Raw genomic sequence first — 57671 nt, forward strand, 5'->3', positions numbered from 1 at the left:
GACAAATGAGCGAGTCGCTAGGAGCATACATCAGTATGTGACTTGCGCGAGTGAGTGCAGTCAACAACACTGCAACTCGAAGTATGACTGTATTTACCCTGAATATTTAAGGGTATTTACTCTAAATAATTCGAGGTGCAGTTAGGCGACAAATGAGCGAGTCGCTAGGAGCATACATCAGTATGTGACTTGCGCGAGTGAGTGCAGTCAACAACACTGCAACTTGAAGTATGACGAGTAAAACGAATAAACAACGTATTAGCCCGCATTTAGCGGATTCAAAGTCAATATATAGGACCATTATGAAGAATTGGAGAACGCTTATTCTGGGACTGATGTTCGCAAGCTCTGCTACGTTGGCTGCGCCACAGCAAATGGATAAGGTGGCTGCGGTTGTCAATAACGGAGTTGTGCTGGAAAGTGACATCCAGAATATGATCAACACAGTTAAACTGAATGCACAGAACGCACGTCAGCAGATCCCTGATGATCAAACGCTACGTCATCAAATCCTTGATCGTTTGGTGATGGATAACATCATGCTGCAAATGGCAAGCCAAATGCAGATCAATATCCCAGATGAAGCAGTAACTGCAACTATCACTGATATTGCACGTCAAAATGGTTTAACACTGGAACAAATGCAACAGCGTTTAACCGCTGATGGCATCAACATGAACCAGTACCGCAGTGAAATCCGCAAAGAAATGCTGATTGCCGAAGTTCGTAATAACGAAGTTCGCCGTCGCGTCACCATTTTGCCACAAGAAGTTGATGCTCTTGCTGAGCAAATGAGTTCGCAAGCTAATTATGAAATGGGCGTCAATTTAAGTCACATCTTGATCCCATTACCAGAAAACCCAACACCAGAGCAGCTCAAAACCGCGGAAGCATTAGTGGACAAAATTTTAGCTGACCTGAAAAAAGGCGGTGATTTCGGTAAGTTAGCCATTGCATACTCTGCTGACCCTCAAGCGCTTAAAGGCGGAAACATGGGTTGGTCACGTTTGCAAGAGCTTCCAGTCGTATTTGCTGAACAGCTAAAAAATGCGAAGAAAGGTGATATCGCAGGGCCAATCCGCTCAGGTGTTGGTTACCATATTTTACGCGTGAACGATGTTAGTGGTGGTAGCCAGCCTATCTCTGTGACTGAAGTAAAAGCGCGTCATATCTTGATTAAATCATCTCCAATTATGGATGATGCACAAGCAAGACAAAAACTGAATAAAATTGCCCAAGATATCCGTTCTGGTGCAGTGTCATTCGAAGATGCTGCGAAAGAAAACTCAGAAGACCCGGGTAGTGCATTAAAAGGCGGGGAACTTGGCTGGAATATGCCGGATATTTACGACCCAGCATTCCGTGATGCATTGATGAAACTGAATAAAGGCGAGTTAAGCCAACCCGTTCCTTCAAGTTTTGGCTGGCACTTAATTCAGTTAGAAGACACACGCAGTGTTGATAAAACGGATGCAGCACAAAAAGACCAAGCTTACCGTTTACTGTTCAACCGTAAATTTAATGAAGAAGCGCAAAGCTGGATGCAAGAACAACGAGCTTCCGCTTACGTGAAAATTGTTGATGGTCGCGATAACCAAGCTCAAGATGAAAAATCTAACTAAGCCGATTGTGATTACTCCCGGTGAACCCGCCGGGATTGGCCCTGATTTGCTTATCCAGCTCGCTCAACAGGTATGGCCTGTTGAGCTTGTTGCTTGCGCAGATCCCAGCTTGTTACTTGAGCGCGCTAAAATACTAAACTTGCCACTTACGTTAAGTGAATATATGCCAAGTGAGGTGCCTAAAGCGCACACAGCAAGCCATCTATCCATCGTTTCTGTGCCATTAAATGCTTCTGTGAAAGCAGGTGAGCTTAATGTCAATAATGGCAACTATGTGGTTGAAACGCTTGCTAGAGCCTGTGATGGTTGCTTAACAGGTGAGTTTTCCGCCATTGTGACAGGGCCTGTACATAAAGGCATTATTAACGATGCTGGGGTTGCTTTTAGTGGGCACACCGAGTTTTTTGCTGATCGCAGTGGTTGTGAGCGCGTTGTTATGATGCTGGCAACAGAAGAATTACGCGTAGCCCTTGCAACAACACACCTTCCGTTAAAAGACGTTTCAGCCGCCATCACGCAACAAAGCCTTCATGAAGTCATCACCATTTTACATCATGACTTGCAAACTAAGTTTGGCATTGAAAAACCCGTTATCTACGTCTGTGGGCTGAATCCTCATGCAGGAGAAGGCGGCCACATGGGTACGGAAGAAATTGATACCATTGAACCTGCATTGGAAAGTTTGCGGGCACAAGGCATCCATTTAGTCGGGCCACTGCCTGCTGATACACTGTTCCAAGCCAAATATTTAGACCACGCTGATGCAGTTTTAGCAATGTATCACGATCAAGGTCTTCCTGTGTTAAAATACCAAGGTTTTGGTAGAGCGGTAAATATTACCCTCGGCCTACCGTTTATCCGTACCTCCGTTGACCATGGCACAGCCCTTGAGCTCGCAGGTACGGGTCATGCAGATGCGGGAAGTTTTATCACCGCATTGACATTAGCTATCCAAATGACATCTAAGAATACATGAATAATCGAGTCCATCAGGGGCACTTTGCCCGCAAACGTTTCGGGCAGAACTTTTTAACTGACCAATTTATTATCGACAGCATCGTTGATGCAATGAACCCTCTGCCGGGTCAATCCATCGTTGAAATCGGCCCCGGTTTAGGCGCACTTACGGAGCCTGTCGGTAGCCGTATTGAAAAAATGACGGTAGTCGAACTTGACCGTGACCTTGCGGCGCGTTTACACGTCCATCCGCAACTCAAAGATAAATTAACGATCATTCAGCAAGATGCGATGACCGTTGATTTTGGTGAATTGGCTAAACAAGCTGGCCAGCCACTACGTGTTTTTGGTAACTTGCCTTACAATATTTCCACGCCATTAATGTTTCACCTATTCACATTCACCAACTCCATTGCTGACATGAACTTCATGCTGCAAAAAGAGGTGGTTAACCGCTTAGTTGCAGGTCCCGGCAGTAAAGCCTTTGGCCGCTTGAGTGTGATGGCGCAATATTACTGTAACGTCGTGCCTGTTCTTGAAGTGCCACCAACGGCATTTACTCCAGCACCAAAAGTAGACTCAGCCATTGTCCGCTTGATCCCGCACCGTGAGAATCCATATCCTGTTAAAGATATTAAGTTCTTAAGTCGGATCACCACGCAGGCCTTTAATCAGCGCCGTAAAACCATCCGTAACAGTCTTGGTGATTTATTTAGCGTTGAAGAATTAACCGAATTAGGCATCGACTTAAGCACCCGTGCCGAAAATATTTCTGTTGAACAGTACTGCAAAATGGCAAACTATCTTTCTAACCGATCAGAATAGAATGTTGAAGGAGGCACTATGCTTAACGAGCCGAATGTGAGCATCCAAGTTCAGAGTGTCTACATCGAGAGCCAATCTCAGCCCGATATTGCCAGATATGTATTTGCTTATACCATTTGCATTCGCAATTTAGGGCGCGATCCCATCCAATTAATGAGCCGCTATTGGCTCATTACGAACAGTGATGGCCATAAAACCGAAGTTCAAGGTGAAGGTGTTGTGGGCGAACAGCCAATCATTCAGCCAGGAACCGAATATCGTTATACCAGCGGTGCCGTTCTTGAAACACCAATGGGGACGATGGAAGGCTATTACGTGATGATTAGTACGCAAGGGGATAATTTCCATGTGGATATCCCTGCTTTTCGTCTGGCAATTCCAACACTGATTAATTAATTATGTCGACATATATAGTAGGTGATATTCACGGCTGCTATCGTGAATTACGTGAATTGATGGACAGTGTCAATTTTGACCCGCAACAAGACACTCTATGGTTAACCGGCGACCTCGTCGCTCGTGGTGCAGAGTCGCTGCAAGTTTTACGTTATGTCAAAAGCTTGGGTGATTCTGCTCGCTTAGTTCTGGGCAATCATGACCTTCATTTGCTTGGTATCTACTGCAAAATTAGCCGCAATAAGCCGAAAGACCACCTTGATGAATTATTGCATGCGCCTGATTTAGATGAGCTAATTAACTGGCTACGTCGCCAGCCACTGCTGCAAATCGATGAAGAGCGCAAAATAGTCATGACCCATGCAGGGATCACACCTCAGTGGGACATTGAAACAGCCAAAATGTGTGCAAGGGAAGTGGAAGCTGTCCTTTCCAGTGATGCCTATCCTTTATTCATTGACTCAATGTATGGCGACATGCCGAATAATTGGTCTGATAGCTTGATGGGGCTTGCTCGCTTACGTTTTAGCACCAATGCACTGACACGCTTACGCTACTGTTTCCCTAATGGCCAATTGGATATGATCTGCAAAGAAAATCCGAAAAAAGCCCCTGCCCCTTTAAAGCCATGGTTTGATTTACCTAGCCAGCTACCTGAAGATTATTCCGTGTTTTTTGGCCATTGGGCATCACTGGAAGGAAAGTGTACACCAGATAACGTGTATGCAATGGATACAGGTTGTTGCTGGGGAGGCGACTTAACGTTACTCCATTGGGAAACTAAGCAATATCACCGCCAAAAATCCTACCAAAAAAGCCGTAAAGAATAGCGTTTAAACCCGAGATTTACTGATATTTAAATGACGCCATAGTGCGTCATTTTTTCTTATTATAACGCGCTTTCTCCCCCTTTTGTCTCTTTCTATTAGGATTTTTTATTTATAAATATATAAACCGATATAACATAAAAAGAATTAATAAAATTGAATATACAATTAAAATAATAAATAACTCTTTTAAAATTCATGTATTTTAAAAGTTCATTTTGAAATGCTATAAATACCCAAAGCAGCACACCGCTGAAATAACAAACCTTTCAAATATTAATTTTTTAAAAATTGGAGATATATTATATGAAAAAAAATAAATTGAATTATTATAATTTATTTATTATTTCATTAATGTTTAATACAAGTGTCTTTGCTCAAAAAATCAATAATGATATTATAAATGGCCATGATGCTAAGAAAGGCGAATATCCGTATTTAGTTGATTTAAATTATAGTAATGATAGTAATATAAATAAACATTATTGTGATGGTGTAATGCTCAACGACTCATGGCTCTTAACAGCGGCTCACTGTGTTGATGACAAGAATAGAGAGCTGTTTGCTTATATAGGAAGAGACTCTTATTACCCTGACAGCTATCTGTACAAAGCTAATATTGAGAAAATCGTTATTAATGAAAAATGGTATTCACCATTACCGGATGGTAGTAAAGAAAACAATAGTAGTGGCGATATTGCATTAGTAAAAATTGACCACCCTATCAAGAATGTTCCTTTTATTAAATATGATAGCTTGCCCAATCAACTCCCAATAAATATAGGCGATGATGTGACAATTATTGGTTTTGGTATTGGTAGTAATGATCAAATTCCTAAGAAATTACAGAAAAAAGAGATAAAAATACTCGCAGATCGCGCTTGTATTGATTTTCCAGACGCTGATATTGCAACCAACTTTGAGCCCGAGTTTAGTCTATGTGCAGGTGATGAAACTGGAAGTGCCAGCAGCGGTGATTCAGGAGGTCCATTAATTGCAAAAAATGCACAAGGTGAAAGTGTCATTATTGGTGTGATCTCGCGTTCTCTGAATCCCCCTGCAAAATCATTTACTCGAGTATCTAAATATAGTGACTGGATAAACTCAGTAATAAACTCAAATAAGTAAAATAATAATCCCCCCAAGCTAGATTTTAGCTTTAGGGGTTCATTAATCTTTGCAACAATGATGACACAATCACGTGCAACTTATTTCGCTGACTAAAATACTAGTCTCTTTTAGTCAGAACCTCAAAACAATACCCATGAGTATTATTTTCATCTGCCTCATGATATTCCGTAAAGATAGAATCCCACTCATCGGGTTCATATGCAGGAAAATGCGTATCACCAATCACTTCTGCATCAACATGTGTTAAATAAAGCTTATTGGCTAATGGGAGAAATTGTTGGTAAACCTTACCACCACCAATCACCATCACTTCTTCCACATTTTCTATTGCTTGTGCAGCAGCGAGCGCCTCTTCAATAGAAGTCACCCAAATAACGGTATTATCCGCACCTGCAGGTTGGCTACTCAGTACGATATTGACTCGCTGCGGTAATGGACGCCCAATAGATTCATAGGTCACACGGCCCATAATCACGGGTTTGTTTAACGTATTTCGTTTGAACCACGCCAGATCCCCCGGTAAATTCCAAGGCATCGCTTTTTCCATGCCGATAACCTGATCGATCGCCATTGCTGCGATTAAGCTAATATTCATTTACTCACCTTAGAAGCAAAATATAAAAATTGAGCACACTATACGTAAAGAGATTTGCTTCGTCGACTAAATTTAAACTTCCTTAAACAGCTTTGAATCACTTATACTCGAATTGCTAAAATTAAGACCAGAAATAACATTAAAAATCATAAAAGAGCCTGTTTTCCTCTCTGAAAGTAGCAACATTTAGTCGAAAATGGTTCCTACCGCAGTAAGCCGAAAACAGGGTTAAACATAGAGATTGTATCATGTACGAAACCAGTATTATGGTAGCGACAATTGCTGCCTTAGGAATGCTTTCACCAGGGCCTGATTTCTTCCTGATTGTCAAAAATGCCGCTCGCTACCAACGTTCTGCGGCACTTATGACAGCTTTTGGTGTGATTGCAGCCATTGCCTTGCATATGTCTTATTGCGTTGCAGGCCTTGCCGTGCTGATTACCACTACGCCATGGCTATTTAACATCTTAAAGTACGCAGGTGCTGCTTATTTAGTGTGGATAGGCGTTAAAAGCTTATTACCACAGTCGAGCAATTTAGTTGATTTGAACACCACTCAACACGAAATTGTTTCCTTTAAAAAAGCCTTTATGCAGGGGTTTCTTTGCAATGTGCTCAATCCCAAGGCTACGTTGTTCTTTCTTGCCGTATTTACCCAAGTGTTGGACATCAACTCAACATTTGGAGAAAAACTGTGGTTTGCCTTTATTATTTGGGGATTAGCCGTTATTTACTGGCCTATTTTAGTGTTTCTTATCCAAAGCGCCCCTGTACGAAAAGGCTTAGCCAAAGTACAAAAATACGTCGATAGAGTGCTTGGCGTCATTTTAATTGCTTTCGGAATTCGTGTTGCACTTAGCTAATCATTAATTTTGAGTATAAAAAAGCAGGCGCTAAATAAAGTGCCTGCTTTTTGTTTTGTGACTAATAATTAATATTGTATCGTTTCTTGCGGCACAACCACCATCTGCCCCACTGAACCTAAATCCGCTTTTTCTAAATTTTGACTATAAAACAAAAATGGAAAATGGTTGTAGGAAGGCTGCATCATCTGCACTAATAGTTCAGTACGCCCATTAACCCAAACAGTGTCTTTCCAACCATAGTCTTCTGGTGGTGTTGGTTGCCCGTTACGATTAATGATTTTAAAGCGTACGCCTTCTATGTGAAATGCCTGAGGCTCATTCGTAGTGACAATCCAACGTTCCCAATTACCTTGGCGGCTATTGATATCCACACGGTTGGTATCTATAGTGGAATTATTGATGCCAAAGCCATCATTAAGGTGAATATCCCTTTGTGTAATACTGGAAGTCACTTGCGTCTTGTCTTCTGTCAACTGTGTTGGCAAGCCGTCAGTTACTAACGACATCAAACCCGTTGCTTTGATGGTCAGTACGTTCGTTGAAATCAAGCTGTTTGAAGGCTCAAACAGCCCTTTAAGCCTATCCATAAACGTAGCAGACTCACCTGCGGTGATAGTCAGCTCCTGCGTTTTCGCCATATCGATCAATACTTCACGTCGTTCACCCGGTGCAAGTGGCAATTCTTGAACGTTGACAGGAACTGTTAATAAGCCTTGGTCTGACGCAATCATTGCAAATGGGCGACCATCGCTGATTTTCATCACATAATTTCGTGAATTCGATGCATTTAATAACCGCAAACGTACCCAGCCGCGAGACACTTCGATATAGGGGTTTTGCACACCATTGACTAATAATGTATCCCCGAGGAAGCCATTTTCTTCAGCTTTATACTCAGGCACGCCAAAGTTATCCAAACGTTTGTCTTGGATGATAACGGGGAAGTCATCTACGCCATAATGGTTAGGCAAGCGAAGGTTTTTTGTGACATCATCTTCAATGATCCACATACCCAATAATCCATTATGAATTTGCTGCCCCATTTTTCCTTGAGTATTTGCATGGTACCAAAGCGTGGCCGCATTCTGGCGAATAGGGATCACTGGCGACCAATCTGCGTTAGGCGAAATCAGCCTTGCCGCACCACCAATTTGTGTTCCCGGTATTTGCAGCCCGCTAATTGTCATGGAAACCGCTTCGGGTAAGCGGTTACTGTATATCAGTTTGATATCATCGCCATTTTTAACTTTGACAGTCGGGCCTGGTGAAGAGCCATTTACCCCCCACACATCCGCAGAATACTTTCCATCAAAAGACCAATGGATTTTTTGCAATGTTAAAAACAGAGGTTGCCCAGAGCGCGATTCCAGCAGTGGAGGCACGGGTAACTCTCTAGTGCTCTCCGCATAGGCACTCATTGGCGCATAGGAAACACACAAAGCCAACCCTACCGCAACGAGGGCTTGGCATCGATTGAATGACATAAATTCTCCGCTAAAAAAAACATTCCAGCGCATTTTATTGTTAGATATTCAAAATTTTTAGCCTTTGGATTGGCTAATTTTAGATTGGCGCTAGTAATAATACGTCTTATAGACAACAATTTGCTACTTCGCTAATTTTGCGAGCCATGATATCGCGAAAAAAGATTAAATTCTAAAAATATCTTTCTAATATATAAAAAATTAATTAATAGAATTATAAATTGTGTGGATTATTAATTAGGAAAGAATATAAGCAGAAAAAACGACTGCTTAATGTTAATTGGCAGGACTCGATAAAACTAAGGGCAATGATTATGCATTGCCCTTTTTGAGTTACCGCTTAATTTATGATGCTTTTTTCATTTTTTTATTCATTTCTTCAACCTCTAAATCAAGCTCTTTGATTTTGGCTTCCATCAATGAATGGCAATATTCCGATAACTCTCTAACCTGATCTCGGCTATAGGCTGAGGTATCGATAGGCTCTAGCATCTCAATGATAACATGGCCATTATTCCAACGATTTAACTTAATTTTACCCTGCGTACTGGATACACACACTGGTACAATCGGCACACCCGCAGCAATAGCAGCATGAAAAGCACCGGTTTTAAATGGCAGTAAACCACGACCACGGCTGCGTGTACCTTCAGGGAACATCCATACGGAAATCTTACGTTTTTTGATTTGATCGGCTACTTGGGAGATCGTGTTATGTGCTTTCGAACGATTCGCGCGGTCGATCAAAATATTCCCCGTGATCCAATACAAAAAACCAAAGAATGGAATAAATACCAAGCTTTTTTTACCTACCGTCACCGTTCTAGGCAACACGCCATTGGACATGGTGACCATATCGTAGTTATTTTGGTGGTTACCAATATAGATACTTGGACCATAGCTTTTGGCTTTTTTAGGCACGCGATTGATCACTTTAAGACCAAAAACAACCGATAAGCGCCCAAACATATGGCCGAAGGTCATCACGTGTTTTGGGTTGCGTGGGCTAAATAAGCAATAGATAGCACCGCCCACACAAACAAGGATGGTGTAGATAATGACAATAATCGCTCTAATAAGCGCTAACATACTAACCCCAAATTAGCGGAGTATTCGTACTCCGCGATGAATTTTAACCTTTGGTGCCCAATATCAAACCTTGATAAGGCACCCATTAAATTTATTGTTATGCGTTATCTACTGGCTCGATATCGATACGCTCAATATTGTGCATTCCACGCGGTAACGATGTCCCTTTGCGGCCACGTTCCGAACGGTATTTCTGTAGATCTTCAGCTTTAAATTTCAGTTTTCGTTTACCAAAATGCAGTGTCATTGAAGCACCAACAGGCAAAATCATCAACCAAGTTAATACATCTTCACCACTTACCGCTTGTGCCCCTGCAATATTGATAATTTTGTTGCCTTTACCTTTTGATAACTGAGGTAAATCGGCCACAGGGAAAATTAACATGCGCCCTGCTTTGGTGATTGCCAATAACAAATCTTCCTGCTCGTTATTAAGCTCAATCGGTGCCAGCACTTTTGCATTTTCTGGTAACGAAATTAATGCTTTACCAGTTTTATTTTTTGTCACTAAGTCATTAAATGTACAAATAAAACCATAGCCAGCATCTGACGCCATCAAGTATTTTTGCTCTTCTGGCGCCATGAGAACATGCTCAATTGTCGCACCCGGTGGTAGCGTTAATTTACCCGTTAGAGGCTCACCTTGGCTACGTGCAGATGGCAATTCCAACGGATCAACCGAATAGCTACGCCCTGTCGTATCAAGGAATACGGCGGCTTGGTTCGATTTACCACGGGCTGCACCTTTAAAGCCATCACCCGCTTTATAGTTCAAGTTGGTTGGCTCAATATCATGGCCTTTCGCACTACGCACCCACCCCATATCAGACAGCACGACAGTAATTGGCTCTGAAGGTAGAATTTCATGTTCGCTCATGGCTTTCGCCTCTTCGCGTTCATGGAGTGGAGAACGGCGATCATCACCATAGGCTTTTGCATCAGCCTGAATTTCTTTTCTAATTAACGTATTCAGACGGCGCTCTGAACCTAAAATCGCTTGTAGCTCATCACGCTCTTTTGCTAATTCGTCTTGTTCACCACGGATTTTCATCTCTTCTAATTTGGCTAAATGACGTAATTTCAGCTCTAAGATAGCCTCCGCCTGCGTGTCCGAAATATTAAAACGGGACATCAACACTGATTTTGGCTCATCTTCAGTACGGATAATTTCGATAACTTCATCAATGTTTAGATAAGCAATTAATAAACCGTCTAAAATATGCAAACGCCTTAAAACTTTGTCTAAACGGTGATTCAAGCGGTTACGCACAGTTTGGCGACGATACGCAATCCACTCTGTTAATATCTCAACCAAGCCTTTCACCGCAGGGCGGTTATCTAAGCCGATCATGTTGAGGTTAACGCGGTAGCTTCTTTCTAAATCCGTTGTGGCAAATAAGTGAGTCATCACTTGTTCGAGGTCAACGCGATTACTGCGTGGAACAATCACTAAACGTGTTGGGTTTTCATGGTCAGATTCATCACGTAAATCTTCCACCATCGGCAATTTTTTCGCACGCATTTGGCTCGCGATTTGCTCGAGAACTTTAGCCCCCGAAACCTGATGAGGTAATGCCGTGATGACCGCATTACCATCTTCTTTTTCCCATACCGCACGCATACGCACTGAGCCACGGCCGTTTTGATAGATTTTACGAATATCTTCACGGGAAGAGATAATTTCAGCTTCAGTTGGGAAATCAGGGCCCGGAATATACCCCATAATCTCATCAAGATTCAGGGTCGGTTTTTCCAGTAAGGCAACCAAGGCTTCTGCCACTTCACGGGCGTTGTGTGGCGGGATATCCGTTGCCATCCCGACCGCAATCCCCGTAGTACCGTTTAACAAAATATTAGGTAAACGCGCAGGCAACATTTTCGGTTCATTCATCGTACCGTCAAAGTTGGGTACCCAATCAACCGTACCATGGCCTAACTCACTCAGTAATACTTCGGCGTATTTTGATAAACGTGATTCTGTATAACGCATCGCAGCAAATGATTTCGGATCATCGGGTGCTCCCCAGTTTCCTTGACCATCCACTAATGGGTAACGATAAGAAAACGGCTGCGCCATTAACACCATCGCTTCATAACACGCGCTATCACCATGCGGATGGTATTTACCTAACACGTCACCGACGGTTCTTGCTGATTTTTTATATTTAGCGTTATTGCTCAGGCCCAGTTCTGACATCGCATACACGATACGACGCTGAACAGGTTTTAGCCCATCACCAATAAACGGCAGCGCCCTATCCATGATGACGTACATCGAATAGTTTAGATAGGCGCTTTCAGTAAAGGCATGAAGCGGTAAACGCTCCACACCATCATGAGTAATTTCACTCATTCAATTCGTTCCTTACTCTTTTTATCGCAGGATGTTAGACATCAATTTCAGCCATATCGCCTTTTTCTTGCAGCCAATTGCGGCGGTCTTCTGAGCGTTTTTTCGCCAAAAGCATATCCATCACTGCAAGGGTTTCTTGATAGTTTTCATCATCGATGATCAACTGAACAAGGCGACGAGTATTAGGGTCCAACGTGGTTTCACGCAATTGAAGTGGGTTCATTTCCCCTAGCCCTTTAAAGCGCTGAACGTTGGGTTTACCACGTTTACGGCTTAACCTGTCGAGAACCGCATTTTTTTCACTTTCGTCTAATGCGTAAAAGGTTTCTTTGCCTAAATCAATACGGTACAACGGTGGCATTGCCATATAAACATGCCCCGCTTTCACTAAAGTTGGGAAGTGGCGAACAAATAACGCGCACAGTAATGTCGCGATATGCAAACCATCCGAGTCCGCATCCGCAAGGATGCACACTTTACCGTAACGTAGCTGGCTTAAATCTTCGCTATCAGGGTCGATACCAATCGCCACAGAAATATCATGAACCTCTTGTGAAGCTAACACTTCATCAGAAGAAACTTCCCATGTATTCAGTATCTTACCACGCAGTGGCATAATCGCCTGATATTCGCGGTCGCGGGCTTGCTTCGCTGAGCCCCCTGCCGAGTCCCCTTCAACGAGGAACAATTCAGTCATTTTTAAGTCTTGCGAGCTACAATCCGCCAGCTTGCCCGGCAATGCAGGGCCGCTTGTTAGCTTCTTACGCACCACTTTTTTCGCGGCACGCATCCGGCGTTGTGCGCTTGAAATCGCCATTTCCGCCAGTTGTTCCGCAATTTGTACGTTTTGGTTTAGCCACAGGCTAAAGGCGTCTTTGACAACGCCAGAAACAAAAGCCGCACATTGGCGTGAAGACAGACGTTCTTTAGTTTGCCCTGCAAATTGTGGGTCTTGCATTTTCACTGAAAGCACATAGGTACAGCGCTCCCAGATATCATCCGCAGATAGCTTTACTCCACGTGGCAAGATATTGCGGAACTCACAGAATTCACGCATCGCATCCAGCAAGCCTTGGCGTAATCCATTGACGTGAGTACCACCTTGCGCTGTCGGGATCAGGTTTACATAGCTTTCGGTCAGCAGCTCGCCACCTTCTGGTAGCCATAACAGCGCCCATTGGGCCGCTTCTGTTTCGCTAGAAAACTCCCCAGTAAAGGGTTTTTCTGGTAACGCTTCTAAGCCATCAACAGATTCCATTAAATAATCGGTTAACCCATCGCTATAGCACCAGCTTTGCTCAGTATTGTTGAGCTGATCCTTAAACGTGATTTTCACGCCAGGGCATAAAACGGCTTTGGCTTTTAAGTTATGGGTTAAACGGGAAACTGAAAATTTCGGACTATCAAAATAGCTCTCATCAGGCCAAAAATGCACGCTGGTTCCTGTGTTACGCTTCCCACAAGTACCAATCACATGCAAATCTTCGACTTTATCGCCATTTTCAAAGGCGATTTGATATACCTGACTATCACGGCGCACAGTTACTTCAATGCGTTTTGATAACGCATTAACAACGGAAATACCAACACCGTGCAAACCACCTGAAAATTGGTAGTTTTTATTGGAGAATTTTCCGCCAGCATGCAACTGGCCTAAAATCAATTCAACCGCTGGAACTTTCATTTCTGGGTGAATATCAACAGGCATTCCCCGCCCATCATCAATCACCTCAATGGATTGATCAGCGTGTAAAATAACTTCAATGTGCCCCGCATGCCCAGCAAGCGCTTCGTCGACACTATTATCAATTACTTCTTGAGCCAAATGGTTCGGACGCGAGGTATCTGTATACATCCCCGGGCGACGGCGAACAGGCTCCAAACCACTGAGGACTTCAATAGCCTCTGCGTTATAACTAGATTGAGTCATGTTGTCATTCTGCGGTAATAGGTGATTAATTGAACTATTCAATCAGTGAGTTACTGTTGATAATAACAGTGTTCATGCGTTTTAGCACTATTTCTCTACCAATTGAAGAAAATGGACAATTTGAGAAAAGTAAGCGTCAAAACCAATAAAGGCATGATTACCGTCAGGTTCTACAGTCTGTTTACACTTTGAAAGATAGGTAACAGCTTCACGATAATCAAGTACTTCATCGCCCATTTGTTGTAACAACCAAATTCGATTAGGTGCAGAAAGCTGTTCGATATGTAACGCTTTCAGCTCGCCAATATGTTTCGGTTCCAGAACATATTGTTCGTGGGTATAGGGGTTAATATTGACACCCAAATAGTCTTGTAGCAAGTCAAACGGGCGCACTGCGGGGTTGACCACCACCGCGGGAAGTTGATAACGCTCTGAAAACCAAATAGAAAAATAGCCGCCAAGGGACGAGCCAACTAAACCAATTTGCTCATGTCGATGCTGTTGAATAATCGCATCCAACATAGCTTCGGCTTGCGCAGGGAAATTCGGTAATTGGGGGACAATCATATTAATATGAGGATGATTAGTCTCAACCCATTGCTTTAAGCTATTGGCTTTTGCCGATAATGGCGAACTGTTAAAACCATGAATGTAGAGTAATGTAGCCATCGCGAATTAATACCCGTCTGAGTCTAAATCAGGGCTAAATTCGCGTGTTTCTAAGCGATGCACCGTTGTCGTAACGTGCCTTTGCCCTTTTTCATTCACGCTTAACTCTAGGTATCGCCAACCTGGAGCGACAGTATCTAAGGCAAAATTTGTACAGTGTGGCTTAAATTGAACGCAAGTCGATGGCGTGGCTAATAAACGGATCCCATGCCAATTTTCATCCATTTCCTGATGAATGTGCCCGCAAAGCATCGCTTTCACGTTCGGATAGCCTTTTAAATAATCCGCTAAGATATGTGAGTTTCTTAGGCTGTGCTGATCAAGCCATGTACAACCCGATGGTAGAGGATGGTGATGCAGCATCACTAATGTGGTGCGTTGAGGCTCCGCATCCAAACTCGCTTTCATCCATTCTAATTGCTGCTCAGAAAGCTCACCGTGAGGCACATCTTGCAATTGGCTATCTAGCATAAGAATTTGCCATTCTTCGCCAATCAAAATCTGTTTTGCACTCGAAATTCCAGCCACCCGCAGGCTTTCTACCATCGCAGGCGGATAATCATGATTTCCGGGGAGCCAAACACAAGGTGCAGGAATACGTTCAATGCCTTTTGCAAAGTGTTGATAAGCTTTTGGTGATTGGTCTTGAACCAAATCCCCTGTTGCAACGATCAAGTCAATTGGGAGATTTTGTGCTGCGATAGCATCAAGTACCGCCTGATAGCTTTTATAGGTGTTTACACCTAACAGGGTGTTTTCTGTATCTGCAAACAGATGCGTATCAGTAACCTGTAAAATTCTCACAATGTTAGAGTGCTTTGCAGTCACTTCAAGCTGGCTATCCAAAAGTCTTCCTTTTCCGTCAATATTGTTAATACTTAACCTATTCTATTCATTACAACTATACAAAAACTCAACGCACTGACAGTTAGCTTATCTAGCTTATGAATTTTCTTCATTACCCCAAAAAACACGCTTAATTACGCTAAATAATTCGAGTTGCAAGAAGGCGGCAATCGAAACTATCCCAAGGAGCATACATTAGTATGTGACTTGGGTTGCGCAGTGCAGCCAACACACTTGCAGCTTGAAGTATGACGAGTAATTAGTTAAATATCTGCTAATCAGCACACACTTCACTAGATTAATTGTTCTTTAAGATAGTTTCATCCATTTTTCATTAAGTTTATGATAATTGAGCTGTAACCACTGAATAGCAATGACTGTTGCAGCATTATCGATAGTGCCGTTTTCTACCCACTGATAGGCCTGCTCGCGGCTAACAACGTGCACTTTGATATCTTCATTTTCAGATGCTAAGCCGTGAATACCTTGGGCTTGGCGGCTATCTACTTCACCAATAAACACGTGCATGCGTTCCGTCGTACCACCGGGGCTAGAAAGGTAGCTGAGTGCTTTCTCCGTATGGCGGATTTCTAGGCCAGCTTCTTCTATCGCTTCACGGCGAATAACCTCTTCTGGGGATTCATTTTCTTCAATCATCCCGGCAACGGCTTCGAGCAACCACGGCGTTTCGCTAGTTTCTATTGCTGGGAAGCGAATTTGTTCGATTAACACGACATTATCGGTTTGTGGATCATAAGGTAAAACCACGCCTGCGTGACCGCGCTCAAAAACTTCACGGCGAATTTCATGACTCCATCCACCCGCAAACAACCGATGGCGAAATCGGTATTCAATCATTTGAAAAAAACCGTTAAATAATTTACGCTTGGATATAATTTCAACATCATTTTTGCCAAATTTAATTGGCTGTTCTATTTTATTTGTCATTGCATTCTCCAAACCCATTAATTTCCATCTTAAGGAAATAATTGTGGATTAAAACTGTTTTTAAAGTTTTTTAGCCTTAGATGAGGTAATGTTTAATAAAATTGAGACAAAATGGCACAAAAGGCTACCGTTAATTCAAACGAACCTCTGCTACAATAAGCGCCATTATTCAAATCTAAGAGCAACAATAGGGTCTGTTTTTTTCATGACTGTCTCTAAAGCGCATTTTTTATATCAATCGCCTAAATTAGGCATGGTACGTTTTAGGTAACAGACTCAACATAATTTGCTGTTTAATCAAGGAATCAAAATGAAGAAACTGCTTCCCCTTTTAATTGCGATGAGTTTTGTGGGTCTCAGTACCAATAGCTTCGCAGACGATTTACTACAGGTTTACCAAAAATCGAAAGAAAGTAACCCCGAGTTAAGAAAATCATTAGCTGAACGTAATCAAGCTTTTGAGAAAATTAATGAAGCTCGCAGCCCATTATTACCTCAATTAGGTTTAGGCGCAGGCGCTAGCTATGGCAGTGGTTATCGTGATGCAAATAATACCGAAAGCACTGGTTTAAATGCCTCGCTGAAATTAACGCAAACTGTTTTTGATATGTCAAAATGGCGCCAACTGACGATCCAAGAAAAAACGGCGGGTATTTCTGATGTCACATACCAAACCAGCCAGCAGCAATTAATTTTAGATACAGCAACGGCTTATTTTAACGTTTTAAAAGCAATTGACGCGCTATCTTATATTGAAGCGAATAAAGAAGCCGTTTATCGCCAATTAGACCAAGTTACCCAACGCTTTAACGTCGGTCTTGTTGCAATAACTGACGTGCAAAACGCCCGTGCCAACTACGATAGCGTTATCGCACAAGAAGTTGCAGGCCGTAACGACTTAGAAAACGCGATTGAAAAACTGCGTCAAGTCAGCGGTGTATACTATAACCAACTGGCATCTTTAAATATCGATCGCTTTAAAACTACTGAGCTGGGCGATATCAACGCTATCTTAAAAGAAGCGGAAGAACGTAACCTTAGCCTGTTAAGTGCGCGCTTGGCTCAAGACGTTTCTCGTGAAAACATCCGTTTAGCAGAAACAGGCCATATGCCAACTGTTAGCCTTGATGCATCTACCGCGGTGACTAATACCTATAATCACGGTAGTGGTTACAACAATAGCTTAACGGGTAGAGGCGCAAGCAACAGTTATAATGGGCAAAACAGTATCGGCTTAAATTTAAGCATTCCATTATACACCGGTGGTGCAACTAGCTCACAAGTTGAACAAGCACAATACGGCTTCCAAGGCGCAAGCGAGCAATTGGAAAGCGTTTATCGTAATGTAGTTCAGCTAGTGCGTTCATCATTTAATAACGTCTCTTCATCTATCAGTAGCATCAATGCATACAAACAAGTTGTTGTCTCTGCACAAAGTTCATTAGATGCGATGGAAGCTGGCTACCAAGTGGGTACTCGTACGATTGTTGACGTATTAACATCAACCACTGCGCTATACCAAGCGAAGCAAAATCTGTCTAATGCACGTTATGACTATATGATTAACCAGCTGAATATTGAATTTGCTCGCGGTACGTTAAACGAAGATGACATTGCGCGCTTAAATGCGAACTTAGGCAAAGAAATTTCCACTGAGCCAAGCAGCATTATCCGTAATACTAATGCACCTAAAATTAAATAATTTTTGCATTTAATTTTAGTCAAATAGAATGACCCGCTGCGTTGGCGGGTTATTTTTTATCAAAGCTCAACAGAAACCCCCTAAATCATTCGTTTAGCCCAAATTGAATCAGCTAAAACAGTTTTACCTTCCCTCAGTAGCAAAATTCAGTCAATTCTCACTTTAGTTATTATTAAATAGTTCAAAAAATAATCTTCAGTTAATTTATTGATATTTAATAAAAATATTCATTTTTCTTTTCGACTTCCTCCCACCTTTTCTCAAAAAAGAGAAGAAAGTTACAAAAATGATAATTTCAATCTATTTCTGCCATATTTCTGCTTTAATTTTCGGCGTTTATCCCCTATCCTAGAGGTAACTTATAAAACATCTTACTTAAATCTTATTCAGGGTAATTACCATGACCATGAAGCGTACCAAAGATATTAATCAAAACGCCTTCCGCAAGTCTTGGCGTTCATACCGTTTAGCGCCTGTCGCAGTCGCTGTTAGTGCGGTATTTATGCTTTCTGCCTGTGAAGAAAGCGATGAAACGGTATCTCTGTATACCAATGCACAAGATTGTAGCCAAGCAAATCCATCTCAAGCGGATCAATGTACTCTCGCTTACAATAATGCATTACAAGAAGCCGCAAAAACTGCGCCTAAATACGCAACGCAAGCTGACTGTATTGCTGAATTTGGTGAGTCTATGTGTACTCAAGCCCCTGCTCAAGCGGGTCTTGCAGGAACGAGCTCAACCAATGGCGAGCAAACCGCACAAGCACAAAGCAGCGGCGGCAGCATGTGGATGCCACTCATGATGGGTTATATGATGGGTCGAATGATGGGCGGTAGCGCAGCATCTCAGCCACTGTTTAGCTCAAAAAATCCGGCAAGCCCAGCGAACGGTAAATTTGTCGATGCATCAGGTAAAAGCTATGGCCCTGCAGTTGCGGGCGGCCGTTCAATGAGCGTACCAAAAACGGCAATGGCACCTAAGCCACCGACCACATCAACCGTGACACGTGGTGGTTTTGGTGACACAGTTAATAAACAAGCAATGGCACAACGTTCCTCTTCATCTGCAAAATCAACGTCTTCTTCCCGTTCAATGGGTGGTTGATCTGTAATGAAACGAGTTCCTATTGTTGAGCGCCCAAATTGGCGCGAAAAAGCCTCTGAGTTTGGCTTTGAATTTCACACCATGTACGGCGAGCCGTACTGGTCTGAAGATGCGTATTATCAATTCACTCTGGCACAAATCGACGAAATCGAAGATGCAACCGCTGAACTGCATCAAATGTGCCTAAAAGTGGTTGAACGTGTTATTGAAAGTGACGAATTACTGGCACGCTTTCAAATTCCTAAACACTGCTGGGAATTTGTCCGTAGCTCGTGGAAAAGCGAACAGCCTTCATTATATTCAAGGCTCGATCTTGCCTACGATGGTGTCAACCCACCGAAATTACTGGAAAATAACGCCGATACGCCAACATCTTTATATGAATCCGCATTTTTCCAATGGATCTGGTTAGAAGATCAAATTGAAGCGGGCAAGCTGCCTGAAAATGCGGATCAATTTAACAGCATTCAAGAACAGTTGATCGAACGTTTTACTCAACTTAAAGATCAATACGGTTTCCGTCTGCTGCACATGTCTTGCTGCCGTGATACGGAAGAAGACCGTGGTACAGTGCAATATTTACAAGACTGTGCCAATGAAGCGGGCGTTGCTACCGAGTTCTTATATATTGATGAAATCGGTTTAGGTGAAAGAGGCGAATTCACAGATACACAAGATCAGGTTATCAGTAATCTGTTTAAGCTGTATCCATGGGAGTTTATGCTACGTGAAATTTTCTCTACCAAGCTGCAAGATGCTGGCGTTCGCTGGTTAGAACCTGCCTGGAAGAGCATTATTTCGAACAAAGCATTGCTACCGATGTTATGGGAAATGTTCCCTGATCATCCAAACTTGCTTCCTGCTTATTTTGCCGATGGCAAAACGCAGCCTGAGCTCGATAAGTATGTGATTAAACCTTTATTTTCCCGTGAAGGTGCCAATATCCGTATTATTGAAAATGGCAAAGAAATTGCCGCTGCGGATGGCCCATACGGCGAAGAAGGTATGATTATTCAACAATTCCACCCACTACCGCAATTTGAAGGTAGTTATACCTTAGTCGGGAGCTGGTTGGTGAATGATCAACCTGCGGGAATTTGTATTCGTGAAGATAAAGAACTGATCACTCAAGATCTGTCTCGTTTCTATCCACATACAATCATCGACTGATCAATAACTCGATCACAAAAGCCCAAGCAATTAATTTTGTTTGGGCTTTTTTATGCCTTAAAAAATATGACAACCTAAAATATCCGTGCGATTGGCTCGAAATACAACGAAGGCATTCCTCTAAATAGTTCGAGTTGTAGCTAAGTGGCAAACCAAGTCATTCAAGTATGTGATTAAGATGACTAAGAGAAGCCAACAACGTTACAGCCTGAAATATGACGAGGAAGAACCGACGATGACCGACATCATACTCAACGACCCCGACACAATTCCTTCAATCGGTGTGCTTATCTCTTCTTCACCATCCCAAGCTCCTAAAATGGGTAAAATAGGCAGGTAATGTTCTGCCGATGGGTTGGATAATTTGCCATCTTCCCTTTCTAGCCCTTTAGTGAGCGGGTGTGGGAGAGCGTTGCTTTGCAAGTTATCGTAGACAAATTGTTCAAAAGACAAAGCCCATGGATAAGGCTCTGCTTGTGCATTTTGCCAATTCATCGCACGCAGATTATGCACCACATTCCCACTGCCCATGATAAGCACGCCTTGCTCTCTGAGAACTGACAACTTTTTGCCTAACTCATAATGCCAAGTCGCAGGTTTTGTGCCATCAATGCTTAATTGGATCACCGGAATATCCGCTTCTGGATACATGCGCACTAAAATTTCCCATGTCCCGTGGTCAAGCCCCCACTCTTCCTTATCAAGGTAAATAGGTTCTGGTGCTAATAAATCAGCAACCTGCTGAGCAAGTTCTGGTGAACCTGGTGCTGGGTATTCAATTTGGTATAATGCGTCTGGAAACCCGCCAAAATCATGGATCGTTTTAGGTTTTAACATCGAGGTCACCGCCGTACCACGAGTATACCAGTGCGCTGAAATCACCAATATCGCATTTGGACGGGGTAAGGTTTTGCCGAGCTGCTCCCACGCTTTGGTATAAGGATTGTCCTCGATAGCATTCATTGGGCTACCGTGGCCTATAAAAATCGCGGGGATCTTGTTATTTACGACTGAAGTATTTACCGACATGATGATTTCAACTCCAACTCAATTAGTTTCTACTTACAGCATACGCTTTTGTGCAAAAAACACAGTGGCCTAATTATGAGTATGATCATCAAAAAAATTGAAAAGGCCACGAGGTGTGCAACTCAGTGGCCTTAATAATATTCTATATGCTTAACGTATTATCAATAACTTAAATAACTCTGGTCAAATTAGCCATTTATATTTAAGTTTAAAAAAACGAGCGCCTTCTCAAAATACGACAAGAACATTCCTCTAAATAGTTCGAGTTAGCGCAAGGCGGCAAAACAAAGCTATCCCTAGGAGCATACATAAGTATGTGACTAGGGTAGCGGCGTGAAGCCAACGCAGTGATCACTCGAAATATGACGAGGATATTCCTCTAAATAGTTCGCGTTGTGACTAGGCGGCAAACGAAGTCATTCTTAGGAGCATACACCAGTATGTGACTAAGATGGCTAAGAGAAGCCAACACCGCCACCGCTTGAAATACGACGAAGACATCCTCTAAATAGTTCGCGTTGTGGCTAGGCGGCAAACGAAGTCATTCTTAGGAGCATACATAAGTATGTGACTAAGATGGCTAAGAGAAGCCAACACCGCCACAGCGCGAAATATGACGAGGATCAGCTCGCTTTCTTTTCAAGCTGCAAACGATATTGAACTAAATCCTCGATAGTCACTACCGTCAGACCATGTTGCTTACCGAATGCCGTCACATCTGGTGTACGAGCCATTGAGCCATCATCGTTGGTCAATTCACATAATACACCTGCTGGTTTAAACCCTGCTAAAGACGCTAAATCGATAGAGGCTTCTGTATGACCACGACGTGCTAATACACCGCCTTCGCGACCTCGCAATGGGAAAACGTGGCCTGGGTGGTTTAGGTCTGCTGGCACTGCGTTATCGGCAATCGCTGCACGAATAGTTGTAATACGGTCTGCGGCTGAAACACCTGTCGTGACACCGTTTGCTGCTTCAATCGTCACGGTAAAGCCCGTTTGATTTTGGCTGGTGTTATTTTCCACCATCATTGGCAGTTCCAGTTTTTTACGACACTCTTCAGTGATACACAAGCACACAATGCCGCTGCTGTAGCGAATGGTAAATGCCATTTGCTCTGCGGTCATGGTTTCTGCTGCAAAAACTAAATCGCCTTCGTTCTCACGATCTTCATCGTCCAGAACAAGAACACCTTGGCCTTGACGTAAGGCTTCGAGAGCTTTTTCAACACGTTCGATTGGATTACCGAATTCGGAAAGTAGCGTATGATCCATGGTAAAAACCTCTTAAATAGTTATTAACTAGTTACCAGAATCAAGGCAGTCTTAGGATTACGAGAAATGATGAATAAATAAATTGCCCATAAGTGGCAACCTACCCATTCAGGTATGCAGAACATGATTGTGCATTACGGCACAAATATGCAGATACAGTTAATTCTCTCCCATCCGGACTATAACCGTCGGCTCCAGATTCACACTGGATCTGCTGACCTTTATCACCAAAATGATAAAGCGCTCGCGGGCTTCATGCGCGTTGCATGTTACCGCCGGTGGGGACTTTCACCCCGCCCTGAGATAAACGCAATTAATATAACGCCAATAATTCTACTACGCAACGATGCTTTTCAAAATTGGCGAGCCTCTCACACTTTTGGTCAAAAAACATGAATAAAAACCTAGAGTTATCAGGGGTAATTAAAAATACAGAAATCACTGTTTGCCCATAAGGTATAAAAAACCAAGAATACGTAAATTATCCTAAATATCTAGATAAACACCATACTTAACTAAAATAATTCATCAGTTTATATAATAATACTCAGTAATAAGAACACAATTAAAGGAATAGCACCGTGAAAAAGTACCGTTTTATCTTTCCCATTTTTTTAGTGATTGGCATCTTATTTTTAATCGGAACGGCTTTTACGCTTAATTCCGGTATGGATATGGCAAAAAATGGCATCAAAACAACAGGGGTAATCACTGATCTGGACATCAGTGTTTCGGAAGATAAGTCAAAAACCTATTTTCCAATTGTTGAATTTACCACCCTAGAAAATCAAAAAATTGAGTTTCGTTCATCGATGGGGAGCAGTAGCTATCGAAATAGTATCGGCCAATCCATTGATATACTTTATAACCCTGCAAACCCACAAGATGCCATTATTGATTCATTCTTTGGCGTATATGGTCTGAGTATTTTTCTGGGAATTTTCGGCGGTGTATTTACGTTAATTGGCGGTATTCCTGTTTTGCTCGGTGTCGCCAGTAAGAAAAAAAGCACCCGTTTGTTGCGTGAGGGGACGCCAATTCAAGTCAAAATCACGGGCGTTGAAGAAAATACCATGATCCAAGTGAATAAGCGTTCTCCTTATCAAATTATTGCAGATGTACATGATAAAAGTACAAATTCAATTAAACGTTATAAAAGTGAGAATATTTATTTTGACCCATCTCCTTATATTGATAGGGAAAATGTAACCATTTATCTCGATAAAAGTAATGCCAATAAATACTACATGGACATCAGTTTTTTACCTGAATTGAAATAGCCTTAAAATGACCATCTTGGGTAATTCACCCTTCAAGGTGGTCATTTATCCCTCTGTCTCATCCCCTCTTGCCCCCTTGTGCGCCAAGTATCATCTGGAAACAGGAAAAGAGTTTATTACCACGACAAGAGGTATTACACTACCCGCAACTCATTTCTTAAAAAATTTAAGGACCCGCGAATGCTCGATCCGAAAAAACTTGAACAAGTTGCTCGCCAAATTCAAGGTGCTTTACCCCAAGGCGTACGTGATTTAGGTGAAGATTTTGATAAAAAACTGCGCTCACTGCTACAGTCGCAACTTGGCAAATTAGACTTAGTCAGCCGTGAAGAGTTTGATATTCAAACTCAAGTATTGTTACGCACTCGCGAAAAGTTAGCCAAAATGGAACAACGCATCAGCGCCCTTGAAGCCAGCTTAAGTACTGAAGAAAAAACAGCTGAATAAACCGAATTGTGACGCCTCGTTGGCGTCACATTTTACTCATTAGACACTAACTCGCGTTCTAATAACTGTACGATATACTGATTTTTAGAGATCTTATGAGCTGTTGTCGCAGCATTTAAATAAGCTTCCAAGCGGCTAGGATAACGCAACGTGAATGACTTCACGGTACCTTCATCTTTAAATGGCTGTATTCCTTCCTCACGACAACTTTCAATATAATCACTTAATGAGATTTGCCCTTCTTTTTTCAGCCCTTCAATACTATCGGAAACAAAATCACAATAACCACTCACATCTAAAAATTGACCGCGAAATGCTTTAATGTCTGCCTCATAGGTGACAGAAGCAGGATGCCCATTGATTGTCATGACATTACTGCTTTTAATCATATTCCACCCCTATTATGTTTTCTAACCATTCACGTAATCCATTAACCGCGCCTTTATCCATTGTGTTCCCCGGATGAGGTTGGTGTGTCAGAAACAACGAACCACATAAAATAAACCTGCGTCGTGAGCCATTACCCTTTTTGATTTGACCACCTAGATGATTGATTAAACTGAGTACATCATCCCACCTAATGGCTGATTTAGGTGGGATGGTCAGTATATCAACCATGGTTTTCCGGTGCTTAGCACTCAATTCCCTGATTTTGATCATCGTCTATTCCATGACGTCATTAACTGATATCAAATTAAGATAAAAACACAATGACGTCAATAGATGACGTCATTGTTATTTAAAACCATTAAATAATAAAAAACCCAGCTTCGGCATATCACCAAAGCTGGGCCATCAATAATTAACGAACTAATCAGTGATTAGCTGGTTTTCATAATATTTTTAATAATATTGGTGGTTGAAATACCATCTTCGAAATTAAGTACTTTGACTTCACCACCCGCAGCCCAAACCTCAGCACTGCCTGCGATATCTTCAGGGCGATAATCACCCCCTTTAACCAGAATATCAGGTAGAACTTCAGCAATTAAACGTTGCGGCGTGTCCTCTTCAAAAGCCACGACCCAATCTACCGCCCCTAGCGCACCTAAAACAATCATACGCTGCTCTAATGGGTTCACTGGACGCGTTTCACCTTTAAGACGACGCGTTGATGCATCGCTATTTACCGCAACAATCAGTCTATCACCCAACTTACGTGCATTAGCTAAATACGAAACATGGCCTGCGTGCAAAATATCAAAGCACCCGTTAGTCATCACCACGCGCTCACCACGTTGCCTTGCATTGGCAACCGCTTGTTTGAGCTCACTTTCGGTCATCACACCAAAGCCCGTATCTGCACGGCCACGGATCGCATTTTCCAATTCGATAGGAGAAACAGTGGATGTTCCAAGTTTACCAACAACAACACCCGCCGCGGCATTCGCTAACGCACAAGCTTCGTGTAATGGACGACCAGATGCAATTGATGCCGCTAATACACCAATGACCGTATCACCCGCCCCCGTGACATCAAACACTTCTTGTGCTTGTGTTGGCAGATGCAGTGGCGCTTCATCACGGCGGATCAGGCTCATGCCTTGTTCTGAGCGCGTGATCAATAACGCTTTTAATTCCAATGAATTAAGTAGCGCCATCCCTTTTTCTTCAACATCTTGATTTGTCTTGCAAGACCCAACGATGGCCTCAAACTCAGACATATTTGGCGTTAATAACGTTGCGCCGCGGTAGCGCTCAAAATTGCTCCCTTTCGGGTCAATCAATACAGGTACACCCGCTTTATTTGCTAACGCTATCATTTTTTCAACGTGAGTTAATGCGCCTTTTGCGTAGTCAGATAGCACTAATGCGCCGATGTGTGGCAAAGCTTGTTCAATACGCTCTAAAACAGGCGCCACATCGACGTTGTCAAAACCTTCTTCAAAATCAAGGCGAATTAACTGCTGGTTACGAGAAAGCACCCGTAATTTTGTAATCGTTGGATGTGTTGGGATAGCAACAAAATCACAGCGAACTTGTACCGCATTTAAGTTTTCCGTTAATGCTTTTGCTGCATCATCAATCCCTGTTAAGCCGACAAGACGAGAGCTTGCCCCCAATGATGCAATATTCATCGCGACGTTTGCCGCGCCACCTGGGCGTTCTTCTACCATCGTGACTTTAACCACTGGCACAGGGGCTTCTGGGGAAATACGGTTTGCAGGGCCATGCCAATAACGGTCTAACATCACATCGCCAACTACCAGCACACCGGCTTTTTTGTAATCCGGAAGAGTTACTTTCATCCTGCACTCCAGTTTTAAAAAGGAAATTTGATCATAATTAGCGAAATATTAGCATATTGCGCTAATTAGCTAAATAAAATACGTTTTAACTCATTCACCTAACCATTTTTGCCAACTGGCTAACACTTGCTCACGTTGCTCTGCAAATTGGCTGATGTCCACACGACTGGGTAATGACTGCAAGGCTAAGTGATGCAGTTCATTGCGCATGGTAACGTAAGCTTGAGTTAGTGCGTTAGCTTCTTCTTCCGACATAAAATCGTACTGTGCCATCAGTTCAAAAATACGCACATTGTCAGACCAACGCGTTAATGCTTTATTTTGTGAGGCAAAGCGCAGCACCAAATATTGAGCGATAAACTCAATATCCGTGATCCCACCAGGGTCAGCCTTTAAATCAAACTCATTGGCTTGGTGGCTACCTAAGTGCTGGTGCATTTTTACTCGCATGTCCCGCACTTGCTGTTGCAGTGTGTCTGCCTCTCTTGGCAAACACAGGGTTTCATGGCGAATTCGGGTAAATTGCTGTTGTAATTCAACATCACCAAATACCATTCGAGCACGAATAAGTGCTTGGTGCTCCCATGTCCATGCATCATTTTTTTGGTAATCATCAAAGGATTGAATGGTACTAACCAACATCCCTGACTCCCCAGATGGCCTTAAACGAGCATCCACTTCATATAGAACTCCGGATGCCGTACGCGTACTAAATAAGTGAATAATGCGCTGTGCAACACGTAAATAAAACTGCCTTGCATCAATAGAGCGCTCACCGTTAGTGACCACATTCAAGGGGCAATCAAACAGAAAAACCAAATCTAAATCAGAGCTATAGCCTAATTCCCAGCCCCCCAACTTACCGTAGCCTAATACAGCAAAACCATATTGCTTGCTATCACCTTGTGCTAAATGGGCAGGTTCACCGTAGCGCTTCACCATTTTTTGCCATGCTTGATGAACAACAGCATCAATAATGGCTTCAGCAAGGTAGGTTAAGTGGTCACTGACTTTCATGACAGGCAGCACGCCAGAAATATCTTCCGCAGCAATTCGCAAGAGTTGCGCCTGTTTGAATTGGCGCAATGCTTCCAGCTGCTGCTCTTCATCCTCTTCAGGCACACGCATCAAATATTGGCGTAATTCATCGCGATACGCTGTTAATGGAAGAGGCTGATAAAGCGATTGTGGGTCAAGTAATTCGTCGAGAAGCAAAGGATGGCGAGAGAGCTGCTCAGCAATCATTGGCGAAGCAGCACACAAGCGAATAACGTGGGTCAGTACCTCGTCAAATTCAAGCATCAACTCAAGGTAAGTGGTTCTGCTGACGATACTGAGCAACAATGGCGTAATACGCTCAAGGACTTGCCCTGCATCATCACGTTCACCAATTTTTGCCAATAACTTGGGCATAAGCTCATCAAGAACATCGCGCCCTCTTGGCCCGATAGTGCGTTTGTTCAAGTCATGGCGGAACATTAAAATGCCATGAATAATCCGCTGAGCAATGTCTTCATTCTGAGAGGGTAAGTAGGCGGCAAGTTCTTCTTTAGACAGGTCGCTTTGCCACAATGTGATGTAAATTTCATCGAAATTCCCCGCATCTTCAGCATCATCATCTTGCCCGATTTGCTCAGTAAATATTTGGTGGACTGCTACCATTTTTTCACTTAACGATGCGTAAAAACCCGCCCAATTGGCAAAATTCATTCCCCACGCTAAACGCGCTTGGTTAAGTGCATCGTCAGGGAGTGTCTGGGTTTGTTGGTCATCAATGCTTTGCAGTAGATTTTCCACTCTACGCAGAAAAATATAGCTATCTTGCAGGATATCTAACTGATTGTCGGGTAATAAAGCGAGTTCGCGGATCCCTTGAAACGTGGTAAACAACGATTGTGATTGTAAAACCGGTTCACGGCCCCCACGGATCAGCTGAAAAACTTGGGAAATAAACTCGATCTCACGGATCCCTCCTGCGCCCAGTTTGATGTTATCCACCAAACCACGGCGGCGCACCTCCCGCTCAATCATATTTTTCATATTGCGCAGGGACTGGATCACGCTGAAATCAATATAGCGGCGATAAACAAACGGGCGCAATAATTTACGCAAACTTTCGGCGTAATGCAGGCTATCGGGTCCCATAATTCGCGCTTTGACCATCGCATAACGTTCCCAATCACGCCCTTGCTCTTGGTAATAATCTTCCAGCGCTGAAAAGCTGAATACTAGCGGGCCGCTATCACCAAACGGTCGCAAACGCATATCCACTCGATAAACAAAACCGTGGACGGTGACTTGATCGAGCATGCGGATCAACTTTTGCCCTAAGCGAGTAAAGAATTGCGCATTATCAAGCTCTTTGCGGCCACCTTGCGTAACACCGTTTTCTGGGTAGGCAAAAATAAGGTCAATATCGGAAGAGAAATTCAGCTCTCTCCCCCCTAATTTGCCCATTCCCAGTACTAACAGCGGTTGTGGTTTTCCTTCGTGGTTACAAGGCGTTCCCCACTGCTGGCTATATTCCTGATACAGCCAATCCCTTGCTGCAACAATCAAGGTTTCCGCTAATACACTGAGTTGGTAAATAGTGTCTTTCTGCGAACACACTGCCAATACTTGCATCCACGTACAGCGCACTAATATTTGGTGGCGAAACGTGCGCAGCACCTGCATTAAATGGTCTTCACTTGAAACAGATGAAATACTGTTCGCAAGCCAAGTCTCATAATGTTGCCACTCATCTGCCTTCGGTGGGTTCGTGCGGATATCCAATAAAAACCGTGAGTGTGCAAGTACCTGTTTAAGTGCGAAATCACTAAAAGAGAGCACTTGAGCTTCATCTTCACTTAAAGGCAATAAATCAGGCGCTTGGCCTGCTAACTGATTTAAAACACGTTCTTTTTGGGCTCGGAGTAAATCAGGCAGTGGATGCATGTTGTTTAAATCCTAGTGATCTTCTTGGTAGGTCAGCGCACTTAACCATTGAATAAAGGCCAGCTTACACTTTAACCACTCGCTGCTATAACAAAAATCATCCGCACTGATGGCTTCATTCGCAATATCTAAGCGTAATTGGTCTAACGGCGTATCATGGATAAAATGAGGGGCAGAGTTTTGATAATGTACCAAAAAGGCTTGAACAAAACGCAAAAACTCAACAAAACCTTGGCGTGCATCGTTTTCACCAGCTAACCAATAAGTTTCATGTTGCTGACACAATAACTGCATATGCGTCAGCGATTTTTCAATTGGCTGTTCTTCATAATCAAATAGTGATTCAGGACGGGTTAATGGCGCTTTAGTCGGTGAAAGTAGGGAATAACCTCGAGCGGCTTTACTTAAGGAGGACAAATACAGCCCATCAATATCTGCAAATTTTTTCGCTAAATTAAGCACATCCGCAATAAAGCCTTTTTTGAGCTCTAACTCAAACTCTTGAATGGGTAAATCTTTTGCACCTGCAGAAATTTCACCTTGGTCAAGTACGACCTCAATTTCACTGTCTTCAAATGTCACTAACCATTTTTCACGCGTAAAATTGGTGCTAAATAACACGCTGAGTTCAGATTGCAATGCTATAACATCCGTACCTTCGGGCCAGATTTCTTCAGGAAAAGCAGCAAGATTCAGCTCAGGAGAATCAATATCGACATTGTATTCAGGTCGCTGATGCAAACCACCAATCGCCTGCCCCGCCGTTTTCATCGTTATTTCATAACGTCCATCACAGCCACGAATACGTAATCCCATATCCCATTGACGTAATTGCCTTTGTGGCGTGTCAAAATAAATATTAGTTAACTTCGTTGGCTCACTGTATTGATGAGGCAATGTCGATATACTCTGACGGACAGCCTCAATGGCCTCACTTTTGGCGGCTAATTTGAGTTCAACCTCAACGTGGCTCATACATATCCTTATCTGATAATTTCACTGCACTCATCTTACCCCAATCAAGCGGTGCTGAGAAAAGAAACTGTATTGAAATCAAAAATTCTCTCTGCCAGATTTCTTTTAGTGAGTTATCTTGAAAAAAGAGTAAAAATAAGGGTAATTTAGACAGTTAGGATAGTTCTCATTATCCTTTAGTGTACCAAGACATCGGTGTTTAGGGTTTGCACCCTGCCACTTTACTTATTAGTATTTAATGAATACCACATTCATTCACCACCAAAAGACTGTAAATACCATGCGAAAAATTCCATTATTATTAATTTCAATCATGGGGCTAGGCCTTTCCTTAAACACACAAGCAGCAGAAAAGCGTTATGTTTCAGATGACTTATCAACATATGTTCATAGCGGCCCTGGCACAAAATATCGTATCGTAGGAACGCTCAATGCAGGGGAAGAAGTTGAACTCATTTCCACTGACAATAAGTTTGCTCAGGTACGCGATGATAAAGGCAGAACCGTTTGGCTACCTGCTGATCAGCTTAACAATAAGCAAAGCATGAAAACTCGCATCCCAGAACTTGAGGCCGAAAATCAAAAACTCCGCCAACAGTTAGATAATATTGATGGTACATGGAACACACGAACCGCCGATATGCAGCAAAAAGTGGCAGACAACGACAATATCGTTCGCCAACTGAAAGCAGAAAATGAAAAATTAAAGAATGAATTAATTAAGTCAGGTAAAAAACTCGAGATTGCTGAAGTGAACCTTGACGATCGCCGCCGTGAATTGATTTTACAATGGTTTATGTATGGTGGTGGCGTGGCAGGTGCAGGCTTAATTTTAGGTTTAATTTTACCGCACCTCATTCCACGCCGTAAAAAACGTAATGATGGCTGGGCGTAATTAAGGTTATCGCGATGAAAGTGTATCTTGTCGGTGGTGCCGTACGTGACCAACTCTTAAAGCTTCCTATTTCTGATAGGGATTTTGTGGTGGTTGGCACGACACCTGAAGCTATGCTGGCAGAGGGTTTTCAGCAAGTTGGGAAAGATTTTCCCGTCTTTTTGCACCCGAAAACCCATGAAGAATACGCGTTAGCCCGAACAGAACGGAAAATCGGGGCGGGCTATACTGGTTTTAGCTGCTACAGCGCACCTGATGTCACTATCGAAGATGACTTACTACGTCGCGATCTCACCATTAATGCCATCGCCCAAAGCGATTCAGGGGAAATTATCGACCCGTTCAATGGCGTGAATGACCTCGAAAAGCGGGTACTACGCCATGTTTCGGATGCATTTGCGGAAGACCCTTTGCGCGTTTTGCGGGTCGCACGCTTTGCCGCGCGTTATTTTGAACACGGCTTCACAATTGCCCCTGAAACACTGGCGTTAATGCAGTCGATGGCGATGACGGGAGAGTTATCGCACTTAACGGCAGAACGCGTTTGGGTTGAAACAGAAAAAGCCCTTAAATCGAACGCACCGCAAGTTTATTTTGAGGTTTTACGCCAATGTGGTGCGCTTGCAGTGCTGTTCCCTGAGATTGATAATTTATTTGGCATTCCTGCCCCTGAAAAGTGGCACCCTGAAATCGACACAGGGGTTCACACGTTGATGGTGATGAAAGTGATTGCAGCGTTGTCCAATGATGTGGACATTCGCTTTGCCGCACTTTGCCATGATTTGGGAAAGGCGCTTACGCCCCCTGAGGTTTGGCCAAGCCATCCTAACCATGGGGAAGCGGGTATTCCACTTATTGAGCAGCTTTGTAATCGTCTTCGAGTCCCAACAGATGCGAGGGATTTAGCACGTTTAGCTGCGCGATACCACGATAAAATTCACGTCATCAATCGGTTATCTGCGGGTGATTTAGTGGCAGTTTTTGATGGCTTAGATAGTTGGCGCAAGCCAGAGCGTATTATGCAGCTCAGTTTAATCAGCGAAGCCGATGCTAGAGGGCGACTGGGTCTTGAACGACACGCCTATCCGCAAGGTGAATTTCTACGCGAAGCATTTGCTATTGCACAGTCTGTTGCGGTAAAACCCATTGTTGAACAAGGATTTAAAGGGCCTGATATACGCCAAGAGTTGACACGCCAGCGTATTGAGCGTATTGCCCACTGGCAGCAACAGCAACAGATTATTGAGATGAACCTATAGATATGAGTGATACTGGCGGTAAAACGCCGCCAGTCATCTTTTACGCGGTTTTAGTACCTCTTTCGATTACAACACCGACTTGGTGAGCGCGTGCCACAGCGCCTGGTTTAGCGACTTTAATGCGCACCCATGGACTATTGAATTTTGTCATTAAAAGTTGGGCGACTTCTTCAGCAACACGTTCAACTAAACCAAATTTGTTTGTTTCTAAATGGCTAATGAGGGTTTGGCTGACTTGCGCATAATCTAAGCAGTGTTCAACATTATCGCTCAAAGACGCGCGTTTGTTATCCCATCCCATTTCGATATCGAGCACTAATTTCTGCTCAATAGTTTGTTCCCAGTCATATACACCAATCGTGGTGATGACTGATAATTGTTCAATAAATACGATATCCATCACGTCATTTTCTCGTTTATGTACTGAATTAATACCACTTCAGCAAAAATATGCGTATTATCCAAGGCTGAAGTGAATATATGGCCTCAACCGTTTTGGAGTTAGCTATGAGTGCAACCGCGCTTGGCATGATAATCTTCGCTTACCTTTGTGGATCAGTTTCCAGTGCAATACTGATCTGCCGTATAGCGAGACTACCCGATCCCCGTCAACACGGCTCTGGTAACCCCGGTGCAACTAACGTCTTACGCGTTGGAGGCAAAGCCGCTGCCGCTGCCGTACTACTTTGCGACGTTTTAAAAGGGATGATCCCCGTTTGGCTGGCTTATTATCTCAATGTGCAACCATTCTATCTTGGCTTTGTCGCAATTGCAGCCTGCCTTGGGCATATTTATCCTGTTTTCTTTCACTTTAAAGGGGGAAAGGGGGTAGCGACTGCATTTGGTTCTATCGCTGCTATTGGCTGGGATCTCTCAGGGTTAGTCGCAGGAACATGGTTACTCACGGTGCTACTTAGTGGCTATTCATCACTTGGCGCGATTGTTAGTGCACTATTAGCGCCATTTTATGTCTGGTGGTTTAAACCTGAGTTCACCTTCCCTGTCGCTATGTTATCGTGTTTAGTGTTGGTGCGTCATCATGGCAATATTCAACGCTTATGGCGTGGGCAAGAAAGTCGTATTTGGCAAAAATTGAAAAATAAAAAGCAAAAAACCAATAAAGAAATTGCTCAAGAAGCTAAAGAGCAAGAACTAGACGACTAAATATACATCCCCAACCTTATCTAAAAGAGCTGAAAATCAGCTCTTTTTTTATGCCCTAATATGCCCTAACACTTGCCAAAATTTCTTAAAAAGAACATTCCAAAATAACAATAGCGTTTAATCCTTTCCTAAAACTGTACCAGTAGCAATTTGTGCTGTTGTTACATTTTTCCCATAACTAGCGCACATTTTTAAAAAAAAGTTAATTTATTGCAAATTTATTACTAAGGAATATTTAAAAGCTGTCGACTATATAAAAGGAAAACTAAACAATAATAATGGTATTGAACATGAGCAGAACCCCTTATATCACTCAAAATGAACATGTCTTAGATGAAGACATCACACTTATGACCACTAGCGATCTACAAGGAAACATTGTCCATGCTAATGATTTCTTTGTTCAAGTTAGCGGTTATGAATTGGATGAATTATTAACACGCCCCCACAATATTATTCGACACCCCGATATGCCAAAGCAGGCATTCGCGGATATGTGGGCAACTCTGAAAAAAGGCGAACCGTGGACTGGCATTGTCAAAAATAGGCGTAAAAATGGCGACCATTATTGGGTGAGAGCCAATATTATTCCCATGGAACGCAAAGGTGTTATTACGGGTTACATGTCGATTCGGACTCGTGCGACTCGCCAAGAGATCGCTACAGTGGAACCCCTCTATGCCGCTATGAATGAAAATAGGAGCCAAAAAAAAATCTTTAAGGGTATTGTGCTTTCTAAAAAATGGCCTTTTCACCTCTCTACCCTCTCAACTCGTTGGCGAATTCGACTCTCTATGAGCATGTTATTTGTGCTTTGGATAGCCGCTGCTAGCTTAGCTGGATTACAAAGCATCCCATTACTTATCGCAAGCTTATGCACATTTGTTACACTGTTAATTGGCAATATTTTCCTTGAGCGAATATTGGCCTCCCCCCTTGAAAATATCATGGCCCAAGCTCTGGGGATTGCGCGTGGTAACCGCCATAGCGTCAATCATATGCAACGCACCGATGAAATAGGCCAGCTATTGCGCTCCGTCGGGCAACTCGGCCTTGTGTGTCGCTGGCTGATAAAAGATGTTTCTGAACAAGTGGATAGCGTACGAAAAGGTAGCCAATCTTTAGTCGTCGACTGTAATGAGTTAGATACTCATACCCAAAGAACGGTAGGGTATATGCAGCAAACAGTGGCAACAATGAACCAAATGGCCGTTTCAGTAAAAATGAACGCAGATAACACCATTCAAGTTGATCAACTGTCGAACTCAACCAGTGAAACCGCGGTGAGCGGTGGTGCGATGATGGAAGCGGTGGTTGGCACCATGGATGAAATTGTTCACAGCACCAATAAAATCAACTCAATTACTGATGTGATAAAAGACATCGCATTTCAGACCAATATCTTAGCGCTTAATGCCGCAGTGGAAGCCGCCAGAGCAGGAGAACAAGGCAAAGGCTTTGCCGTGGTGGCCAATGAGGTTCGCAGCTTAGCAAGCCGAAGTGCCAGCGCCGTCAATGATATTCGTGAATTGATTAATGACTGTGAGAAAAAGGTCAATTCTGGGAAAAACCAGGTACATACTGCGGGGAACACAATGAAAAATATTGTCGACCAAGTGCAAAATGTCACCCAGCTCATCACGCATATTAGCCAAGCAACATCAGAACAAGCGGCGGGGATTTCTGATATCACTCAAGCGGTGAGTGAATTAGAAACTATCACTCAGCAAAGCACGCTATTGGTTGAACAAAGCACTGAAACATCCAACATGGTGAAAGACCGTTCTATCCGTCTTGAAGAGGCGGTGATTATTTTACACTAATATTTGACGCCATTAAAAAGGGCTGTTTAACCACAGCCCTTCATGTTGATATGGATATACGCTACCTTTCTAACGGCGGTAATTCAGCCAGCGGCCAACGAGGGCGTACTGTCACCCCTAAGCCTGTGGTAGTGCCACCTTTAAGGCGGATCAGCCCAGCAAGTGCAATCATTGCGCCATTATCGGTACAAAATTCAGGTCGCGCGTAAAATGCTTCACCACCACGCTGCTTCAGCACCTCTTCCATTTTAGCGCGAAGTGTACGGTTAGCGCTGACACCCCCAGCCATAACGAGACGTTTAAAGCCTGTTTGCTCAAGTGCACGCTTACATTTGATAGCCAAAGTATCAACAACCGCATCTTCGAATGCACGCGCGATATCTGCACGAGTTTGGTCATCATCGGCATTTTCACGAATGGTATTCGCAGCAAAGGTTTTTAGCCCTGAAAAGCTGAAATCTAAACCGGGTCTATCCGTCATCGGTCTTGGGAAAACAAAACGCCCTGGGGTGCCTTGCTGCGCCATTCGGGATAAAACGGGACCACCGGGGTAATCTAACCCTAACAGTTTTGCTGTCTTATCGAACGCTTCCCCTGCGGCATCATCGATGGACTCGCCTAATAGCTCATACTCTCCAATGCCTGTCACACTAATCAATTGCGTGTGGCCGCCAGAAACCAGCAAGGCAACGAAAGGAAATTCAGGGCTTTTTTCTTCCAGCATCGGGGCCAATAAGTGCCCTTCCATGTGATGAACAGCGACTGCAGGAACATTCCAAGCAAATGCCAATGCACGCCCAACAGTTGCACCAACCATCAGTGCCCCCACCAGACCAGGGCCTGCGGTATAAGCAACCGCATCGATGTCTTCACGGGTTAAATTAGCTTCTTTCAGCGCCGCTTGGATCAGTGGCACCGTTTTACGAATATGGTCACGAGATGCCAATTCAGGCACGACTCCGCCGTAATCAGCATGGACTTTAATTTGGCTGTATAATTGGTTGGCGAGTAAGCCAAGCTCATCGTCATAGATTGCGATACCAGTTTCATCGCAAGAAGTTTCGATACCTAAAACACGCATTGCACTACCCTTGTTTATTTCATAGGCGCAAGTCTATCACTATTTTCGGACTATCGCGTAATTTATGTTGGCAAAAGGCTGACTTTCCTTGTTGTATAGTCTATAATCAACCCCCTGTAATAAAAAATTTCGTGTGGCTAATTCTCATTATTGTCTGGTTTTGTTTGCTTTTTCATCGAACGAGCTGCAAATCAGGTGATCTTGTGTGATTCAATTTTATACGGCACTTTACAAACCCGTACTCATTGAAGTAAAATTCCGCACCATTTTAAATGAAGGCTGGTGAATCCATACCAGCAACAAACCGATTTCTATCGAGGTGAGAGGCACATGCCGGTAATTAAAGTACGTGAAAACGAGCCATTCGACGTTGCACTGCGTCGTTTCAAACGTTCCTGTGAAAAAGCAGGTGTTTTAGCTGAAGTTCGTCGTCGTGAATTCTATGAAAAACCAACGACTGAACGTAAACGCGCTAAAGCATCAGCTGTTAAGCGTCACGCTAAGAAACTGGCTCGCGAAAACGCACGCCGTACTCGTCTGTACTAGTTGATTGCGGTATTGGCCGCATTCATAACAGACGATAGCTAATATAAGAATTGAGTCACTCTCGTAGTTATTTATTTCTTGTAGTAGTCATAGCTAAGCAGTTAAAGGCCGTGCTTTCCTAAAGGAAGCGCGGCTTATTATCGTTCATCAACAGGCGAAAAAGAGGCTTATGGCTGGACGAATTCCGCGTTCATTTATCAATGACTTGTTGGCAAGAACTGACATCATTGATTTAGTCGATGCAAAAGTCCCGTTAAAAAAACAGGGTAAAAACCATCACGCTTGCTGCCCGTTCCATAACGAAAAAACCCCATCTTTTACCGTTAACGGTGAAAGGCAGTTTTATTATTGTTTTGGTTGTGGCGCTCACGGTAACGCTATCGACTTTCTGATGAATTACGACAAACTTGATTTTGTCGAAGCAATTGAAGAGCTTTCTGCATTACATGGCCTTGATGTTCCCTATGAAAAAGGAACAGGTGCAAGCCAAATAGAATTACATCAACGACAAAACTTATATCAGTTGATGGAGAAAATTAACCAATTTTACTGCGCTGCCTTAAATCATCCCTCGGCAAATAAAGCCAAAGATTATTTAAGCCAACGTGGTTTGAGCGCAGAAATTATTGAGCATTTTTCCATTGGTTTTGCCCCACCGGGCTGGGACAACTTGCTCAAGAAATTCGCAGTAAACCCGGAGAGTCGCAAGCAGCTTGATGATGCAGGCATGTTAGTGACCAATGATAATGGCCGTGTCTATGATCGCTTTAGAGAGCGAGTCATGTTCCCTATTCGGGACAGACGAGGCCGAGTTATCGCCTTTGGTGGGCGCGTATTAGGGGATGCATTACCCAAATACTTGAACTCGCCAGAAACAGATATTTTCCATAAAGGACGCCAATTGTTCGGCCTTTATGAAGCAACACAAAATAGCAGTGAATTAGCGAAGTTATTAGTTGTCGAAGGTTATATGGATGTAGTGGCATTGGCTCAGTATGACATCCGCTATGCGGTGGCATCTCTGGGAACCTCAACCACCTCAGAACATATTCAGTTACTTTATCGTTCAACAGATACAGTTATCTGTTGTTATGATGGTGACCGAGCTGGCCGCGAAGCAGCATGGCGCGCACTAGAAACCGCCCTGCCTTATCTAACGGATGGCCGCCAACTACGCTTTATGTTTTTACCTGATGGTGAAGACCCTGATTCATTGGTACGCAAAGAAGGTAAAGATGCCTTTGAGCAGCGTATGCAAACAGCACAAACGCTGTCAGGTTTTTTATTTGATTCACTCGTACCACAAGTAGATTTAACCACCCAAGAAGGAAAAGCAAAATTTAGTAAACTTGCTATCCCCTTGATTAAACAGATACCGGGTGAAACTTTGCGCCTTTATATGGCGCAAGAGCTAGGAAATTTTATTGGTATACCAGATATTTCTCAGGTTCTTGCTATTATTGATAGAGAGAACACCGAGCAAGTTAATTATCAGGCACCAAAACTAAAACCCACCACGATGCGAATTCTTATCGCACTGTTGGTGCAAAATCCGAACTTTTCGGAGCTTGTTCCCTCATTAGAGGGAATTGCCCATATCCAAATGCCGGGGCTTTCTCTATTTCAGGAATTGGTTGATGTATGCCGTTCCACCCCCGGAATGACGACTGGGCAGTTGCTAGAGCGTTATCGAGATAATAATTTTTCGAAACAGCTTGAAAAACTAGCAACATGGAACGATATAGAAATAGAGGAGATAGCGGAAAATACCTTTATAGATGCATTAAATCATCTATTTAATAGCGCCCTCAGCGAACGTTTCGACTATTTAATGGCGAAAGCTCGCACACAAAGTCTGACCCCGCAGGAGCGCGAAGAGGTGCACTTAATTACGCTATCGCAAGTAAAAACATAATACAAACCCAAAACAGAATTAGTATATAAAACGGCTTAAGTGCCGCTAAACACAAGGCAGATGCCTGTAAAATGCTGCGAAAATAAAGGGCGTAGCAAATAATAAATATTTCCCTTTGTATGTTCTTGTTGGCCGAATGTTTCGCCGACCGACACCAATCTAAATACTCAGAAGTGTGGATACCGTCTTATGGAGCAAAACCCGCAGTCGCAGCTTAAGCTACTCGTCACCAAGGGTAAAGAGCAAGGTTACTTAACCTATGCTGAGGTCAACGACCATCTGCCGGAAGATATCGTCGATTCAGATCAGATTGAAGATATCATTCAGATGATTAATGACATGGGCATCCAGGTCATGGAAGAAGCACCTGATGCCGATGATTTGATTTTGGCTGAAAATACTTCCGATACGGATGAAGATGCAGCAGAAGCCGCTGCACAAGTTTTATCCAGTGTTGAAAGTGAAATTGGCCGAACTACTGACCCTGTTCGCATGTATATGCGTGAAATGGGAACTGTCGAACTTCTTACCCGTGAAGGTGAGATAGACATTGCAAAACGTATCGAAGATGGGATTAATCAGGTTCAGTGCTCTGTTGCTGAATACCCTGAGGCTATCACTTATCTTCTTGAGCAATACGACCGTGTTGAAGCAGGTGAAAGCCGCCTATCTGATTTGATTACAGGCTTTGTTGACCCTAACGCGGAAGAAGACCTTGCTCCTACTGCCACTCACGTCGGCTCTGAATTACCACAAGAAGAGCTAGATAAAGACGACGATGAAGATGAAGACGATGAAGACGGCGATGACAGCGATAGCGATGACGACAACAGCATCGATCCTGAATTAGCACGCCAAAAATTCTCTGATCTTCGTGAACAGTATGAAAGCACGCGTCAACATATCAAACAATACGGACGTAGCGATGCAAAAACTGCCGCTGCCATTGAACAGCTTTCTGAAGTGTTCAAAGAGTTCCGTTTAGTACCTAAGCAATTTGACTATCTGGTCAATAACATGCGTGAAATGATGGATCGCGTTCGCTTGCAAGAACGCACTATCATGAAGCTATGTGTTGAACAGTGCAAAATGCCGAAGAAAAACTTCATCACATTATTCAGTGGTAACGAAACCAGTGAGACTTGGTTAACAGCTGCAAAAGCAATGAACAAGCCTTGGTCTGAAAAACTACTTGAAGTTGAAGAAGAAATTCTGCGTTGCCTGCAAAGATTGCGTCAAATTGAAGAAGAAACTGGCCTGACAATTGAGCAGGTTAAAGATATCAACCGTCGTATGTCTATCGGTGAAGCGAAAGCGCGCCGTGCGAAAAAAGAGATGGTTGAAGCGAACTTACGTCTGGTTATTTCTATCGCAAAAAAATACACCAACCGCGGTTTGCAATTCCTTGACCTGATCCAAGAAGGTAACATCGGCCTGATGAAAGCCGTTGATAAGTTTGAATATCGCCGTGGTTATAAGTTCTCAACTTATGCGACATGGTGGATCCGTCAGGCTATCACGCGTTCAATCGCCGACCAAGCACGTACCATCCGTATTCCGGTTCATATGATTGAGACTATCAATAAACTGAACCGTATCTCTCGTCAAATGCTGCAAGAAATGGGCCGTGAGCCATCGCCAGAAGAACTGGCTGAACGCATGCTGATGCCAGAAGATAAAATACGTAAAGTTCTGAAGATTGCAAAAGAGCCAATCTCAATGGAAACCCCTATCGGTGATGATGAAGATTCACATTTAGGCGATTTCATTGAAGATACGACTTTAGAGCTGCCTTTAGACTCAGCAACGTCAGAAAGCTTACGCTCTGCAACTCACGAAGTTTTAGCTGGCTTAACAGCGCGTGAAGCAAAAGTCCTGCGTATGCGTTTTGGTATCGACATGAACACTGACCATACGCTTGAAGAAGTTGGTAAGCAGTTTGATGTTACCCGTGAACGTATTCGTCAGATTGAAGCGAAAGCACTGCGTAAACTACGTCATCCAAGCCGCTCAGAAGTTCTGCGCAGCTTCCTTGATGAATAATCATTCATTATTCGGATAGACAAAAACACCTGCCTAGGCAGGTGTTTTTTTATGAGAGCTATTTCATTTCTCCATTTTATTTTTCATCATTAAGCATAACGTTGCAATAATCGCGATCGCTCCGCCAAACATCGCCAGATTAAACCCTGAAACAAAAGCAGAACGCGCCAGTTGCTCAACCAGCAACGATGGCATCGAACCAGAACTATGAATTAAACGTTCGATTTCTTCAGTAGACATCGCACTATTCAACCTATCATTATGAAGCAATTGGCTCACAGCACGGTGCGTCATTAGCGTGCCAAGTAAGGCAATCCCTAATGTCATCCCTGTCTGCCTTAACGCGTTCATAATGGCTGAAGCAATCCCCGAATAGGCTTTTTCAACACTCGCCATCACTAAAGCGCCTATTGCAGGTGTCGACATTCCCATCCCCGCACCTAACACAAATAATATGACTGCAATGGGCAGATAATGGGTTGTTGAGTTTACTTGCGTAAATAATAATGAAGCGCCCGCAATTAAAATAAACCCAACAATCATTAAGTTACGTACACTTAAAAAACGGGATAATTTGCCAAACGAAAATGAAAATATCGCCATCGCAATAAATTCTGGCGCCATACGGATACCTGCTTCAAAAGCCCCCCACCCTTGCCCTTTTTGCAAAAATAGCGCAATAAAAAATACGTTACTGTAAGTGGCAAAACCAAGTGCAAAAGAGGCCATATTATATTGAAAGAAATAGGGATTCTTTTTAAAAAGAAAAAATGGTAATAGCGGTTTTTTAACGCGTTTTTCTACCCACATAAACGCTAGAACCGCTATGAGGAAAATGGTTAATCCCCCCATTGTTAAATAATTTCCCCAGCCTTTATCACCAGCTTCGATTAAAGCAAAAGTCACAGCGCCTAATGCCACGATACTGAGTACTTGCCCAAGGGGATCAAAAGCAGCTTTATCGGGATCGGCACTTTCATCTATCCCTAAGTAGCCTAAAAACAAGGTCAATAAACCGATAGGAATATTAATCAAAAAGATCGTCATCCAATCAAAAGTATCAACCAAAAAGCCCCCTAAGATTGGGCCAATAATTAATGAAAGCGCACTCACTGCCGACCAAATTCCAATGATTTTAATGCGTTCAATATCATTATGAAAAGCTTGGGTAATGATTGAAAGTGCCCCGGGGATCAATGCTGCGGCAGCTATTCCTTGAATAATACGCCCGATAATTAACATCTGGGAAGATGCCGAAAATGCACAAATCGCTGAACCTAACGTGAAAACAACAATGCCTATTAGCCAAACTTTTTTGCGCCCATAACGGTCACTGATAGGGCCAACAGAAAGGATCAATGCTGATAAACACAATGCATATGCATCAATAATCCACTGTAACATCGACAAGCTCGCCCCCAGATCGTCACCAATTGCAGGGAGCGCCACATTCACAATACTGATATCTAATGTTGCCATAAATGTGCCTAGGCATACGGCAAGGATCAAAAATATCCGTTTCATTTCATCTACCTCATCTTCGTTTATGACAATATCATAAAATACGACTGACCGACGGTCAATTGAAATGAGAATGAATATCATTATTTATAAAGTCAGTGATAAAACGTTTTATACCAAAAATAAAAAACGGCCGAATCAGCCGTTGTTTATTAAAGAAGGCGGAAACTAGTTATTCAAAACGGGTGTTTCATGCAGATATTCCCAATAACATTGGTTATCAACAACTCGAATACAGACTGTCGATGTCCTCAATGTTGTTATTCCTTCATTTTCTTGTCGTTCCTGATATTGGACCCAACACCGCCCATCTGCTTCACATAATGGAATGACCTCAAATGGCACTGTCAGAAATGAGGGTTTTGCACCGACGTTTTGACTAAATAGCCCAGTCACCTCAGTTAAACCAATTCGTTGCCCACCTATGGTGACCATTTTAAAGTTTTCAGTAAAACTGGCTAATAATGGCGCAACACTTTTATCACTATTGCGGCCCGTGAAAACATCTTCAATTAACACATGTACGTCGATAACACTTTGCAGTGCCTTTTGCATTGGATCACGCATTTATTTTTCCTTACTGACTGAAATTAATGAAAATAGCCCAAGAATAGAGGCAATTAAAAAAGTATATTGGTAGTTAGATAGCTGATCCGAAAATGGCATTAGGCTAAATATGGAAATTAAAACAACAGCACCTACACTGAAAGCGACTTGGCGATTAATATTCCACAACACACTTCCTTGCAGTAAATCTTTATCTTTGAAATCCATCAACGAGCTGATTTGCGCTATATTTGCACTTAATCCGCCCCCCATGCCCATTAATAAATATGCCATCACCAACAAGCTTAATTGTGCTGAACTTGATACCCAATAAAGTAAAAATATTCCCAAACTATGCAATACAATCCCGAGTACAAATAAACATTTTTTCCCTATACGAAAATAAAGACGCCCACCAGAAACCATCGAAACTACCGCCCCAGCAGCATACAGGATCATAAATAAGCCAGTTTGCCCTGCATTAAAACCTAAGTTAATTTGTAGATTAAAAATATTCAGTAAATTTACTCCAGTAAAAATACCGGGTACTGCGTAATAAACAATAAAAGCATTGCGCAGGTTGCTGTTTTTTAATAACTGAAAATTTAAAATAGGCTCACGGCATTTTTTGGCGTAGTTAAGGTAAAAAATAAACACCATAACTGAACACAAAAAGCTGGTAAGGGCCAATACAATGCTGTGATAATCGTTATACAGCGAAAAAGACAATAGCAAGCAAAGTAAACTGATACTTACGAGTATAAGGCCGAAAATATCTGGTTTTTCCCGTGATACCTGCCCATCATTTTTTATCCAAATCCAAGCAAGTACTGCCGTTAATAAAGCAAACGGAATGTTAGAATAAAAAATCCAATGCCAAGATAACGAATCAATAATTAAGCCACCTATCGCTGGCGAAAAAGCGGGAGCAATAAGCGCAACAGTCATAATTAATGTCGATATACGCTGACGATCATTATTAGGGAATAATGCAAAAACAAGTGCTTGCCCGACAGGAATTAATAACCCACCCGCCATCCCCTGAATAAACCGCCAAAAAATCAAACTATAAATAGACTGACTTGAACCACTTAACCACACTGCAAGCGTGAAAAGTAACATCGAATAACACAATAATTTTTGATTACCCAGCCGCCCTGCTAACCACAAGCTTATCGGCATCACCAGCACTAACCCTAAGATATACGCATTAGCGACCCAAGCGACCTGAGATTGGCTCGCCGAAAATGATGATGCAATATCGGGCAATGCAATTGCTGACATAAAAATATTAATGCAATCAATAAAAAAACCGAGTAAAAACACGGTCGCAATTTTATATCGATAAGACATAACAACCCCTCCGGCGGCAAAGAGTAAGGATTAGTGCTTTCTTTGTCGATACAAGAGAAGTAAACTCACTATTTAATAAAACAGAACAATAAATGCAATTATGCAAAAAAATCTTAAAAAAATTATCAGTTTCCTTCAGGTTGTGGATTCGGGGTCTTTCACCAAAGCGGCGGATGTTTTAGGCTTGAGTCGCTCAATGGTCAGCGTAGACATCAAGCAATTAGAAACTGAATTGAATGTGAGCTTATTGACACGAAATACCCGCAGCATTGCTCTAACCGAGGTTGGAAAATATTTTTACGAAGACTTTAAACATATTCAAAGCCAGATTGATGAAGCCTTTGAAAAAAGCCAAAACTTAGGTACCAATATTTCAGGCTTATTACGTTTTTCATCCACCAGTGAATTTGGTCAACGCTTTATTCTTCCCTTGCTTCCTGAATTTTGCCGCCTTTATCCTAAGTTAAGATTACAGTATTCCGTCAATTCATCCCTCGATGATTTAATTACAGAAAAGCTCGATTTATCTATTCGCCTTGGTAACTTAAAAAATTCTTCACTTAAGATGAAAAAACTGGGGGAGTATGAAATTTATTTGGTCGCGAGCCCTGAATTTGTACAAGAATATCGAATTAATCAGATAGCAGATCTCACACAAGCTCCTTGGGTCAACCATTCGCTGTTAAATTGGCAAGATACCCAATATTTTTTGCAAAATGAGCAAGGGGAAAAAGTGAGTTTGCCCCCCATTAAAAGCCAATATGAATCAAACTCTGCGGCTGTAATTCACCAAATGGTATTAGCCTCTTTGGGCATCGCTATTTGCCCTGCTTGGCTGGTGAATGAAGATTTAAACGCAAAACGTTTAGTCCGCATTCTTCCTGAGTACAACTTACCCAAGCAAAATATTCAATTACTTTACCCTAATACCTCCATTTTACCTGCGAAGACTCGTGCTTTTATTGATTATTTGGTGTCCCACATGAATTTAAAATAAAAGCTAACTCAAAAGGTTTATTTCTTTCTTTTAAGTCAGCTAAGATCTTATTTATTTTTAAATTCTAAATAGTTTACAACGTTACCCAAAACACCCCCCCTGAGCGCAATTGGGTAAATTGCGTTTGGAAATCAATTAAGTTTTGCTCGGGATTTAATTCGCTAAAAGTCTTAGAGTGCATAAATTTTGCCATCGCTTCAATGGCAAATATGTTCATTGGGCTGTTATAAAAATTGTGGTAAATCGCCATTACGCGCTTTTCTTTTACCGACGTTAATGAAGAGATCCCTTGCCTATCTAATAATACCGCCAGTTGCTTCTGTGCATCTGATTTGTTTGTACGGTATCCCAAGTTGACAGCCAATGAACGGCGGTTGAAGTTATGCCAATCTGCACCCGTTAAGAAATAGAATTCAGGGTTTAATGTAATAATATTCTCAATCGAACTTTCAGCCCCTTTTGCTGGGAAACTGTCTGCCACAAGGTTATTCCCCCCGGCTAAAGACGCTAAAACACCATAACCTGAACGCCCATAGAGCTGGCAGCAATTATCTGCAAATAATCCTGCATTGGCTTCAATTAACACAGAAGGAAATGGCTTAACCAGTTGGGATTCTACTGCCGCCAATTTTTCTTGGTACAGCGTCGCAAACTGAGTTGCTCGTTCTTGCGTGCCTAATAATTCCCCCAATAACAAAATACTTTTTGGGGTATTTTTTACGATATCCATCCGAAAATCGATAAATACCACCTGAATTCCTGCCGCTTCAAGCTGCGGTAAAATTTGGCTATCACGCATCGCACCATAATTGGCTTTATGCATGATGATAACCTCAGGGGAGAGCTCGATCAGCTTTTCAACTTGTAGCCCTGCTTCACGGGTTTTCTTCAGTGTTGGAATTTTTGCTAATTCAGGTAATACGCTAAAATAAGCCTCTTTTAAATCAGGAGCATACTGCGTTAATGAATCACTCCACCCCGTAATACGAGAAATCCCCGTTTTACCCGCAGCAATATCCACCGATAAAATATCACGGCTATCCACTAAAAATAATTTTTCGACGGGAAGATTAACGGTAACTTCACGGCCTTGTAGGTCAGTGATCACTGTTGGCGTTTTTGCCTGTACCCAAAAACTCAGTAAGCACAATAACCCTGCGAGAAATAATTTCATGGGATACCCTTTACTTTAAATTTAATTAATTCTGAATAAATAAAGCCACCGTTAAGTGGCTTGGTCATCGACTAAAATGTCAGATTAAAACGTCACGCTGTAGTTAAGTGCAAAGGTTCTACCGCGCCCCTTATAATCATACAGGTTTGGTGCGCCGTATTTCGGGCTATACAAACCTTGTGCGCGCTGCCCCCAAATGGTGGAGTAGTTTTTGTCCAATACGTTTTCAACGGCAAAACTCACTTTACCCACAGGAAGCATATAACTACCTAATAAATCAACGGTATTATAACCATCCAGTTTTTTACCCGCAGCATCAGTTAAGTTAAATGTTTGCTGGCTTTGTAAGCGTAAGGACCAATCATTCGGCTCCCAGCCTACATAAGCGTTAACTTTTGATGGGCTGGCGAAGTCCACGCTCCATTTTTCCCAGCTACCATTAACTTTGGTTTCCGATTTTTGCAGGTTGAAGTTACTCCCCACGTTCCAGTCGGAATCGTCAAAGAAGTAATCAACGGCACCTTCTACCCCATAAATGCGGCGCTTATCGGTCTTCATGTAGATGGTCATGTCATCTTTATTAATACCGTAGCTTCTATCAGATAAGGAATAATAGGTAGCGACCTGAGTGCGCAGGTTCTCACCTGTATAGCGCCAACCTAACTCAAAGGAGTTAACTTTAATCCCTTTGACTTTAGTATCATTGATATTCACACTTTTATTTAGGTTCCAATGGCCATTCGCATCAGGAGTTTTACCGTAATCTCCCGTGCCATAATATTTTGCAATATCAGGAATTTCAAAACCTTGGGAGAAGTTAAACCACGTTTGTTGCTCTTCAGTTAGATTAACCAACAACCCTGCGTTAAACAGTAAATTGTTATAATCGGTTTTCCCACCAGGTACGGCATCTGCGGATTTACCATTGCCATTCGCAATAGCTTCTTGCTGTGCATAACCAACAAAATCATCAACTTTATTTTCAGTATATTGGTAACGCACACCACCGCTTAAGGTGAACATCGGCGTGATGTCATAACTGCTTTGCAAAAATGTCGCCATGTTTGTGGTGGTATAACTTGGATAGCGGCCAATTTGGAATGCTTTAGTGAGATCCATTCCCCCAGACTCTTTCGCACGATCCAAATCAAAAAACATTTGGTTTGCACGAAATTGCTCGTGCTCCGCATCCACACCATAAGTTAACGTCAATTCATCAAGAGGTTGGCTATTAAATGTCAGCTTAGTACCATAGAAATTGGTTTGTTGGTCAGAGGAGCTGATGCTCGAAACCGCTTTCCCTGTCAACGTTGGGAACGGATAAAACTTTTGTGATTCATCACGATAGTAAACCTGAGCAACAAAATCCTGCCCAAACACATCCGCATTTGAATATTGTAAATTAAGCAGGTTACGCTCTGTCCCCGGTAAGCGATCTGAACTTAATTTGCCACTGTTATAGGCTTTCCCATCCCCTTTTACCGCGGAAAAATCTTTGCCTAAATATAGGCCGTGCTTACCATCGGATTCACTCTTATAGTGCTGATAGGTCGCTTGAATCTGTTGTGTTTCATTAATTTTGATGGTGCCTGATGCCATCACATCAAGACGGTCAGAGAATTGTAACCCTGTTTGGGTATTATCAATATTAATCGCGTCACCTTTGCCGTCATACCAACCGCCATAACGCTGATATGCAACAGAAACACGACCATGTGCATTTTCATTGCCACCGCTAACTGCCGCTGCGACATTTTCATCGTGATCTTTGCCGTTATTAAAACCCGTTTTCCCACCTAATTGCAGAGAAACTTGTTTTTCTTCTTGGCCTTTTTTCGTCACAATATTAATTAAACCACCACTACTACCACCACCGTACATTGCCGTTGCACCAGAAATGACTTCAATATGGTTGATATTAAACGGGTCAATCGAATCTAGTTGGCGGCTATCACTGCGTGAAGAGTTAAGGCGAACGCCATCTACCATCACAATCATGGAACGACCGCGCATGTTCATGCCGTAGTTAGTGCGCCCTTGGCCACTCACACTCATTCCCGGAATTAACTGTGATAAAATATCTTTTAACTCTTTCCCACCCTCAGCTTGCTGCTCAATTTCGGCATTATCAATCACCCAAGTGGTTTGTGCCATTTCTGAAACTGATTTATAACCGCGGGTTGCAGAGACCGTAATTTTTTCTTCTTTGTTATCAGCGGCCAATACTGAGGGAGACATAAAGGGGAGTAAGCAAGGGGAAAGAATAAAAAGGTGTTTTATTTTCATTGAGTTAAAACCTTTAAATATAATTATTGATACCATCGTTATCAGTGCCAGAACTAATAACAACACATGATTACATCACAGCTAACTATGTTGCGGAAAAATTATTCGCAATAGTAACTGATAATCATGTTAGATATAAGAATTATTATCATTACAATGATGAATTAAAAGGTTATTTGTGTTAAGTATCGTTTTAAGCGCATCCTTGCGCATATGAATGTGTCTTCCTTATTTCACGCTGGCCACTGCAATATAGTTGAGTTTCCCACGATTTTGTCGGAAATGGCGAAACATGCGTAAAAACTGCGGGCGGTTTTCTTTTTTTAATGCATTACGAATAATTTTCATAGTACCTAATAAACCCTCATCATAAATCAGCCCTTTTGGCGATAATAAGGTCATCGGCCCTGTACTGGACATCACATGTTGAAAGCCTGCTTGCTTAAATAAATCAATCCATTGCGCTTGAGGTAGCGGCTGAGCCTTAACATGAATAGCTTGATGCATTTGTGATGCAATATCTTGCGGGTTGTCTGCATCTTTAAATGCAATATCGTGGGTTAATAGGCAACCACCCGGTTTCAGTACGCGGTAATATTCCTGTAATAACTTCGCTTTAGCTTTATCGCCATACATCGTGAGCATTGCTTCGTTAATTACCACATCAAAGCTATTATCTGCAAAAGGCAGCTTTGATGCATCTGCCATTTGAATCGTAATCAAATCGCTTAAACCGTGCTGAGCCACATTCTTTTTCGCTTTCTCCAGTGCCTGTTTATCCATATCAATACCCGTGATATGGCAGCGAAATTGTGAAGCGATTTCGATCGCAGTTGTCCCCATATTGCATGCAATTTCAAGCACTTGACTGTCTTTATGTAAGCCAGATTGGTTCAATAACCACTGAGTCGCAATTTTTCCACCGGGGCGTAAGCGTTTTTTTCCAAGACGAGCTAAAAACTTATGCCCCGCTTCATGTGCTGTAAATGATTGATCCATACATTACCTCCGAGCTAATGGGTGCACTCATGACTTGGTTCACGTAACATCACCAGTAGCATTTTGGCAGGCTCTAGTGCATCAACGGCATGGGGAATATTAGCTGGCATTCGCACAATTTCACCCGGTTTAGCCGTCACAGGCTTACCATCAATAGTGAGCAACAGGCTTCCCTCCGCCACCATCACAATGGCATCAAAAGGGGCACTGTGTTCAGACAGTGCCTGTCCTTTATCAAAAGCAAATAATGTGATGTTTCCGCCCCCATTCTTAGCAAGTACTCGGCTGGCAATGCCTTGTTCGGTATAGTTAATTAATGTGCTGATATTCAGCGCTTCAGCTGGCGTAATGGTGTTATCGCTCATAATTTAATATTCCTTAATTCGATGAGTTTAATGTATTAATTCAAAAATTATCTAAACAGAGGAATGACCCCTTGTGTTTGCCGGCTTTGTTCACAAATTGGCGTAATCGCGACAGGCAACTGGTAAAGCTGTGCAAGGTTTTCTTCGGTTAACGTTTGTTGTGAATTGCCAAATAAATAGTGCCCCTCGTTAAACAATAACAACGAGTGATCAGCGATATGCAGCGCATGCTGCGGGTAATGGCTGGTAAATAACACGGTGATTTCCCGTTGTTGAGCTAAATCCCGCAGTACGCTGAGTACGTTGTCTTGGTTGGCTAAGTCGAGTGCAGAGGTTGGCTCATCAAGCACTAAAATTTGCGGCTCACTTGCCAATGCTCTGGCAATCATGACCATTTGCTTCTCGCCACCACTGAGTCGGTTAAAGGGTTGATCAGCAAAACGATTTAAACCTAAGTAATCCAAACATTGCGCCACAATTTGCTGGTCTTTTTTACTGGGAGAAGCATACCAAGGCAGATGGCGAATACGCCCTAAGCTCACCATCGTACGAACAGAATAGTGAAACAGCGGGCCACTAAGCTGTGGCACATAAGCCACGGGGGCATTTAACGAGACTTGCCCTTTTGACCCTTTTTGTAACCCCAGCAATAACCGTAATAAGGTAGTTTTCCCTCTCCCATTTGGTCCTAAAATAGCGCCGATGCTGCCTTTCGGTTGCCTGAAACTTAAGTCAGTGAATAACTGGCGCTGGCCGATTGAAAAATTAAGCTGTTCTACATGGATCATAAGTCAGCCACCTTTTTATTCAGCGTGTGAATTAGAAGCGCAAAAATAGGTGCGCCAATCAATGCAGTGATAACACTGAGAGGGATTTCTGCATTCGTAATACTGCGCGCAAAGGTATCAACAGCAATCATATAAATTCCACCAATCACGGCGCTGGCTGGGAGTAAAATACGGTGATCATGCCCGACAACAATACGTGCAATATGTGGCACAATTAACCCGACCCAACCAATCGTGCCTGATACCGCCACCGTGGCACTGGTAATCAATGTGACACTAAGTAACACTGCCCAACGTGTCCGATTAATTTTCATCCCTAGCGCCTGCGCATTTTCCTCCCCTAGAGACAACACATTGATGCGAAAACGTAAGGCAAAAATCACCAATACTGAGACTAAAACAACAGGAAAAACAATGGATAGCTTTAAATAGGATGCGCTGGCAAAACTGCCCATCAACCAAAATACAATGGTTTGCAGTGTATTATTTGGATCAGCAAAATAGGTAATCAACGAAATCAGGGCAGCAAAAAAGGCATTAATAATCACCCCAGCGAGGATCAGCATCAGCAACTGGCTTCCTTGACGATTCAATCCCAGTAGGAAAACAAAAATAATCGCGACTAACCCACCAATAAAAGCAAATGAGATAGTTATTAGTAATGACGAAAATAATAAAATGGCTAAGGCGCCACCCAATGCAGCACCGGAGGAAACACCTATAATTTGTGGCCCCACTAATGGGTTACGGAAAATCCCTTGCAACGCAGCTCCTGATACAGCAAGTCCAGCACCAGCAATCCCTGCAATTAACACGCGTGGCAAACGTACGTTCAGCACCACATTTTGTTCGGTACGACTATAGCTCAGCCCCACGTCATTCCCGACCGTCGCATCATAGAGAATATGAAATACTGAAGAAAACGAGACAGGATAGCGCCCGAAACTTAGCGCCAATAGCAGCGTAAACAATAAGCCAACAGTGAAGATTACCCAAAGCAGGCTCGACTTATGCATTCGGTTTCCCCATTAATTGCAGGTAATGCTGGCTATTTTTGTTCAGTTCAATTTGCAATATGCCATCAATTTCCGCTTCCGTGACGTCATACCCATAAAGCTGTTGGTAACGCTGGTGAATTTCTTCTCGCAAAGGAATATTGCTAGTCTCTGGATGAAATACCATGGATAACCATTGCCAATATAATGGCGTTTCTTGGTTGGGCGCATCCCAAATAAACCCACCAATGGGCAACTTGTATACTCGTTGATTTTTAACCGCAGCAACATCACTCAGCATGGGATTACGGTACACATCCTCAGGGGCTAGGCCCTCTTCGAAATTACCCAGTAAAATAATATCGGGATCCCACAGTAAGATTTGCTCAATATTTAGCGTTCTTGGCCCGGTTAAATCACGATTTAAGCTCAGCCCACCAGCTAACGCAAAATCTGCATTATTGTGTGATGTCGAACCAAATGTTTGAATACTTTGATTAAAGTGAGAAAGGTAAAGGACTTTAGGTTGCTCTGATTCAGGGATTTTTGCCGTCGTGGCAGAAAGCACTTCCACCACCTGTTGGCGCCATTGGATCATCTGGCTGGCTTTTTCATTATGGCCCAATGTTTTTCCCATCAAGCGGATCCACTCTTGCGTATAGCTTTCCTGCCCATAGCCAAGTGTTGCAACGGTTAGCCCTGCATCACGCATTGGAGAAATAATGTCATCACCACGATGCCCCCATTGCCACACTAGGTCAGGCTCCACATTCAGCAATGCTTCAATATTAGGGGTGAAATTATTCCCTACAACATTGGAATTAACCTGCAACACAGAGGAGAACATTTTTCCGAGCATCCCTTCCCTCGCGGCGACTTTCGCAAAAGGGTGCATCCCCACAAGTTTTTCACTACTTTCATCCATGCCCACAAGCATGGAGGCCGCTGGGATAGGGATCACCACAATACGTTTAGCGGGAGCGGAAAGGTGAATGTCATCACCCGACATATCCGTAAAATCAACCGCTTGAGATGCACTCACATTCGCTGTCATCCCCAAAGTACACACTGCAGCAGCAATTTTAAAAACATTATTTATCATAGGGTTATTTAAGTCTCCACCAATAACTTAATTGATAATGTGTATGATTATCATTTATACTCAAGCTATTCTAAGGTGCCCGAAGAGGATGACCTATGACATTTGTCAAAAACGTTTTTCCCTACACTCAATCTATCGACGCGCTAAGGCAGTGCCCATTATTTGTGGGCATTGAAGAAAAAAACTTGGCGTTATTACTTGAAAATTGTGGTTATATTCAATTTAAAAGTGGTGAAATAGTAAACCATGAGGGAGACCCTTTTAAGCACTGTCCCTTAATGATTAACGGCCAAATGGAGGTGTATCGCCATACTTATTTAGGCGAAGAGAAAATTTTTGGTTTGTTTACAGAAGGTGAAATTGTCGCCATTGCCGCGGTATTTATGCCTCATAACCGTTATCCAATGAGCTTACGAGCAAAAACAGAAGGTGATGCATTGCTCCTTGATAAACGAGATATATTGCGCCTTTGTCACGCTTGTCCACAGATTATGGAAAAATTACTCATGCGCTTTAGTGCTAAGCTGTATGAAAACATTAACCACATCGATTGGCTGACATCAAGTTCCGCAGAGCAACGGCTTGCCGCTTATATTATTGATTTAAAAAATAAACAACTTACCTCTAATATTATTTTGCCATTATCTCGCGGGCAGTTAGCCGCAAAACTGGGGATGCGTTATGAAACCTTGAGCCGGTTAGTTTCAGGTTGGCGTCAAAAAGGGTTTATTAACATCGAAAAAGACACTGTGCATATTTATAACGAAAATTATCTGACCCAACTTTCTATTTCTGCACAGCGCCCCTTTTAGCCCTAGGGGCTGTTTATCTTTGATAGTCAATTTTTATTCGAATTAAAGCCATTTTAGGCAAGGCGAGAGGTTCGCCGCCTAGTCAACTAGGCAAGCGCCTCTTAACGCAGCATTAAATGAGTGAAACGCGCTTTAATCGAACCCGTAGGGCAGCATTTAAGTACAAACCTTAACTCAAATAATAAGCCAGCTTGATTGACACATTTATCTATTTTTGAATTGTTTTTTTGACCTATTTTAGTTGTAAAAATCAGTAGCAAAGATAAACAGCCCCTCGTACATTACCGTTAAATAATACGCCAATTATTGATTAGAAGTTAAAGGTCACTCCCCCGTTCACATTAAAGCCCATACCGGGGAATAATGTACTGTCTTTAGCGGTCACCGTTTGGTTAGCCACTGACGTCGTTGCATAACGTTCATCCGTTAAGTTATCCATCGATAAATATACTGACCATTGGTCTGTCGGTTTATAACTGCCTTTTACCCCTAATACGGCATAATGTTTACGTTTTTGAATATCAAGGTTGTTTTGGTGATCAACGGCCATATCCGTTGGTGCCCAATGAATATTAGGCCCGAAGCTCCAATCTCCTAGTTCATACAGCACCTCAGCCGCCACAATATTACGTGGAATACCGGCGATGTAATTCCCCTTGTACTCGCCGCCCATAAAGCGAAAATCATTATACGTCCAAGAGACACGGTAATTCACATCACCAGGGCCCGCACTAATCCGCCCTGCAAGCCCAGCTTCTAACCCTTGATGGCGAGTTTTTGCACCATAATTAAAGACCCCAACGACGGTGCCTGCACTATCATACGTCGTGATGTATTCATCTTTAATTTGGCTGCGATATAGCGCGAGGTTCCATTTAAGTCCATCAGTCACTTCACCTTCCCCGCCAATTTCATAGGTAATGGCTTTTTGCGGAGAAAGTTTGGTGAGTTTGCCATCACTTGAATTGATAATTTCCCAAAACGTAGCGGGTTCTTCGCTTGAACTGATATTGGCAAAATAACGTTGGCTTTCTGTTGGCCGCCAAATAACCCCTGCTTTCGGTGTCCAAAACGTCCAATTTTGATCTAATGATAGGGAGCTTTGACGTTTTTCCACATCACGACGTGCGTGCGTCGCTTTCACATCAAGGTTCACTGTGACGGTTGGCGTAACATGCAGGTCAACGCCCACGCTGCCATACACGTTCTCTGCTCGCCCATCATATTTACCGATTTTTTTCTTATCTGCGGGCGTGCCTTTGCGGTTTTGCATTAATTCTGTTTGCAATGTCATTTGATCCCACGCCACTGCGGTGCGATAGGTCACAGGCTCGGTTTCAATGTTATAAGTCAGCTGTAGCCCTTCACTGTGGCTGCGGCTAAAGCGGTAGTATGCGGGCGTCGTGAAATTATCATGAGTGCGAATATGCCACAGCCCTGCACCAATCGCTTGGTTGCCAATCTGCCAATCTGAGCGGTTTGCGACACGAAATTGCTCCACATTGCGGTGCGGGTCGCGTAGCCATACCATTGGATAAACATCCGTTGGGTTATTGTTCAATACCTCTTCAGAGACTGGCCCCGCGACATCAAAGCGTAAATCGGTCCAATTTAACCAAGTACGATTTTCAAAATTATCTGTGACATAGCCGAAATTGCTACGTAATGTTTTTCGTTGAGAAGCTGAATGCTTGCGGTAACCATCAAAATGGTCATAGGTGAAATTTACCCGACCATCGAATAACCCGTCATCAGAAACGCCACCGAACGCAGTTTGTAACCCTTCACGGCCATGGGAGCCATACTCATAGCGCAAGCGCCCTTGTTCATTTCGCCCTGTATAAGACAACACATCGAGCTCACCACCGAGACTGTTACTTTGTGGATTCAAGCTATTTGCCCCACGCCGAACGCTTACCATTCGTGCATCGCGCATTTCTAAGGTACTAATATGAAAGCTGCCATCGGCATCCGTTGCGGGCAAGCCATCTTGCAATAATAAAACCCCTCGCGCTAATGGCGCACTCTGCACCCCAGACCCCCGAATATTTAGGCGTGGTTGGTCAATCCCCCCAAAAAAGTTTTGGATAACCAGCCCTGGTTGGTAATCCAGTGCATCTTGTAATGTGGCAAGGCGCGTATCTTTTTCAATCACAACTAAGTTCGTACCACCCGCCACTTTTTCGAGTTTTTCTTTTTCTTGTTGCTCCGTCGGTGTTAAACGGCTCTGCCCTGATCCCGAGGTGACAACCAGTGTATCGTGCGCCGTTGATTCAGGCGCAGCTACAGCGAGCGTTAAAGGTCCTAATCCCAAAATCAGTGTGATGCAATGAGCCAATTTATGCCGTTTTAGTGGATAAGACATATATTCACCTTATTAATAGTAATGGTTATCATTTTCATTTGAGGATATAAAATAGGTGAAAAAAAACGGTTTCCCTATGACATTTGTCAAAAACTAAAATAAATTGAGTTTCATTCAAAATATAAATATTAAATTATATTAAATTCAATATAATTATTAATATTGCTATAATTTTAATTTCTCTTTTAAATAGCATTTCAACTTGAAAATCTATTAGTCATAGAAAAATAACTTAATAAATTATTTAATTAAAAGAGAAATCATGAACATTAAAATTTTTAAATTTATAGACATTCTTAACAAGGGCATTTTCATCGAATTTAATAATAAACAAAAAAAATCATTGGAAATTAATTTAATTTTAAATAATGAAATAATAAATAAAACAACAACCACAAATGAAAGCCATTTATTTTCTATCGATAAATCAGGAAACTACCGTGTAGAAATCCATCAAGAGTTGGAGGATGTTACGAATATTCAATCAAAGGAAATTTATTTCCATATTGATGAGGACGAAAAAAATATGAACTAAAACCCGCAGTTAAAACAAAAACAATCAATCGAAAAATAACTGGAATATCCCATTATTTTTTAGATTTAAAAATCAAAAAAAACTACCAAGAAAAAATAAAACAAGACTTAACTTTCTATTCAAAATTACCAAACTTAACGTTAAAACATAGTGCGATTCATGATGTATTAAACCACTATGATTATTTTACTTTCCATGGTGAAAGCCACTTTGATACTTTAGTTGAACTCGCAGAGCAAATAGAACACCTTGATTATGTCGATTATTGTTGCGTTAGCCCAGATACCACCGGATATCTAGCCCCAGAACTACCTGTAAACCCCGAACAAATTGACGATATTACAAGCGAAAGTGACGATTTTATCACACCTGATTTTACAGCAATGCAAACTTACCTT

At 42.6% G+C, this 57671-nt stretch carries 51 protein-coding genes and 1 riboswitch (1 of these 52 running past the window's edge); of the genes, 23 read left to right on the plus strand and 28 right to left on the minus strand.

Going from position 1 to position 57671, the window contains the following annotated elements; translation table 11 throughout:
• Positions 1–302: 302 nt before the first annotated feature.
• The 6 genes from surA to AC4IFO_RS07710 all read left to right on the plus strand — a co-directional run bounded on the left by surA (position 303) and on the right by AC4IFO_RS07710 (position 5755).
• Complete coding sequence (gene surA, locus AC4IFO_RS07685; protein WP_490733236.1) at positions 303–1622, plus strand: peptidylprolyl isomerase SurA; 1320 nt, start codon at positions 303–305, stop codon at positions 1620–1622.
• Positions 1606–2598 (plus strand): 4-hydroxythreonine-4-phosphate dehydrogenase PdxA, encoded by a 993-nt coding sequence (gene pdxA, locus AC4IFO_RS07690; protein WP_490733238.1) that lies wholly within the window; start codon positions 1606–1608, stop codon positions 2596–2598. The genes surA and pdxA overlap by 17 nt, the downstream gene beginning before the upstream one ends.
• The gene (gene rsmA, locus AC4IFO_RS07695; protein WP_273838202.1) at positions 2595–3404 is read left to right on the plus strand and encodes a 16S rRNA (adenine(1518)-N(6)/adenine(1519)-N(6))-dimethyltransferase RsmA; all 810 of its coding nucleotides are present in this window, start codon (positions 2595–2597) and stop codon (positions 3402–3404) included. Before pdxA ends, rsmA begins: the two co-directional genes overlap by 4 nt.
• 18 nt (positions 3405–3422) lie before the next feature.
• Positions 3423–3800: a Co2+/Mg2+ efflux protein ApaG gene (gene apaG, locus AC4IFO_RS07700; protein ID WP_047755704.1), complete on the plus strand. Its 378-nt coding sequence runs from the start codon at positions 3423–3425 to the stop codon at positions 3798–3800.
• 2 nt (positions 3801–3802) lie between these two features.
• Complete coding sequence (gene apaH / locus AC4IFO_RS07705; RefSeq protein WP_490733241.1) at positions 3803–4630, plus strand: bis(5'-nucleosyl)-tetraphosphatase (symmetrical) ApaH; 828 nt, start codon at positions 3803–3805, stop codon at positions 4628–4630.
• A 303-nt stretch (positions 4631–4933) separates the two neighbouring features.
• Positions 4934–5755, plus strand: a complete 822-nt coding sequence (locus AC4IFO_RS07710; RefSeq protein WP_490733243.1) for a serine protease — start codon at positions 4934–4936, stop codon at positions 5753–5755.
• Between the two features lie 100 nt (positions 5756–5855).
• Here the strand turns inward: AC4IFO_RS07710 and folA are convergent, their stop codons facing one another.
• Positions 5856–6353 carry a type 3 dihydrofolate reductase gene (gene folA, locus AC4IFO_RS07715; RefSeq protein ID WP_490733245.1) on the minus strand — a complete coding sequence of 166 codons (498 nt, stop codon included), beginning with the start codon at positions 6351–6353 and terminating at the stop codon, positions 5856–5858.
• Between the two features lie 248 nt (positions 6354–6601).
• Between folA and AC4IFO_RS07720 the strand changes: the two genes are divergently transcribed.
• Positions 6602–7216: a LysE family translocator gene (locus tag AC4IFO_RS07720; protein WP_490733247.1), complete on the plus strand. Its 615-nt coding sequence runs from the start codon at positions 6602–6604 to the stop codon at positions 7214–7216.
• A gap of 68 nt (positions 7217–7284) precedes the next feature.
• Here AC4IFO_RS07720 and ftsP read toward each other — a convergent pair whose 3' ends face one another.
• From ftsP to nudF, 7 genes are all read right to left on the minus strand, one after another.
• Positions 7285–8703: a cell division protein FtsP gene (ftsP, locus tag AC4IFO_RS07725; protein WP_490733249.1), complete on the minus strand. Its 1419-nt coding sequence runs from the start codon at positions 8701–8703 to the stop codon at positions 7285–7287.
• Positions 8704–9048: 345 nt separating this feature from the next.
• Positions 9049–9792 (minus strand): 1-acylglycerol-3-phosphate O-acyltransferase, encoded by a 744-nt coding sequence (locus AC4IFO_RS07730; RefSeq protein WP_490733251.1) that lies wholly within the window; start codon positions 9790–9792, stop codon positions 9049–9051.
• A gap of 97 nt (positions 9793–9889) precedes the next feature.
• Entirely contained in the window at positions 9890–12145 is a 2256-nt protein-coding gene (parC, locus tag AC4IFO_RS07735; RefSeq protein WP_490733253.1) for a DNA topoisomerase IV subunit A, read from the minus strand.
• A gap of 34 nt (positions 12146–12179) precedes the next feature.
• On the minus strand, positions 12180–14075 hold the full coding sequence (gene parE / locus AC4IFO_RS07740; protein ID WP_490733255.1) for a DNA topoisomerase IV subunit B: 1896 nt from the start codon (positions 14073–14075) through the stop codon (positions 12180–12182).
• An 87-nt stretch (positions 14076–14162) separates the two neighbouring features.
• On the minus strand, positions 14163–14744 hold the full coding sequence (gene yqiA, locus AC4IFO_RS07745) for an esterase YqiA (RefSeq protein ID WP_490733257.1): 582 nt from the start codon (positions 14742–14744) through the stop codon (positions 14163–14165).
• Positions 14745–14750: 6 nt separating this feature from the next.
• Positions 14751–15590: a 3',5'-cyclic-AMP phosphodiesterase gene (cpdA, locus tag AC4IFO_RS07750; protein ID WP_490733259.1), complete on the minus strand. Its 840-nt coding sequence runs from the start codon at positions 15588–15590 to the stop codon at positions 14751–14753.
• Between the two features lie 309 nt (positions 15591–15899).
• The gene (gene nudF, locus AC4IFO_RS07755) at positions 15900–16538 is read right to left on the minus strand and encodes an ADP-ribose diphosphatase (RefSeq protein WP_490733261.1); all 639 of its coding nucleotides are present in this window, start codon (positions 16536–16538) and stop codon (positions 15900–15902) included.
• Positions 16539–16848: 310 nt separating this feature from the next.
• Here nudF and tolC point away from each other — a divergent pair, with 310 nt between their 5' ends.
• The 3 genes from tolC (at position 16849) to AC4IFO_RS07770 (ending at position 20515) form a co-directional block, all read left to right on the plus strand.
• The gene (tolC, locus tag AC4IFO_RS07760) at positions 16849–18240 is read left to right on the plus strand and encodes an outer membrane channel protein TolC (RefSeq protein WP_490733263.1); all 1392 of its coding nucleotides are present in this window, start codon (positions 16849–16851) and stop codon (positions 18238–18240) included.
• A 400-nt stretch (positions 18241–18640) separates the two neighbouring features.
• A complete protein-coding gene (locus AC4IFO_RS07765) occupies positions 18641–19345 on the plus strand; it encodes a DUF1190 family protein (protein ID WP_490733265.1) in 705 nt (234 codons plus the stop codon).
• Positions 19346–19351: 6 nt separating this feature from the next.
• Complete coding sequence (locus tag AC4IFO_RS07770) at positions 19352–20515, plus strand: glutathionylspermidine synthase family protein (protein ID WP_219244447.1); 1164 nt, start codon at positions 19352–19354, stop codon at positions 20513–20515.
• A 201-nt stretch (positions 20516–20716) separates the two neighbouring features.
• Here AC4IFO_RS07770 and ygiD read toward each other — a convergent pair whose 3' ends face one another.
• Together ygiD and ribB are read right to left on the minus strand one after the other, a co-directional pair.
• Positions 20717–21544, minus strand: a complete 828-nt coding sequence (ygiD, locus tag AC4IFO_RS07775) for a 4,5-DOPA-extradiol-dioxygenase (protein WP_490733268.1) — start codon at positions 21542–21544, stop codon at positions 20717–20719.
• Between the two features lie 623 nt (positions 21545–22167).
• A complete protein-coding gene (gene ribB / locus AC4IFO_RS07780; RefSeq protein ID WP_490733270.1) occupies positions 22168–22821 on the minus strand; it encodes a 3,4-dihydroxy-2-butanone-4-phosphate synthase in 654 nt (217 codons plus the stop codon).
• Between the two features lie 158 nt (positions 22822–22979).
• Positions 22980–23131: riboswitch (FMN riboswitch) on the minus strand.
• Between the two features lie 271 nt (positions 23132–23402).
• Here ribB and AC4IFO_RS07785 point away from each other — a divergent pair.
• Together AC4IFO_RS07785 and ubiK are read left to right on the plus strand one after the other, a co-directional pair.
• On the plus strand, positions 23403–24101 hold the full coding sequence (locus AC4IFO_RS07785; RefSeq protein WP_490733272.1) for a DUF3592 domain-containing protein: 699 nt from the start codon (positions 23403–23405) through the stop codon (positions 24099–24101).
• 180 nt (positions 24102–24281) lie between these two features.
• Positions 24282–24548 (plus strand): ubiquinone biosynthesis accessory factor UbiK, encoded by a 267-nt coding sequence (gene ubiK / locus AC4IFO_RS07790; protein WP_206083691.1) that lies wholly within the window; start codon positions 24282–24284, stop codon positions 24546–24548.
• Between the two features lie 32 nt (positions 24549–24580).
• Here ubiK and AC4IFO_RS07795 read toward each other — a convergent pair whose 3' ends face one another.
• From AC4IFO_RS07795 to AC4IFO_RS07815, 5 genes are all read right to left on the minus strand, one after another.
• Positions 24581–24937, minus strand: a complete 357-nt coding sequence (locus AC4IFO_RS07795; RefSeq protein ID WP_490733274.1) for a type II toxin-antitoxin system HicB family antitoxin — start codon at positions 24935–24937, stop codon at positions 24581–24583.
• Positions 24930–25208, minus strand: a complete 279-nt coding sequence (locus tag AC4IFO_RS07800) for a type II toxin-antitoxin system HicA family toxin (RefSeq protein WP_490733276.1) — start codon at positions 25206–25208, stop codon at positions 24930–24932. Before AC4IFO_RS07800 ends, AC4IFO_RS07795 begins: the two co-directional genes overlap by 8 nt.
• 161 nt (positions 25209–25369) lie before the next feature.
• Positions 25370–26797 carry a bifunctional D-glycero-beta-D-manno-heptose-7-phosphate kinase/D-glycero-beta-D-manno-heptose 1-phosphate adenylyltransferase HldE gene (hldE, locus tag AC4IFO_RS07805; protein WP_490733278.1) on the minus strand — a complete coding sequence of 476 codons (1428 nt, stop codon included), beginning with the start codon at positions 26795–26797 and terminating at the stop codon, positions 25370–25372.
• Between the two features lie 90 nt (positions 26798–26887).
• Positions 26888–29734: a bifunctional [glutamate--ammonia ligase]-adenylyl-L-tyrosine phosphorylase/[glutamate--ammonia-ligase] adenylyltransferase gene (gene glnE, locus AC4IFO_RS07810; RefSeq protein ID WP_490733280.1), complete on the minus strand. Its 2847-nt coding sequence runs from the start codon at positions 29732–29734 to the stop codon at positions 26888–26890.
• 12 nt (positions 29735–29746) lie between these two features.
• Positions 29747–30709 carry a CYTH domain-containing protein gene (locus AC4IFO_RS07815; RefSeq protein WP_490733282.1) on the minus strand — a complete coding sequence of 321 codons (963 nt, stop codon included), beginning with the start codon at positions 30707–30709 and terminating at the stop codon, positions 29747–29749.
• 280 nt (positions 30710–30989) lie between these two features.
• On the opposite strand from AC4IFO_RS07815, the gene AC4IFO_RS07820 reads away from it, so the two are divergent.
• The gene (locus AC4IFO_RS07820; protein ID WP_219244456.1) at positions 30990–31604 is read left to right on the plus strand and encodes a TIGR04211 family SH3 domain-containing protein; all 615 of its coding nucleotides are present in this window, start codon (positions 30990–30992) and stop codon (positions 31602–31604) included.
• Between the two features lie 14 nt (positions 31605–31618).
• Positions 31619–32863 (plus strand): multifunctional CCA addition/repair protein, encoded by a 1245-nt coding sequence (locus AC4IFO_RS07825; RefSeq protein ID WP_490733285.1) that lies wholly within the window; start codon positions 31619–31621, stop codon positions 32861–32863.
• A gap of 40 nt (positions 32864–32903) precedes the next feature.
• Here the strand turns inward: AC4IFO_RS07825 and folB are convergent, their stop codons facing one another.
• Positions 32904–33263 (minus strand): bifunctional dihydroneopterin aldolase/7,8-dihydroneopterin epimerase, encoded by a 360-nt coding sequence (gene folB, locus AC4IFO_RS07830; RefSeq protein WP_219249505.1) that lies wholly within the window; start codon positions 33261–33263, stop codon positions 32904–32906.
• A 107-nt stretch (positions 33264–33370) separates the two neighbouring features.
• Between folB and plsY the strand changes: the two genes are divergently transcribed.
• Positions 33371–34027 carry a glycerol-3-phosphate 1-O-acyltransferase PlsY gene (plsY, locus tag AC4IFO_RS07835; protein ID WP_490733287.1) on the plus strand — a complete coding sequence of 219 codons (657 nt, stop codon included), beginning with the start codon at positions 33371–33373 and terminating at the stop codon, positions 34025–34027.
• Positions 34028–34317: 290 nt separating this feature from the next.
• Positions 34318–35850, plus strand: a complete 1533-nt coding sequence (locus AC4IFO_RS07840; RefSeq protein WP_490733289.1) for a methyl-accepting chemotaxis protein — start codon at positions 34318–34320, stop codon at positions 35848–35850.
• Between the two features lie 61 nt (positions 35851–35911).
• Here the strand turns inward: AC4IFO_RS07840 and tsaD are convergent, their stop codons facing one another.
• Positions 35912–36931 (minus strand): tRNA (adenosine(37)-N6)-threonylcarbamoyltransferase complex transferase subunit TsaD, encoded by a 1020-nt coding sequence (tsaD, locus tag AC4IFO_RS07845; RefSeq protein ID WP_490733291.1) that lies wholly within the window; start codon positions 36929–36931, stop codon positions 35912–35914.
• Between the two features lie 330 nt (positions 36932–37261).
• Here tsaD and rpsU point away from each other — a divergent pair, with 330 nt between their 5' ends.
• The 3 genes from rpsU to rpoD all read left to right on the plus strand — a co-directional run bounded on the left by rpsU (position 37262) and on the right by rpoD (position 41435).
• A complete protein-coding gene (gene rpsU, locus AC4IFO_RS07850; RefSeq protein WP_001144069.1) occupies positions 37262–37477 on the plus strand; it encodes a 30S ribosomal protein S21 in 216 nt (71 codons plus the stop codon).
• Positions 37478–37646: 169 nt separating this feature from the next.
• Positions 37647–39392, plus strand: coding sequence for a DNA primase (gene dnaG, locus AC4IFO_RS07855; protein ID WP_490733293.1), 1746 nt, complete (start codon positions 37647–37649; stop codon positions 39390–39392).
• A 105-nt stretch (positions 39393–39497) separates the two neighbouring features.
• Positions 39498–41435 carry an RNA polymerase sigma factor RpoD gene (rpoD, locus tag AC4IFO_RS07860; protein WP_490733512.1) on the plus strand — a complete coding sequence of 646 codons (1938 nt, stop codon included), beginning with the start codon at positions 39498–39500 and terminating at the stop codon, positions 41433–41435.
• Between the two features lie 63 nt (positions 41436–41498).
• Here rpoD and AC4IFO_RS07865 read toward each other — a convergent pair whose 3' ends face one another.
• From AC4IFO_RS07865 to AC4IFO_RS07875, 3 genes are all read right to left on the minus strand, one after another.
• Positions 41499–42959, minus strand: a complete 1461-nt coding sequence (locus AC4IFO_RS07865) for an MFS transporter (protein WP_490733295.1) — start codon at positions 42957–42959, stop codon at positions 41499–41501.
• A 165-nt stretch (positions 42960–43124) separates the two neighbouring features.
• A complete protein-coding gene (locus AC4IFO_RS07870) occupies positions 43125–43523 on the minus strand; it encodes a hypothetical protein (RefSeq protein ID WP_490733297.1) in 399 nt (132 codons plus the stop codon).
• The gene (locus AC4IFO_RS07875; protein WP_490733299.1) at positions 43524–44855 is read right to left on the minus strand and encodes an MFS transporter; all 1332 of its coding nucleotides are present in this window, start codon (positions 44853–44855) and stop codon (positions 43524–43526) included. It lies immediately after the preceding gene.
• A 100-nt stretch (positions 44856–44955) separates the two neighbouring features.
• Between AC4IFO_RS07875 and AC4IFO_RS07880 the strand changes: the two genes are divergently transcribed.
• Positions 44956–45852 (plus strand): LysR family transcriptional regulator, encoded by an 897-nt coding sequence (locus tag AC4IFO_RS07880; RefSeq protein WP_490733301.1) that lies wholly within the window; start codon positions 44956–44958, stop codon positions 45850–45852.
• A gap of 73 nt (positions 45853–45925) precedes the next feature.
• On the opposite strand, the gene AC4IFO_RS07885 is transcribed toward AC4IFO_RS07880, so the two are convergent.
• From AC4IFO_RS07885 to AC4IFO_RS07915, 7 genes are all read right to left on the minus strand, one after another.
• A complete protein-coding gene (locus AC4IFO_RS07885; RefSeq protein WP_490733303.1) occupies positions 45926–47026 on the minus strand; it encodes an ABC transporter substrate-binding protein in 1101 nt (366 codons plus the stop codon).
• Between the two features lie 84 nt (positions 47027–47110).
• Entirely contained in the window at positions 47111–49312 is a 2202-nt protein-coding gene (locus tag AC4IFO_RS07890; RefSeq protein ID WP_490733305.1) for a TonB-dependent siderophore receptor, read from the minus strand.
• Between the two features lie 228 nt (positions 49313–49540).
• Entirely contained in the window at positions 49541–50311 is a 771-nt protein-coding gene (locus AC4IFO_RS07895; RefSeq protein ID WP_490733307.1) for a class I SAM-dependent methyltransferase, read from the minus strand.
• A 14-nt stretch (positions 50312–50325) separates the two neighbouring features.
• Positions 50326–50676 (minus strand): cupin domain-containing protein, encoded by a 351-nt coding sequence (locus tag AC4IFO_RS07900; protein WP_273802987.1) that lies wholly within the window; start codon positions 50674–50676, stop codon positions 50326–50328.
• 47 nt (positions 50677–50723) lie between these two features.
• Complete coding sequence (locus tag AC4IFO_RS07905; protein ID WP_490733309.1) at positions 50724–51464, minus strand: ABC transporter ATP-binding protein; 741 nt, start codon at positions 51462–51464, stop codon at positions 50724–50726.
• Positions 51461–52480, minus strand: coding sequence for a FecCD family ABC transporter permease (locus tag AC4IFO_RS07910; protein WP_374445024.1), 1020 nt, complete (start codon positions 52478–52480; stop codon positions 51461–51463). The genes AC4IFO_RS07905 and AC4IFO_RS07910 overlap by 4 nt, the downstream gene beginning before the upstream one ends.
• Positions 52473–53561: an ABC transporter substrate-binding protein gene (locus AC4IFO_RS07915; protein WP_490733312.1), complete on the minus strand. Its 1089-nt coding sequence runs from the start codon at positions 53559–53561 to the stop codon at positions 52473–52475. The genes AC4IFO_RS07910 and AC4IFO_RS07915 overlap by 8 nt, the downstream gene beginning before the upstream one ends.
• Positions 53562–53656: 95 nt before the next feature.
• Between AC4IFO_RS07915 and AC4IFO_RS07920 the strand changes: the two genes are divergently transcribed.
• A complete protein-coding gene (locus AC4IFO_RS07920; protein ID WP_490733314.1) occupies positions 53657–54373 on the plus strand; it encodes a Crp/Fnr family transcriptional regulator in 717 nt (238 codons plus the stop codon).
• Between the two features lie 310 nt (positions 54374–54683).
• Here AC4IFO_RS07920 and AC4IFO_RS07925 read toward each other — a convergent pair whose 3' ends face one another.
• On the minus strand, positions 54684–56738 hold the full coding sequence (locus AC4IFO_RS07925; protein WP_490733316.1) for a TonB-dependent receptor family protein: 2055 nt from the start codon (positions 56736–56738) through the stop codon (positions 54684–54686).
• 262 nt (positions 56739–57000) lie between these two features.
• Between AC4IFO_RS07925 and AC4IFO_RS07930 the strand changes: the two genes are divergently transcribed.
• Complete coding sequence (locus AC4IFO_RS07930) at positions 57001–57273, plus strand: hypothetical protein (protein WP_490733318.1); 273 nt, start codon at positions 57001–57003, stop codon at positions 57271–57273.
• A 383-nt stretch (positions 57274–57656) separates the two neighbouring features.
• Positions 57657–57671, plus strand: partial view of a S8 family serine peptidase gene (locus AC4IFO_RS07935; RefSeq protein WP_490733320.1) — the 5' end (the start) only. Its footprint extends 888 nt past the window's final position; 15 of the gene's 903 nt are visible here — the first part of the coding sequence; the start codon lies at positions 57657–57659; its stop codon lies off the right edge, out of view.

The organism is Providencia sp. UF-224, from assembly GCF_058245955.1.

Bases quoted from the DNA above. Each gene is read 5' to 3' on its own strand.
- surA (WP_490733236.1), top strand. From the start codon at position 303: ATGAAGAATTGGAGAACGCTTATTCTGGGACTGATGTTCGCAAGCTCT.
- pdxA (WP_490733238.1), top strand. From the start codon at position 1,606: ATGAAAAATCTAACTAAGCCGATTGTGATTACTCCCGGTGAACCCGCC.
- rsmA (WP_273838202.1), top strand. From the start codon at position 2,595: ATGAATAATCGAGTCCATCAGGGGCACTTTGCCCGCAAACGTTTCGGG.
- apaG (WP_047755704.1), top strand. From the start codon at position 3,423: ATGCTTAACGAGCCGAATGTGAGCATCCAAGTTCAGAGTGTCTACATC.
- apaH (WP_490733241.1), top strand. From the start codon at position 3,803: ATGTCGACATATATAGTAGGTGATATTCACGGCTGCTATCGTGAATTA.
- AC4IFO_RS07710 (WP_490733243.1), top strand. From the start codon at position 4,934: ATGAAAAAAAATAAATTGAATTATTATAATTTATTTATTATTTCATTA.
- folA (WP_490733245.1), bottom strand. From the start codon at position 6,353: ATGAATATTAGCTTAATCGCAGCAATGGCGATCGATCAGGTTATCGGC.
- AC4IFO_RS07720 (WP_490733247.1), top strand. From the start codon at position 6,602: ATGTACGAAACCAGTATTATGGTAGCGACAATTGCTGCCTTAGGAATG.
- ftsP (WP_490733249.1), bottom strand. From the start codon at position 8,703: ATGTCATTCAATCGATGCCAAGCCCTCGTTGCGGTAGGGTTGGCTTTG.
- AC4IFO_RS07730 (WP_490733251.1), bottom strand. From the start codon at position 9,792: ATGTTAGCGCTTATTAGAGCGATTATTGTCATTATCTACACCATCCTT.
- parC (WP_490733253.1), bottom strand. From the start codon at position 12,145: ATGAGTGAAATTACTCATGATGGTGTGGAGCGTTTACCGCTTCATGCC.
- parE (WP_490733255.1), bottom strand. From the start codon at position 14,075: ATGACTCAATCTAGTTATAACGCAGAGGCTATTGAAGTCCTCAGTGGT.
- yqiA (WP_490733257.1), bottom strand. From the start codon at position 14,744: ATGGCTACATTACTCTACATTCATGGTTTTAACAGTTCGCCATTATCG.
- nudF (WP_490733261.1), bottom strand. From the start codon at position 16,538: ATGACAAATAAAATAGAACAGCCAATTAAATTTGGCAAAAATGATGTT.
- tolC (WP_490733263.1), top strand. From the start codon at position 16,849: ATGAAGAAACTGCTTCCCCTTTTAATTGCGATGAGTTTTGTGGGTCTC.
- AC4IFO_RS07765 (WP_490733265.1), top strand. From the start codon at position 18,641: ATGACCATGAAGCGTACCAAAGATATTAATCAAAACGCCTTCCGCAAG.
- AC4IFO_RS07770 (WP_219244447.1), top strand. From the start codon at position 19,352: ATGAAACGAGTTCCTATTGTTGAGCGCCCAAATTGGCGCGAAAAAGCC.
- ygiD (WP_490733268.1), bottom strand. From the start codon at position 21,544: ATGTCGGTAAATACTTCAGTCGTAAATAACAAGATCCCCGCGATTTTT.
- ribB (WP_490733270.1), bottom strand. From the start codon at position 22,821: ATGGATCATACGCTACTTTCCGAATTCGGTAATCCAATCGAACGTGTT.
- ubiK (WP_206083691.1), top strand. From the start codon at position 24,282: ATGCTCGATCCGAAAAAACTTGAACAAGTTGCTCGCCAAATTCAAGGT.
- AC4IFO_RS07795 (WP_490733274.1), bottom strand. From the start codon at position 24,937: ATGATTAAAAGCAGTAATGTCATGACAATCAATGGGCATCCTGCTTCT.
- AC4IFO_RS07800 (WP_490733276.1), bottom strand. From the start codon at position 25,208: ATGATCAAAATCAGGGAATTGAGTGCTAAGCACCGGAAAACCATGGTT.
- hldE (WP_490733278.1), bottom strand. From the start codon at position 26,797: ATGAAAGTAACTCTTCCGGATTACAAAAAAGCCGGTGTGCTGGTAGTT.
- glnE (WP_490733280.1), bottom strand. From the start codon at position 29,734: ATGCATCCACTGCCTGATTTACTCCGAGCCCAAAAAGAACGTGTTTTA.
- AC4IFO_RS07815 (WP_490733282.1), bottom strand. From the start codon at position 30,709: ATGAGCCACGTTGAGGTTGAACTCAAATTAGCCGCCAAAAGTGAGGCC.
- AC4IFO_RS07820 (WP_219244456.1), top strand. From the start codon at position 30,990: ATGCGAAAAATTCCATTATTATTAATTTCAATCATGGGGCTAGGCCTT.
- AC4IFO_RS07825 (WP_490733285.1), top strand. From the start codon at position 31,619: ATGAAAGTGTATCTTGTCGGTGGTGCCGTACGTGACCAACTCTTAAAG.
- folB (WP_219249505.1), bottom strand. From the start codon at position 33,263: ATGGATATCGTATTTATTGAACAATTATCAGTCATCACCACGATTGGT.
- plsY (WP_490733287.1), top strand. From the start codon at position 33,371: ATGAGTGCAACCGCGCTTGGCATGATAATCTTCGCTTACCTTTGTGGA.
- AC4IFO_RS07840 (WP_490733289.1), top strand. From the start codon at position 34,318: ATGAGCAGAACCCCTTATATCACTCAAAATGAACATGTCTTAGATGAA.
- tsaD (WP_490733291.1), bottom strand. From the start codon at position 36,931: ATGCGTGTTTTAGGTATCGAAACTTCTTGCGATGAAACTGGTATCGCA.
- rpsU (WP_001144069.1), top strand. From the start codon at position 37,262: ATGCCGGTAATTAAAGTACGTGAAAACGAGCCATTCGACGTTGCACTG.
- dnaG (WP_490733293.1), top strand. From the start codon at position 37,647: ATGGCTGGACGAATTCCGCGTTCATTTATCAATGACTTGTTGGCAAGA.
- AC4IFO_RS07865 (WP_490733295.1), bottom strand. From the start codon at position 42,959: ATGAAACGGATATTTTTGATCCTTGCCGTATGCCTAGGCACATTTATG.
- AC4IFO_RS07870 (WP_490733297.1), bottom strand. From the start codon at position 43,523: ATGCGTGATCCAATGCAAAAGGCACTGCAAAGTGTTATCGACGTACAT.
- AC4IFO_RS07875 (WP_490733299.1), bottom strand. From the start codon at position 44,855: ATGTCTTATCGATATAAAATTGCGACCGTGTTTTTACTCGGTTTTTTT.
- AC4IFO_RS07880 (WP_490733301.1), top strand. From the start codon at position 44,956: ATGCAAAAAAATCTTAAAAAAATTATCAGTTTCCTTCAGGTTGTGGAT.
- AC4IFO_RS07885 (WP_490733303.1), bottom strand. From the start codon at position 47,026: ATGAAATTATTTCTCGCAGGGTTATTGTGCTTACTGAGTTTTTGGGTA.
- AC4IFO_RS07890 (WP_490733305.1), bottom strand. From the start codon at position 49,312: ATGAAAATAAAACACCTTTTTATTCTTTCCCCTTGCTTACTCCCCTTT.
- AC4IFO_RS07895 (WP_490733307.1), bottom strand. From the start codon at position 50,311: ATGGATCAATCATTTACAGCACATGAAGCGGGGCATAAGTTTTTAGCT.
- AC4IFO_RS07900 (WP_273802987.1), bottom strand. From the start codon at position 50,676: ATGAGCGATAACACCATTACGCCAGCTGAAGCGCTGAATATCAGCACA.
- AC4IFO_RS07905 (WP_490733309.1), bottom strand. From the start codon at position 51,464: ATGATCCATGTAGAACAGCTTAATTTTTCAATCGGCCAGCGCCAGTTA.
- AC4IFO_RS07910 (WP_374445024.1), bottom strand. From the start codon at position 52,480: ATGCATAAGTCGAGCCTGCTTTGGGTAATCTTCACTGTTGGCTTATTG.
- AC4IFO_RS07915 (WP_490733312.1), bottom strand. From the start codon at position 53,561: ATGATAAATAATGTTTTTAAAATTGCTGCTGCAGTGTGTACTTTGGGG.
- AC4IFO_RS07920 (WP_490733314.1), top strand. From the start codon at position 53,657: ATGACATTTGTCAAAAACGTTTTTCCCTACACTCAATCTATCGACGCG.
- AC4IFO_RS07925 (WP_490733316.1), bottom strand. From the start codon at position 56,738: ATGTCTTATCCACTAAAACGGCATAAATTGGCTCATTGCATCACACTG.
- AC4IFO_RS07930 (WP_490733318.1), top strand. From the start codon at position 57,001: ATGAACATTAAAATTTTTAAATTTATAGACATTCTTAACAAGGGCATT.